Raw genomic sequence first — 55,044 nt, 5'->3', positions numbered from 1 at the left:
GTCATGTGGGGGCGGACCTGGGGGCCGCAGCCAGGACCATTCCCCACGAGTCGTTTTTCAGAGGCGCCCCGCAGCCTTGAGCGCGAGATACGCATCCGCCAGCTCCGGCGCGAGGGTGTCCGGGCCGGCGTCCACCACCGTGACGCCGTGGCGCTGAAGCTGCTCGGAGGTGCGGCGGCGCTGGGCCTGTGCCTGAGCGCCGGCAGCGGCTTCGTACACGGCGTCGATGGATCCGCGGGCGCGGGTCATCTGCTCGGTGTGCGGATCCGCGACCGAGGCCACCAGCACCGTGTGGCGCTGTGTGAGCTGCGGCAGGACCGGGAGGAGGCCCTCCTCGATGGGGGCCGCTTCCAGGCTGGTCAGCAGGACGATGAGCGAGCGGCGCGGTGCATGCGCCAAGGCTGTTGAGCTGAGACCACGGGCGTCGGTCTCCACGAGCTCCGGTTCCAGAGGTGCCAGCGCGTTCACCACGGCGGGGAGGATGTCCGAGGCGGAGCGGCCCTGGACGCGCGCGCGGATGCGGCGGTCGTACGCGAGCAGGTCGACGCGGTCACCGGCTCGCGTGGCGAGCGCGGTGAGGAGGAGCGCGGCGTCCATCGCCGCGTCGAGGCGCGGAACGTCACCGACACGACCGGCCGAGGTGCGGCCAGTGTCGAGGACGACGAGGATGTGGCGGTCGCGTTCCGGACGCCACGTCCGTACGGCGACCGTGGTCTGGCGCGCGGTCGCACGCCAGTCGATGGAGCGGATGTCATCGCCGGGTACGTAGTCGCGGAGGCTGTCGAACTCGGTGCCCTCGCCTCTGGTGAGCACGCTGGTCCGGCCGTCCAGCTCGCGCAGGCGGGCGAGCCGGGAAGGCAGATGCTTGCGGCTGGTGAAAGGCGGAAGCACTCGTAGGGTCCAAGGCACCCGGTGGCTGCCTTGGCGGGCCGCCAGGCCGAGAGGGCCGTAGGAGCGGACGGTGATGCGTTCGGCGTGCCGGTCGCCCCTGCGTGTGGGGCGCAGGACGGTGGTGAGACGTCGGCGCTCGCCGGCCGGGATGGTGAGTGTCTGCCGTGACGCGGACTGCTCGGTACCGGGCAGCCAGCTGCTGGGCGGCCAGGCGTCGCGCAGGTGGGCGCGCAGTCGGCGGCGGGAAGGGTTGGCGATGGTCAGATGAACTTCCGCTTCGTCACCCAGTCGAACGCTTGTGTCACCGCTTCGGGTGAATCGAAGCGTTCGCACTGGCGCGGCGAGAGCGTAGTCGCACAGAATTGCGAGTGAGAGGGGCGCGTTCACCGCCAGCATCCCGGTCCAGCTGGGGGCCAGGATGCCGACGGGAAGCGAGCCGATGGCGGCGAGGAGCGCGGTTCGTCCGGTGAGGGCCACGGGTCACAGCCTCATCGGGGGACGGGTACGTGGGCCAGGATCGAGGTGATCACGGAGTCTGCGGTGACTCCCTCCATCTCGGCCTCCGGGCGCAGTTGGATGCGGTGGCGCAGGGTGGGAAGGGCCAGGGCCTTCACATCGTCCGGGATGACGTAGTCGCGGCCGGTGAGCCAGGCCCAGGCACGTGCGGTGGAGAGCAGGGCGGTGGCGCCTCGCGGTGAGACGCCGAGACTGAGGGAGGGGGATTCACGGGTGGCGCGGCAGATATCGACGACGTAGCCGGCGATCTCGGGGGAGACCGAGGTCTTGGCGACGGCGGCCCGGGCGGCCTCGAGGTCGGCGGGTCCCGCGGCAGGCCGTACTCCGGCGGCCTTGAGATCGCGGGGGTTGAAGCCCTCCGCGTGGCGTGTCAGGACGTTGATCTCGTCGTCGCGCGTCGGCAGAGGCACCGTCAGCTTGAGCAGGAACCGGTCCAGTTGTGCTTCGGGCAGGGGGTAGGTGCCCTCGTACTCGACGGGGTTCTGGGTGGCGGCGACGAGGAAGGGTTCCGGCAGCGGGCGCGGCGTGCCGTCGACCGTGACCTGGCGCTCCTCCATCGCTTCCAGGAGGGAGGACTGCGTCTTGGGCGGTGTCCGGTTGATCTCGTCGGCGAGCAGCAGGTTGGTGAAGACGGGACCGGGCTGGAAGGAGAACTCGGCGGTGCGGGCGTCGTAGACCAGCGAACCGGTGACGTCGCTCGGCATCAGGTCGGGGGTGAACTGGACGCGCTTCGTGTCGAGTTCGAGGGATGCGGCGAGCGCACGGACGAGCAGCGTCTTTGCGACACCCGGAACGCCTTCGAGGAGGACGTGGCCCCGGCAGAGCAGGGCGACGACAAGACCGGTGACAGCGGGGTCCTGCCCGACCACGGCCTTCGCGATCTCGGTGCGCAGGGCCTCCAGGGAGGCGCGGGCGCTGTCCGAGTTCTCAGGGATCTCGGGGGTCGGGGCACTCATGAGGTGCGTACCTCTCTTTCGAGGGCGTCGAGTTGGTCTGCCAGAAGGATGAGAGCGGCGTCGTCCGTGGGGACCGGGCCGAAGAGAAGCGTTCTGAGGTCGAACTCCGTGGTGTCGCCCGCGCCGGCGAGTCGGGCGGAGACCGCGGGCAGCAGGGAGTCGGGGGAATGGGCGGCCGTGGGAGGCACGCCCAGGAGGGGAGCGAGCCGGGTACGGGTCGCCGTGCGCAGGACGGTTGCCGCGCGGTCGCGGGCGTTGGTCTTGCGGTACAGGCGGGCGCGGCCCTCGGTGGACTCGGACGCGCGGATGGCCACCGGAAGACGTTCCATCACGAGGGGGCCGAGGCGGCGGCCTCGCCAGATGGCGGCGAGGACGGCGGCGAGGGTGAGCTGGAGCGTGCCCCAGAGCCAGCCGGAGGGGACCAGGTCGATGAACGAGGTGTCACCGCCACGTCCGCCGTCCTCTCCGCCGATACCGCCTTCGGCGGCAGAAGGGTCACTCAGCGAAGGGAGGTACCAGACGAGATGAGGGCGGGAACCGAGGAGTTGGAGGGCGAGGGAGGCATTGCCCTCCTTGGCGAGATGCTCGTTGTAGAGGATGTCGGCAGCACCCAGGAGGACCGTGTCGCTGTCCGCGTGCCCCTGGATGCGGAGCAGTGTGGGAAGTCCGTCGCTCAGGTAGCAGCCGTCGGTGTCGCGGAGGTCGGTGGCGTAGCGCTCGCCTCCCAACTCGGCGCTGCCGGCGCGCTGGGCGAGGGGCAGGGTGCACTGCGGAGTCCGCGTCTCGACGGGGGCGCGGCTGTCGGCGCTCACCCCGGGCGCCAGGGTGTCGAGGGAAGGCCGGCCGGGAGCGACGAGGACGGTACGCCCACCGGCCGCATCCATGGCGCTCCGGAGAGCGGCTTGCTGATGTCCGGTCAGGAGGTCGGGGTCGGTGACGAGGACGGTGGTGTCCGCGTTGCCGGCGGTCGTGGCCTCGTCGAGTGTGGTGACCACGCGTGTGGTGACCCCTTGGGCGTCGAGGAGTTCGGCCACCGCGCGGCTGCCGTTGGGGTCGGCGGAGCGCGGGTCGAGCCGTCCATGCTGGTCACCGGAGCGGACGAGGGCCATGACGATGCCGGCCGTGATGAGGATGGCGACGGCGAGCAGCAGTCCCCGCGTGCGGGACCAGATGTGGCGTGGGGTCAGCGACAGGGAGGTGGGAGTGGTGCCGGTCATTCCGCTGCTCCGCCCTCTGCTCCCCGCCCGGCACCGGTCAGCTGGGGCTTCGCCCGCTCCACGGCGTTGTCCAGCCGCTTGAGGCGCTGGTACGCGGACGGGTCGGCCGTGCGGCCGCCGTACGTGACGTCGTCGAAGGTGCGGGCGGCGGATCGCAACTCGTCCGCGTGGTCCGGTAGCGGGCGGCCTGCCTCGGCGGCGGCTTCGTCGGCGGTGCGGCCCGGGCGCGGCTCCAGGAACGTGCGTTCCTCCAGGGAGCGGACGATCCCGCGCATCCGTTCCTGGACGGCCTCGTTCCAGCGGCCGGCTGCGGCGTGCTTCTCGGCGGCGGCGCGGTGTTCGGCGGCACTGCGAGGGCGGTCGTCGAAGAGGGAGTCCGCGGGGACGGCGGTGCGGTGCGGGGTGCCGAGCCGCCACCACAGGGCCCCGACGAGTGCCACGACGACCAGAGCGATGACCACGATGCCCAGCAGCCCCCCGGGGGTGGCAGCGGACGCGGAGTCGAAGATGTCGCCGACCCATTCCCAGAAGCGGTCGAGGGCGCGCTGGAGGATGTTGGGGTCGTTCTCGTGGTACATCGTCTTGGACAGCTCCCGCTCCGCCGCCTCGCGGGCGGGGACGCGGGGGATGTCCACCGGTATGTCGTCGGTGGCGCGGCTCAGCGGCCGCGCCGTCGTCGGGCCCCCCGTGGTGAGCACCGCATCAGCTCCTGGGCGTGGTGTCGCCGGGCGCGGAGCCGTATCCGGCCACGCCCGCGGCGCGGGCCAGTTCGAGGTCGAGGGCTTCGCGGCGGATGCGCTGATCCACGTAGAGCAGGACCGTGACACCGGAGGAGATCGGGTAGGTGATCGCGGAGGAGATGACCGCGCCGATTCCCGTGATGATCAGGAACGCCCATCCGAACTCGGGCTGGCTGCCGGTGAGCAGACCGCTGATGCCCTCGCCGTCGACCGCCAGGCCGATCATGCTGAACGGAATGGCGATGATCATGGAGACCAGGAACAGCAGCAGGATGGTCAGCAGCAGAATGCCGAACACCCGCCACCAGGCGCCGCGGACGAGTTTCGCCGAGCGGCGCATGGCCGGGAGGATGCCCTGCCGTTCCAGCATCAGGGCGGGGGAGGCGAGACTGAACCGGATCATCAGCCAGATCATGACCACGAAGGCGGCGAGGCCGCCCAGGGCGGCGAGCGGGGCCGAGCCGGTGAGCAGTCCGGGGAGCAGTCCCACTGTCATGATCCCGGCGCTCATCAGGGGCAGCAGCAGCGTCAGCCCGAGGAGCTGAGGCAGCCGAGGCCGGGCCTCGGCCCAGGCCTCGGAGAGGCTCACCTGCCGCCCCAGGACGGAGCGGCTGATCACGACGGTGAGCAGCGCGGTGGTGACCAGCGTGCCGATGAGGCTGAGGGCCATGGTCGGGAACAGACCGATGAGGCTCGCCTGCGCTGCTTCGACGGACTGCGCCAGCGCCTCGGCCGGCGTCGCCTCGGGATCGACCTCGGGTACCCGCGGGACCAGGAAGCGCTGGACGAGGATGTCGCCGATCTGGATCAGGACCGAGACGGTGATCGTGAGGCCGAGCACCGTGCGCCAGTGGGCGCGCAGGGTGGAGACCGCGCCGTCGAGGATCTCTCCGACACCGAGCGGGCGCAGCGGGATCACTCCGGGCTTGGCCGCCGGTGGCCGTCCCCAGCCGCCCTGGTGCTGTCCACCGCCCCAGCCGGGTGCCGGAGCCGGACCGGGCCCGGCCGGGCCGGGAGCGGACGGCGGGGACCACTGGCCGGCGGGCGGCTGGTCCTTGGACCACTGCGAGCCCGCGCCCTGCTCGTCGGCGGGCTGCGCGGGTCGCGGGACACCGGCGCCCTGCTCGTCGGAGGGGGAGGATCCGGGCGAGGCCCAGCCCGGAGTGTTGTTCACGGTCGTCCACCTCGTGCATTCGTCGCGGGGCCGGCTCGTCGAGCCGGCTCGGTCACGGTGCCGGGCCGCCCGGCGGGTTGGCAGCCATCGTGCCACGCGCCGTCCGCCGCCGGGCGGGGGCCCGGAACCCGTCGGCACCTTCATTGTCGGTGCATCAGCGGGCAGACTGGGCGGATGGCTGATCAGTACGCACAGACACCGTCCGGTACCGAGCCGCCTGCGCTGCCCGCGCTGCGATGGGAGGAACCCCCGGAGGGCCCAGTGGTCGTACTCCTCGACCAGACGCGGCTGCCCGCGGAGGAGGTCGAGCTGGTCTGTACGGACGTGCACGCCCTGGTCCGGGCCATCCAGACCCTCGCCGTGCGCGGGGCGCCGCTGCTGGGCATCGCCGGTGCCTACGGGGTGGCGCTGGCCGCCGCCCGGGGCTTCGACGTCGAGGAGTCCGCGGCCCTGCTGGCGGAGGCGCGGCCCACCGCCGTGAACCTCGGCCACGGGGTGCGGCGAGTGGCCGGCGCGTACCGGGCGGCGCTCGAGAAGGGCGCGGACAGGCAGCAGGCGGCCGAAGCGGCGCTGGCCGAGGCGCGGGCGCTGCACCGGGAGGACGCCGAGGCCAGTGCCCGTATGGCGGCGCACGGGCTGGCGCTGGTCGACGAGCTGCTGCCGGGAGGGGGCCACCGGATCCTGACGCACTGCAACACCGGGGCGCTCGTCTCGGGCGGCGAGGGCACCGCGTTCGCCGTGGCGCTGGCCGCGCACCGGTCGGGCCGGCTGCGGCGCCTGTGGGTGGACGAGACGCGGCCGCTCCTGCAAGGCGCGCGGCTCACCGCGTACGAGGCGGCCCGGCACGGGCTGGCGTACACGCTGCTCACCGACAATGCCGCCGGCTCGCTGTTCGCGGCCGGGGAGGTGGATGCCGTACTGATAGGCGCGGACCGGATCGCCGCAGACGGGTCGGTGGCGAACAAGATCGGGAGCTATCCGCTGGCTGTAATGGCCAAGTACCACCATGTCCCGTTCATCGTGGTCGCGCCCCTCACGACGATCGATCTCAGCACTCCGGACGGCGCGTCGATAGAGGTTGAGCAGCGGTCGGGGCAGGAAGTGACGGAGCTCACTGCGCCGCCGCAGGTCATGGTGGCGCATGGTGTGACGGGTGGCGGGCTGCCGGTGGCTCCGCTCGGAACGCAGGCCTACAATCCGGCGTTCGATGTCACGCCGCCCGAACTGGTGACGGCCATCGTCACGGAGGAGGGCGCCGTGTCGCCGGTGACCGCGGGAGGAATCGCCGAGCTGTGTGCCAGGTCACGCCAGGTAACGATTAGCTAATGGGATGATGTCGATTATGAAGGGACGTGTCCTTGTCGTCGACGACGACACCGCACTGGCCGAGATGCTCGGGATTGTGCTGCGTGGTGAGGGTTTCGAGCCGTCGTTCGTAGCGGACGGCGACAAGGCCCTTGCCGCTTTCCGGGAGGTCAAGCCGGACCTGGTCCTGCTGGACCTGATGCTGCCCGGCCGTGACGGTATCGAGGTCTGCCGGCTGATCAGGGCCGAGTCCGGGGTGCCGATCGTGATGCTCACCGCCAAGAGCGACACCGTCGACGTGGTGGTCGGGCTGGAGTCCGGTGCCGATGACTACATCGTCAAGCCGTTCAAGCCGAAGGAGCTGGTCGCCCGCATCCGGGCCCGGCTGCGGAGGTCGGAGGAGCCCGCTCCGGAGCAGCTCACCATCGGTGATCTCGTCATCGACGTGGCAGGCCACTCGGTCAAGCGCGACGGACAGTCGATCGCGCTCACGCCGCTCGAGTTCGACCTGCTGGTCGCGCTGGCCCGCAAGCCGTGGCAGGTCTTCACCCGTGAGGTGCTGCTGGAGCAGGTCTGGGGTTACCGCCACGCCGCGGACACGCGGCTGGTGAACGTGCACGTACAGCGGCTGCGCTCCAAGGTCGAGAAGGACCCGGAGCGTCCGGAGATCGTGGTGACCGTCCGTGGTGTCGGTTACAAGGCAGGACCGAGCTGACATGTCCCGCGGCAGTGCTGCTCCGAAGCCCGGGAAGCCGGGAGTCCGTGCGGGGCGGGCTGCCGGTCCGGGGCGGGGGCCCTCGCGTGTCGGCCGGCTGCTCCAGGACGGGACACCGGGCGGCCCGGTGCTCCGGCTCCTCATGCGCTGGGTGCGCCGTCCGCTGCTCCCGGCTCTGCGGCTGTGGCGGCGCAACATCCAGCTGCGGGTGGTCGCCGGCACGCTGCTGATGTCGCTCGGTGTGGTGCTGCTGCTCGGGATCGTCGTCATCGGCCAGGTGCGCAACGGTCTGCTGGACGCCAAGGAGAAGGCCGCCCAGAGCCAGGCCTCCGGCGGTTTCTCCGCGGCGCAGGACCAGGCCAGCTCGCCGCCCGACGGGCAGGTCGGCAGTGGCGAGGGCGGTGCGACCGCGCCGTCGTCGCTGAACTGGCGTTCCGATCTGGTGGTGCAGCTCGCCAGCGGTGGGCAGAGCGCCTTCAACGTGGTGGCGCTGAGCTCCGACTCGGCGGGCACCGCGCCCAGCCGTGGTGCGCGGGCCTCGGGCGGGGTGGAGCCGGCGACGAGCATCCCCGCCGGACTGCGTGATTTCGTCGCGCAGGGCACGGGCACGTTCCAGACGTACACCCGGATCCACTACACCGACGGCAAGGCCTCCGAGGCCGGGCTCGTGCTCGGCAAGCGGCTCAACGACGTCGAGGGCAATTCGTACGAGCTCTACTACCTCTTCCCGCTGACCCAGGAGGAGGAATCGCTCTCCCTGGTCAAGACGACGCTGGCGACGGCGGGGCTGTTCGTGGTCGTGCTGCTGGGCGCGATCGCCTGGCTGGTGGTGCGGCAGGTCGTGACGCCGGTGCGGATGGCGGCGGGGATCGCCGAGCGGCTCTCGGCGGGCCGGCTGCAGGAGCGGATGAAGGTCACCGGTGAGGACGACATCGCCCGGCTCGGTGAGGCCTTCAACAAGATGGCGCAGAACCTCCAGCTCAAGATCCAGCAGCTGGAGGACCTGTCGCGGATGCAGCGCCGGTTCGTCTCGGACGTGTCGCACGAACTGCGGACGCCGCTGACCACCGTGCGCATGGCCGCCGATGTGATCCACGAGGCGCGCGAGGACTTCGACCCGGTGACGGCGCGTTCCGCGGAGCTGCTGGGCGACCAGCTGGACCGGTTCGAGTCGCTGCTGGCCGACCTGCTGGAGATCAGCCGTTTCGACGCGGGCGCGGCCGCGCTGGACGCGGAGCCGATAGACCTGCGGGAGGTCGTGCGCCGGGTCATCGGCGGGGCCGAACCGCTGGCCGAGCGCAAGGGCGGCCGGATCGTCGTCGTCGGCGACGAGCAGCCCGTCGTCGCCGAGGCCGACCCGCGGCGCGTCGAGCGCATCCTGCGCAACCTGGTCGTCAACGCCGTGGAGCACGGCGAGGGCCGGGACGTGGTGGTCCGGATGGCCGCCGCGGGCGGCGCGGTGGCCATCGCGGTGCGTGACTACGGTGTGGGGCTGAAGCCCGGCGAGGCGACGCGCGTGTTCAACCGGTTCTGGCGGGCCGACCCGGCACGGGCCAGGACGACCGGCGGCACGGGCCTCGGCCTGTCCATCGCGCTGGAGGATGCGCGGCTGCACGGCGGCTGGCTGCAGGCATGGGGCGAACCCGGTGGCGGCTCCCAGTTCCGGCTGACCCTTCCGCGTACGGCGGACGAGCCGCTGCGCGGCTCCCCGATACCCCTGGAGCCGGACGACTCCCGGCGCAACCGCGAGCGCGCGGCCGCCGAGGGCCGGGCCGCCGAGATCCAGGACGCCGAGCGGGCGAAGGGCGTGCCCGGCCAGGGGAGCGGGGGCCGTCCGCCGCTGTCCCCGGGCGGGCCGATACCCCCGCGGCCGGGACAGAGTCAGCCGGCCGCGGATCCGACGGCCCTGCCCGGCAACGGTGCCCGGGTGGTGGCACGGCAGGCGGGCGAACGGGCGGGCGACGGCCCCGTACCGGCACAGAAAGCGGATCGGGATCGCAATGCGGATCGGGAGGGCACGGCTCGTGGGCGCTGAGCGTCGTCGGTACGGGCGTGGTCGGACGGGCCGGGGAGCGGCGCTGCTGGGGTGCGCCGCACTGGTGTCCGGCTGTGCGTCGATGCCGGACAGCGGCGATGTGTCCGCGGTGAAGGCCACCCACCCGGGCGACTCCCAGGTGCGGGTGTACCCGGTGGCGCCCCGGGAGAAGGCCCAGCCGGGCGAGATCGTCGACGGGTTCCTGGAGGCGATGACCGGTGACGACCCCGGTTTCGCGACGGCCCGCAAGTACCTGACGAAGGAGGCGGCGCGGACCTGGAAGCCGGAGGAGCACACCACGGTGCTCGCGGCCGCACCCGAACCGCAGCAGCCCGCGAGCCCCGGCAAGCGGGACACCCCCGGTCTGCTGTACCCGCTGTTCGGGCAGCAGATCGCGGCCGTCGACAGCCGGCACGCCTACCAGCCGGTGGCTCCGACCGAGTACACGGGAACGATTCGCCTGGTGCAGGTCCCCGCCGCGGAGGGCAAGGGCAAGGAGTGGCGCATCGACAGTCTGCCGCCGGGGCTGGTGCTCAGCGAGTCGGACTTCCTGCGCAACTACCGTTCCGTAAACAAGTACTACTTCGCCTCCGGCCGCAAGTGGGTCGTGGCCGACCCGGTGTACATCTGGCAGCGGCAGGACCCGGTCACGCGGATGGACCCCGTGGCGCAGACCGTCACGGCGCTGCTCGAAGGGCCGACGAACTGGCTGAAGCCGGTGGTCGACTCGCGTTTCCCGACCGGTGCGGCGCTGCGGGAGGACGTGAAGTCGCTGACTCCCGACGACCAGAACACGCTGAAGGTGCCGCTCAACAAGAAGGCCGACAACGTCGGGCAGGACCAGTGCCGCAAGATGGCGGCGCAACTGCTCTTCACGGTCGGGGACCTGGCGTCCACCAGGGTGGAGCAGGTCGAGCTCCAGCGGTCGGACGGTTCGCGGTTGTGCGTGCTCGGTGAGAGCCAGAAGGAAGACTTCATGGCCGATCCCACCGCTCCCGTGCCGAAGAATCCGTACTTCATCGACGCGGCCGGCCAACTGGCGAGGCTGGACGCCACGGCCAAGGACGTCGGCGATCCGCAGCGGGTGCCCGGACCGTTCGGCAGCGGTGCGACGAAGGTGGGCGCGGTGGCCGTCGCCCGGGACGAGCGGTACGCGGCCGGAGTGGCGCAGGACGGGCGCCAGCTGCGGGTGGCGTCGATCGTCTCCGACACCGAGCTGCCGGAACCGCTCGTGGAGAGCCGGGGCGCCGGACCGGAGCAGCGGCTGTCCGCGCCGACCTGGGACGGGCGCGGCGATCTGTGGGTGGCCGACCGCGACCGGGCGAGGCCCCGGCTGCTGCTGGTCCCGGGAGGCTCCGGCCAGCCCCTGACGGTCACGGCACCATGGCTCGCCGACGGAGTCCGGATCGAGGCGCTGCGGGTCTCGGAGGACGGGGTGCGGATGGCGCTGCTCCTGGAGAAGGACGGCAGGACCACCCTGCACATCGGCCGGGTCCAGCGGCACGGTTCGGGCGCCCAGCAGTCGGCCGCCGTGGTGGACCTGCAGTCCGTCGCCCCGCGGATGGAGGCGGTGGACTCGGTCTCCTGGGCCGGGCCGAGCCGGCTGGTGATGCTGGGCAAGCTGGCGGGCGGCGTGCAGCAGGTGCGCTACCTCCAGACGGACGGCTCCACGTCGACCGCCGGGCTCCCCGGGCTGAACCAGGTCAAGGCGGTGGCGGCGGCCAACGACGACCGGGTGCCCCTGGTGGCGGCCTCCGACGACGGGATCGTGCGTCTGCAGCCCGGCGGCAACTGGCAGCCGATGGCCAAGGGCACGGCGCCGGTCTACCCCGGCTGACACCGCGACGCCGTACGGGGCCGGGGCCGCGGTTTTCCACAGGGCTGGCGGGTGCTCCGCGGCCGGCGGCACAGTGGCCGTCATGCGGGGATGGTGGCGGGAGATCGCCGGGCTCGTGCTGCCCGTCGCCTGCGGCGGCTGCGGCCGCCCGCGGACACCGCTGTGCGAGGAGTGCGGCCGGGCCCTGTGCGGGCGGGTGCGCCGGGTGCGGCCGGCGCCGGAGCCGCCGGGCCTGCCGGTGGTGCATGCGGCCGCGCCGTACGTCGACGCTGTACGGGCGGTGCTGCTGGGACACAAGGAGCGCGGGGTGCTGGGCCTCGCGCAGCCGCTCGGCGTCGCCCTGGCCGGGGCCGTGAGGGCGGCTGCGGCGCCCTCTGCGGGGAGTGCGGCCGGGCCGCTGCTCCTGGTACCGGTGCCGTCCTCGCGGCGCGCCCTCCGGTCACGTGGCCATGATGCGACGCGGCGGATCGCGCTGGCGGCTGCCGGGGAGCTGCGCCGTACGGGTACGGCGGCGCGGGCCCTGCCGGTGCTGCGGCAGCGGCGGGCGGTGTCCGACCAGTCGCGGCTGGACGCCCGGCAGCGGCTGGTCAACATGGCGGGGGCGCTGGAGGTGGCGGCAGGGGCGGGCAGGGTCCTGGCGGAGGGCCGGGCCGTCCTCGTCGACGATCTCATGACGACCGGGGCCTCGCTCGTCGAAGCGGCCCGGGCGCTGCCGGGGCACGTGGGCGCCGCCGTGATCGCCGCGCCGCCGTCGGCATTCGAAACGGCCGAAGCGATCAGGAACTGACCGGCGTTCCGCTTCGTTGCAGTCAGTGACGGAAGAAAAGCACCCGATTGGACGTACGTGCTGGTAGCGGGTGCCGACATCCGTCCGAGCGAGCTATGTTCGGTTGTGAGGAATGGCGGCAAGCCACGCTTCACCGCAAGCACGGCCGCGCTCCCGGACCGTGTCCGGAAAATCGGCAGGACGTCGAAATTCGGTGGGGTGGAAAGCTCGTCCACTGGGGAGGAGGAGGTGAAAGTCGCGAAGTCCGAGACTCCGGTGTTCACCGGGGTCTGGTGCAAAAGGGAGATGCTCGCCGGCCGGTGAGCCGGCGCAGCGATCCGGGAACGGAGTTCTGCGTGGACATCGTCGTCAAGGGCCGCAAGACCGAGGTGCCGGAGCGGTTCCGCAAGCACGTCGCCGAGAAGCTGAATCCGGAGAAGATCCAGAAGCTCGACAGCAAGGTGATCAGCCTCGACGTCGAGGTGTCCAAGGAGCACAACCCGCGGCAGGCCGACCGGTCCGACCGCGTGGAGATCACGCTCCACTCCCGCGGCCCGGTGATCCGGGCGGAAGCAGCAGCCGGCGACCCGTACGCAGCGCTTGATCTCGCGACGAGCAAGCTGGAGGCGCGGCTGCGCAAGCAGCACGACAAGCGCTTCACCCGCCGGGGCAACGGCCGCCTGTCCGCGGCCGAGGTGCCCACCGCCGTCCCGGGCGTGGCACAGATGAACGGCAACGGCGCCACCGCCACCGAGGAGCGGCAGGACGAGATTCCGACCACCAAGGTCGGGCCGCTCGAAGTGCGCGGCGAAGGACCCCTGGTGGTCCGCGAGAAGGTGCACAAGGCCGCTCCGATGCCGCTCGACCAGGCGCTCTACCAAATGGAGCTGGTCGGGCACGACTTCTACTTGTTCGTCGACTCCGAGACCAAGCGGCCCAGTGTGGTCTACCGCCGCCACGCGTACGACTACGGCGTCATCCAGCTCGAGAACGACCCGTTGGCCGGTTCCGAGGCGGGCGGCGCCGGTGGCGCGCTCGGCGGCTGACCGGTAGCCGGTCCCGTCCCCAGATGGTGCCCCTGGAGCGCCCCGTGCGCCCCCAGGGGCACCACTGTGCGACCGCGGGAGCACCACGTCGCCTCCCGGGCATGAAATCATGGCGTCCCACGCCAACCGGTGCTCCAGGACCTGCGGTTGGCGGACCGAACATGGACTCCGGTCCAGGCCTTCAGGGGGAGGAACGATGGCGGACAGCTTCGGCCCGGTGCACCACCCGGGCGGCTCCGACGCCCCGGCGGGCGGGACGGATGCCGGAGGCGGCCCGGGTGACGGGACCGCGGACGACGGCGGTGCGTCCACGTATCGCAAGGAGCCCATCAGGGTGCTCGTCGTGGACGATCACGCGCTCTTCCGGCGCGGCCTGGAGATCGTCCTCGCGCAGGAGGAGGACATCCAGGTGGTGGGTGAGGCGGGCGACGGCGCGGAAGCCGTCGACAAGGCCGCCGACCTGCTGCCCGACATCATCCTGATGGATGTGCGGATGCCCAAGCGGGGCGGTATCGAGGCCTGCACCTCCATCAAGGAGGTGGCCCCCAGCGCCAAGATCATCATGCTGACGATCAGCGACGAGGAGGCCGACCTCTACGACGCGATCAAGGCGGGTGCGACCGGTTACCTGCTCAAGGAGATCTCCACCGACGAGGTGGCCACCGCGATCCGCGCGGTCGCCGACGGGCAGTCGCAGATCAGCCCGTCGATGGCGTCCAAGCTGCTGACCGAGTTCAAGTCGATGATCCAGCGCACCGACGAGCGCCGCCTGGTGCCCGCGCCCCGGCTGACGGACCGTGAGCTCGAAGTCCTCAAGCTCGTCGCCACCGGGATGAACAACAAGGACATCGCCAAGGAGCTGTTCATCTCGGAGAACACCGTGAAGAACCACGTCCGCAACATCCTGGAGAAGCTTCAGCTGCACTCCCGGATGGAGGCGGTGGTCTACGCGATGCGGGAGAAGATCCTCGAGATCAGGTGATCAGCCGTCCAGGGCCGCGACCAGTGCGGTGGCGAGCTCCGGGCGGTCGACACGCTCGACCCGTACCGCGTCGCAGCCCACCCACTCGGCGGCCTCGCGCAGCGCCTGCGCCATGGGACCGACGGCCTTGGGGGAGTCCAGCGACACCTGCCTGGCCACCAGCGTCGTCCCCTCGCGCGCCGGGTCGACCCGGCCCAGCAGCTTCCCGCCCGCCAGCAGCGGCATCGCGAAGTAGCCGTGTATGCGCTTCTGCTTGGGGACGTACGCCTCCAGCCGGTGCGTGAAGCCGAAGATCCGCTCCGTGCGCGCCCGCTCCCAGATCAGCGAGTCGAACGGCGACAGCAGCGTCGTACGGTGGCGGCCGCGCGGCTCGCTCGCCAGCGCCGCCGGGTCGGCCCAGGCGGGCTTGTCCCAGCCCTCCACCCGGACCGGCACCAGGCCGGAGTCGGCGACCACCGCGTCGAACTGCTCGCCCTTGAGCCGGTGGTAGTCGGCGATGTCCGCGCGCGTGCCCACGCCCAGCGCCTCCCCCGCGAGCCGCACCAGACGGCGCAGGCACTCGGCGTCGTCCAGCTCGTCGTGGAGCAGATGGCCGGGGACCGCCCGCTCCGCCAGGTCGTACACCCGCTTCCAGCCGCGCCGCTGGGTGCACACCACCTCCCCGTACATCAGTGCCCGCTCGACGGCGACCTTCGACTCCGACCAGTCCCACCACTCGCCGCCGTTCTTGGCGCCGCCGAGCTCCGTGGCGGTCAGCGGGCCCTCGGCGCGCAACTGCGCGATCACCGCGTCGTACGCGCCGTCCGGCAGGTCGTGGTACCAGTGCGGGCGGGAGCGGTAGGCGCGGCGGCGGAAGGCGAAGTGCGGCCACTCCTCGACGGGCAGGATGCACGCCGCGTGCGACCAGTACTCGAAGGCGTGCCCCTCCGTCCAGTACGCCTCCTCGACCGTCTTCCGGCCGATCGCGCCGAGGCGTGCGTACGGGATCAGCTCGTGGGAGCGGGCCAGCACCGAGATGGTGTCGAGCTGGACGGCCCCGAGCCGGCGCAGGACGCCGCGCACGCCGGCCCGGCGGTCCGGCGCTCCGAGGAAACCCTGGGCGCGCAGCGCGATACGACGGGCCTCGTCAAAGGAGAGTTCCGCGGTGGGAGGCGGCAGGGGCGTCATGGTCCGCACGGTCGTCATGCCCGGCACGATAGACGGGGGCACTGACAGTCAGTCCCCGGCCGGGAGGTACGGGTCGGCGCCGGGCAGGCCCAGGTCCGAGGGGAGCAGCCCGCCGACCCAGCAGTCGCGCAGCGTGCCCTTGTTGGGAAGTGCGGCCCGCAGCACGCCCTCCACCCGGAAGCCGGCCTTCTCCGCGACCGCGCGCGAGCCCGCGTTGCCCACCTCGGCCCGCCATTCCAGCCGGCCGCACCCCTGCTCGGTGAAGGCCCACCGGGCGAGGGCCGTGAGGGCTTCGAGGGTGTAGCCGTTGCCCCGGTGCCCGGCGGCCGTCCAGAAGCCGACCTCGCGCACCGGGCCCGTCCCGCGGATCCCGATGGCCCCCACCAGGGAGCCGTCGGCCGGGGTCACCACGGCGAAGTCGAGGGACCGGCCGGTGTGCCAGTCGTCCGGTACGACCACGCGGGTCCAGTGCTGCGCGTGCTCCCGCTCGTACGGGGAGGGGACGCTCGTCCAGCGCTGGATGGCGGGGTCCTGGCAGGCCGCGTGCACGGCGTCGGCGTCGTCCGGGGCGAAGGGGCGCAGCAACAGGCGTCCGGTGGTCAGGGTGAGGGGCTCCATGACGGGATTCTGCTGCTACGGAGTGGCGCGGGGCGAACACTTTTCGGGTTCGGCGGCACCTTAGGCGCGTCCCGTGCGTTCTCCTTGCGGGCGGCGGTCGGCGCGGCCGTCGGCATCCCGTGGCGGCAGACCTCCCGACGTGGCGGCGTCCTCGCTTACGATGGCCGTTGCGGTGGGGCCCACCTGCCGTGCCCGTGCCAGTGTCCATGACAAGACCCAGTGCCAGGCCCGACCGGCAAGGAGACCAGCCTCAGTGTCCGTCTTCAACAAGCTCATGCGTGCAGGCGAAGGCAAGATCCTGCGCAAACTGCACCGCATCGCGGACCAGGTCAACTCCATCGAAGAGGACTTCGTCAATCTCTCCGACGCCGAGTTGAGGGCGCTCACCGAGGAGTACAAGCAGCGGTACGCCGACGGCGAGAGCCTCGACGACCTGCTTCCGGAGGCGTTCGCCACCGTCCGCGAGGCGGCCAAGCGCGTCCTCGGGCAGCGCCACTACGACGTCCAGCTGATGGGTGGCGCCGCACTCCACCTCGGCTACGTGGCCGAGATGAAGACCGGTGAGGGCAAGACCCTCGTCGGCACGCTCCCGGCGTACCTCAACGCGCTGTCCGGCAAGGGCGTCCACCTGATCACGGTCAACGACTACCTGGCCCAGCGCGACTCCGAGATGATGGGCCGGGTCCACAAGTTCCTCGGACTGTCGGTCGGCTGCATCCTGGCCAACATGACGCCGGCGCAGCGCCGCGAGCAGTACCACTGCGACATCACCTACGGCACGAACAACGAGTTCGGGTTCGACTACCTGCGCGACAACATGGCGTGGTCCAAGGACGAGCTCGTCCAGCGCGGCCACAACTACGCCTGTGTCGACGAGGTCGACTCCATCCTGGTCGACGAGGCCCGTACGCCGCTGATCATCTCCGGCCCCGCGGACCAGGCCACGAAGTGGTACGGCGACTTCGCCAAGCTCGTCACCCGCCTGAAGAAGGGTGAGCCCGGGAACCCGCTCAAGGGGATCGAGGAGACCGGCGACTACGAGGTCGACGAGAAGAAGCGCACCGTCGCCATCCACGAGTCCGGCGTCCAGAAGGTCGAGGACTGGCTGGGCATCGACAACCTCTACGAGTCGGTCAACACCCCGCTCGTCGGGTACCTGAACAACGCCATCAAGGCCAAGGAACTCTTCAAGAAGGACAAGGACTACGTCGTCATCGACGGCGAAGTCATGATCGTTGACGAGCACACCGGCCGTATCCTCGCCGGCCGCCGCTACAACGAGGGCATGCACCAGGCGATCGAGGCGAAGGAAGGGGTGGACATCAAGGACGAGAACCAGACGCTCGCCACGATCACCCTGCAGAACTTCTTCCGCCTCTACGACAAGCTCTCCGGCATGACCGGTACGGCCATGACCGAGGCCGCCGAGTTCCACCAGATCTACAAGCTGGGCGTCGTCCCGATCCCGACGAACAAGCCGATGATCCGCAAGGACCAGTCGGACCTGATCTACCGCACCGAGGTCGCCAAGTTCGCCGCGGTCGTCGACGACATCGAGGAGAAGCACAAGAAGGGCCAGCCGATCCTCGTCGGTACGACGTCGGTCGAGAAGTCCGAGTACCTGTCGCAGCAGCTGTCCAAGCGCGGCATCCCGCACGAGGTGCTGAACGCCAAGCAGCACGACCGTGAGGCGACGATCGTCGCCCAGGCCGGCCGCAAGGGCGCCGTCACGGTCGCCACGAACATGGCCGGCCGTGGTACGGACATCAAGCTCGGCGGCAACCCCGAGGACCTCGCCGAGGCGGAGCTGCGCCAGCGCGGCCTGGACCCGGTCGACAACCCGGAGGAGTGGGCCGCGGCGCTGCCCGCCGCCCTGGAGAAGGCCGAGCTGGCGGTCAAGGCCGAGAACGACGAGGTCAAGGCGCTCGGTGGCCTGTACGTGCTGGGCACGGAGCGGCACGAGTCGCGGCGTATCGACAACCAGCTGCGCGGTCGTTCCGGCCGTCAGGGCGACCCGGGCGAGTCGCGCTTCTACCTGTCGCTGGGCGACGACCTGATGCGGCTGTTCAAGGCGCAGATGGTCGAGCGCGTGATGGCGATGGCCAACGTCCCCGACGACGTGCCGATCGAGAACAAGATGGTCACGCGCGCGATCGCGTCCGCGCAGTCGCAGGTCGAGCAGCAGAACTTCGAGACCCGCAAGAACGTCCTGAAGTACGACGAGGTGCTCAACCGGCAGCGCGAGGTCATCTACGGCGAGCGCCGCCGCGTCCTGGAGGGCGAGGACCTGCACGAGCAGATCCGCCACTTCATGGACGACACGATCGACGCGTACATCCAGGCGGAGACCGTCGAGGGCTTCGCCGAGGAGTGGGACCTCGACCGGCTGTGGGGCGCGTTCAAGCAGCTCTACCCGTGCAACGTCACGATCGAGGAGCTGGAGGAGGCGGCCGGCGACCGTGCCGGGATCACCGCCGAGTTCATCGCCGAGATGGTCAAGGAAGACATCCACCGGCAGTACGACGAGCGTGAGAAGCAGCTCGGCTCGGAGATCATGCGCGAGCTGGAGCGGCGCGTGGTGCTCTCCGTGCTGGACCGCAAGTGGCGCGAGCACCTCTACGAGATGGACTACCTCCAGGAGGGCATCGGCCTGCGCGCGATGGCGCAGAAGGACCCGCTGGTCGAGTACCAGCGCGAGGGCTTCGACATGTTCACCGCGATGATGGAGGGCATCAAGGAGGAGTCCGTCGGCTACCTGTTCAACCTGGAGGTCCAGGTCGAGCAGCAGGTCGAGGAGGTCCCGGTGCAGGACGCGGCCGAGAAGACCTCGCTGGCCAAGGAGGACGCCGTGCCGGCGCAGGCGCGTCCGGAGATCCGGGCCAAGGGCCTGGAGGCGCCGAGGCGCCCGGACCGGCTGCACTTCACGGCGCCGAAGGTCGACGGTGAGGGCGACATCATCGAGGGCGACTTCGAGAGCGGCGACGGGGCGGGCCGGCCGGACGGCGACGGCCTGACCCGCGCGGAGCGGCGCAAGGCCCAGAAGGGCGGGCGTCGCCGCAAGAAGTAGCCCGTGGCGGCGGTACGCCGCTGCCGGGGCCGCTGCGCCGCCGAGCGGAGGCCAGTGATGCAGGCTGCTTGATGGGGGCCGGGTGCGTGGACACGTGCCCGGCCCCCTTCCTGTGTCGCCCGCGGCCCGCGCGTGCGGTTGCCGAAGGGGTGCGCGGGCGCCGGAAGGGAGAGCGCGCGGAGGCGGCAGGGACGAACCGGCCGACCGCCGACGCCCGCCGGGGTGCCCCGGAGGCGATCCGAGCCCCCATGGGGTCCGCCCCCTGCACTTCCGGGTCCCGGATCCGGCCGGCCACCTCAGCTGCGGTCACCGCCCAGTTCCACGGCGGCGCAGCGCCACTTGCGGTCCGGTCCCTGTTCCAGGCGGAACGCCATCGCCCGGACCCGGTCCCCGGTCGCGATGCTCGCGAACGCCTCGACCACACCCGGCCGCAGCGGGAAGACGCCGACCCTGCGGACCACGGGCCGGGCGGCATGCCCGTCCCGCGCGCCCAGGGGCGTGCCGGGAGCCAGCTGCACGAGCTGTTCGTACGCCTCACCGACGGTCTGGCCGAGCATCCAGTGGACGGGGCGCTCGCCGCTGAGCACGGCCAGCAGGCGCTCGGCGAACACGGCGTGCGGGGGCAGCGGCCGGCGGGGCCGTACCGTCCCGGGACGGCGCTGGTCGTGGCGCCCGGCCGGGCGGGTCGTCCTGGCGTGGGTCGTCGTGCGCGCAGTGCGCGGTGCGGCGGTGGTCATGGCGGCCCCGTTCCGTCGGACCCGGCGGTCTACCGGGCGGTAACTTCGGTTGGGGATCTTGTACGGGGACGTCACGGCCGGCCGCAACGGGCGCGGGACGGCGGACCGGAGCCGGGCACGCATCACCTATCCGGGTGGTGGGGCGCGGTGAACACGGGCCTCCGCGGCGTGTGCGAGGCGCTCGTGTGGACGGAGCGACGGGGCGGGAGCCGGACCCGAAAGAGGACACCGCACGTATCCTGAGGGCGTCCGTCGACGAGGAAAGCGGCCTCCCATGCGTGTGTACGTCCCCCTGACGCTCCCCGGTCTCGCTCAGGCGTACAAGGCGGGCGAGATCGGGCCCGGCCCGCTCACCGCCTACGCCGTGACGCCCGGACTGCGCGAGTGGTACGTCTCCGACGACATCGAGGAGCTCGAGTACGCCGCGCTGAGCCGTGCCGCGGCGGCCTCGCTGCGGCTCATCGCAGGCGACCCCGGGGCCGCGCGGCGCCGGATCGTCGTCGCCTTCGACGTCCCGGACAAGGCCGTGAGCGCCGACCCCGACGCGGGACTGGACCCGTCCTCGGTCGGAGAGGTGCGGATCACCGGGCCGGTGGCCCTGGCCAAGGCCGCCGCGGTGCACGCCGACTCCTCCGACGCGGAGGCGGACGTGTCGGCCGCGGCGGACGCGCTGGGCGCGGCGGACCACGGTGACGAGGACGCGCAGTTCACGGTGGACGGGGCCGAGGACCACGAACTGCTGTGGTTCGGGGTGCAGGAGATCCCCGCGCTCCTGGGCTGAAGGGCAGGCCGGGGACGATTGTCAGCGGCTCCCGGTACGGTTTCCGGCATGGGGAAACGCGACACGCACCTGGTGTGGGACTGGAACGGCACGTTGCTCGATGACATCGACGCGGTCATCGGGGCGACGAACGCCGCCTTCGAGGAGATAGGCATGGAGCCGATCACCCTCGCCCGGTACCGCGAGCTGTACTGCGTGCCCGTCCCGCTCTTCTACGAGCGGCTGCTGGGCCGGCTCCCCACGGAGGACGAGTGGGCCCTGATGGACGGGGCCTTCCACCGGCACTACTGGGTGCGGGCCGAGGCGTGCGGGCTGGCGGCCGGGGCGGCGGAGCTGCTGGCGGCGCGGCAGGAGGCCGGGTCCACGCAGTCGCTGCTCTCGCTGGCGCCGCACGAGCAGCTCGTCCCGATCGTGCGGCGGCACGGCATCGACCAGCGGTTCGTCCGGGTGGACGGGCGCGTCGGCGCCTCCACGGCGGGCAAGGCCGCGCACATGGTGCGCCACCTGCTGGAGCTCGGCCCGGCCGTGACGTCGTCGCCGGAGCGGGTCGTCGTCATAGGCGACGCCGCGGACGACGCGGTGGCGGCGGCGCACGTGGGCGCGAAGGCCGTGCTGTACACCGGGGGCTCGCACAGCCGCGCGAGCCTCGAGGCGGTGGGCGTGCCGGTCGTGGACACGCTGGAGGAAGCGGTGGCGGTCGCGGACGAGCTGGTGCCGTAGCGGCGCCTCTCCCGGGCGGGCGGCGGCCGTACGGGCTGCCCGGCTCCACCACTGCCGGTATGCCCCGGCCGGCACGCTGCCGGCGCGGGGCGCACGGGGCTACGACCCGGACGTCCGCGTGCGCAGCAGCTCCAGGAAGGCGCGCATCCAGGCGGGGTGGTCGGGCCAGGCGCGGGAGGAGACCAGCGTCCCGTCGCTGACCACTTCCGCGTCCTGGAAGGTGGCGCCCGCCGCCTGCATGTCGAGCTCCAGGGCCGGGTAGGCGGTCACCCGGCGCCCGTCCAGGGCGCCGACCGCGGCCGTCAGGAGCGGACCGTGGCAGATCTGGGCGACCGGCTTGTCGGCGTCGAAGAAGGACTTGAGGATCTTGCGCAGCTCGGGGTCGTTGCGAAGGTACTCCGGCGCCCGGCCGCCCGGGACCACCACAGCCGCGTACTGGCTCGGCTCGACCTCGGAGAAGGCGAGGTCCGCCGGCCAGGTGTAGCCCGGCTTCTCGGTGTAGGTGTCGTAGCCCGGCTCGAAATCGTGCACCACGAAGCGGAGCTGCTTGCGCGAGGGGGCGGCGATGTGGACCTCGTACCCCTCCTCACGCAGCCGCTGGTAGGGGTACAGGACCTCGAGGGACTCCGCTGCGTCGCCGGTGACGATGAGGATCTTCACGGTCATCACTGCCTGCCTGTGGTGGGAGTGGTTGCCAGAAGGACACGTGTCGCTGTCCAGAGTGTCAAACTTCCGCACCGGGTTTTGTACACATACGGCTCATGACGGGTCCGGGGTGAAGGGCGATAGCCTGGACCCGTGATCAGCGCTATACGCCATGGGGGCAGCGAAGCCCCCGGCCTGCGCCCGGTGCGCCTCAGGGCCCGGGCGAGCGCTGATTTTTCCCATCCGGCCCGCTCGCCAAAATTGGCCAATAACGGCCCGGACAGCTCTCATCACGGCATAACGTCGCCTCATACGGGATACCCCGCGTCGTGGCGTTGTGTCACTTTTTCTTTCACCTACGTCACGCAACGGCGCGCGACAGGAGCCAGAGGACATGCAGACCAAGCTGGACGAAGCAAAGGCCGAGCTGCTCGAACGGGCTGCCCGGGTAGCTGAGAACAGCCCGGTCGGGGGGCAACTCGCGATCGGGTCCGAGAACGGGGAGCGTCCGGACCAGGACACCGTTCTCGACTACCTCCAGCGCTACTACCTGCACACCGCTCCCGAGGACCTCACGGACCGGGACCCGGTCGACGTCTTCGGCGCGGCACTCTCCCACTACCGGCTGGCCGAGAACCGTCCCCAGGGGACCGCGAGCGTCCGCGTCCACACGCCCACCGTGGAGGAGAACGGGTGGACGTGCAGCCACTCGGTCGTCGAGGTGGTCACGGACGACATGCCGTTCCTCGTGGACTCCGTGACGAACGAGCTGTCCCGGCAGGGCCGTGGCATCCACGTCGTGATCCACCCGCAGGTCGTCGTCCGCCGTGACCTCACCGGCAAGCTGATCGAGATCCTCACCCCCGAGTCCCGCGACGCGCGCCCGCACGACGCCCTCACCGAGTCCTGGATCCACGTCGAGATCGACCGCGAGACCGACCGCGCCGACCTCAAGCAGATCACCTCCGACCTGCTGCGCGTCCTGTCCGACGTCCGCGAGGCCGTCGAGGACTGGGAGAAGATGCGCGACGCCGCGCTGCGCATCGCCGAGGACCTCCCCCGGGAGCCGGTCGCCGACGACCTGCGCAGTACCGAGATCGAGGAGGCCCGCGAGCTGCTGCGCTGGCTGGCCGACGATCACTTCACCTTCCTCGGCTACCGCGAGTACTCGCTCACCGACGAGGACGCGCTGGCCGCCGTCCCCGGCACCGGCCTCGGCATCCTGCGCTCCGACCCGCACCACAGCGGCGACGAGTCGCACCCCGTCTCGCCGTCGTTCAACCGCCTGCCGCGTGACGCGCGCGCCAAGGCCCGCGAGCACAAGCTCCTCATCCTCACCAAGGCCAACAGCCGCGCCACCGTGCACCGCCCGTCGTACCTGGACTACGTCGGCGTGAAGCGGTTCGACGAGCAGGGCAACGTCATCGGGGAGCGGCGCTTCCTGGGCCTGTTCTCGTCGGCCGCGTACACCGAGTCGGTCCGCCGCGTGCCGGTCATCCGCCGCAAGGTCACCGAGGTCCTCGACAAGGCGGGCTTCTCGCCCAACAGCCACGACGGCCGCGACCTGCTCCAGATCCTGGAGACGTACCCGCGCGACGAGCTCTTCCAGACGCCCGTCGACCAGCTGGAGGCGATCGCCACCAGCGTGCTGTACCTGCAGGAGCGCCGGAGGCTGCGGCTGTACCTGCGCCAGGACGAGTACGGGCGCTACTACTCCGCCCTCGTCTACCTGCCGCGCGACCGCTTCAACACCACCGTCCGGCTGCGGATCATCGACATCCTGAAGGAGGAGCTCGGCGGCACCAGCGTCGACTTCACCGCCTGGAACACCGAGTCGATCCTCTCCCGGCTCCACTTCGTCGTCCGCGTGCCGCAGGGAACCGAGCTCACCCCGCTCACCGACGCCGACGTCGAGCGCATCGAGGGCCGGCTCGTCGACGCCGCCCGCTCCTGGGAGGACGGCTTCGCCGAGGCGCTCAACGCCGAGATGGGCGAGGAGCGCGCCGCCGAGCTGCTGCGCCGCTACGGCAACGCCTTCGCCGAGGGCTACAAGGCCGACCACTCGCCGCGCGCGGCCGTCGCCGACCTGAGCCAGCTGGAGCAGCTGGTGGGAGGCGAGAAGGAGTTTGCCCTCTCGCTGTACGAACCGGTCGGCGCGGGCCCCGGCGAACGCCGCTTCAAGATCTACAAGACGGGCGCGCAGGTTTCCCTCTCCGCCGTGCTGCCGGTCCTCAACCGCCTCGGTGTCGAGGTCGTGGACGAGCGCCCGTACGAGCTGCGCTGCGCGGACCGCACGCATGCGTGGATCTACGACTTCGGGCTGCGCATGCCGCAGTCCACCGCCAACGGCGGCGACTACCTCGCCGACGACGCGCGCGAGCGGTTCCAGGAGGCGTTCGCCGCGACCTGGACCGGCCGCGCCGAGAACGACGGGTTCAACGCGCTCGTGCTGAGCGCCGGGCTGAACTGGCGCGAGGCGATGGTGCTGCGCGCCTACGCCAAGTACCTGCGCCAGGCCGGTTCCACCTTCAGCCAGGACTACATGGAGGACACCCTCCGCAACAACGTCCACACCACCCGGCTGCTGGTGTCGCTCTTCGAGGCCCGTATGGCACCGGAGCGGCAGCGCGCCGGCACGGAGCTGATCGACGGCCTGATGGAGGAGCTCGACGGAGCGCTCGACCAGGTCGCGAGCCTGGACGAGGACCGCATCCTGCGCTCCTTCCTCACCGTCATCAAGGCCACGCTGCGCACCAACTTCTTCCAGAAGGCGCAGAACGGCGAGCCGCACGCGTACGTGTCGATGAAGTTCGACCCGCAGGCCATCCCCGACCTGCCGGCGCCGCGCCCGGCGTTCGAGATCTGGGTGTACTCGCCGCGCGTCGAGGGCGTCCACCTGCGCTTCGGCAAGGTCGCCCGTGGCGGCCTGCGCTGGTCGGACCGGCGCGAGGACTTCCGTACCGAGATCCTGGGCCTGGTCAAGGCGCAGATGGTGAAGAACACCGTCATCGTGCCGGTCGGCGCCAAGGGCGGCTTCGTCGCCAAGCAGCTCCCCGACCCGGCCGTCGACCGTGACGCCTGGATGGCGGAGGGCATCGCCAGCTACCGCACCTTCATCTCGGCGCTGCTCGACATCACCGACAACCTCGTCGGCGGCGAGGTCGTGCCGCCGCAGGACGTCGTGCGGCACGACGAGGACGACACGTACCTCGTCGTCGCGGCCGACAAGGGCACGGCGACCTTCTCCGACATCGCCAACGAGGTCGCGGTCGCGTACGGCTTCTGGCTCGGCGACGCCTTCGCGTCCGGCGGCTCGGCCGGTTACGACCACAAGGGCATGGGCATCACGGCCCGCGGCGCCTGGGAATCGGTCAAGCGCCACTTCCGCGAGCTCGGGCACGACACGCAGACGCAGGACTTCACGGTCGTCGGCGTCGGCGACATGTCCGGGGACGTGTTCGGCAACGGCATGCTCCTCAGCGAGCACATCCGGCTGGTCGCCGCCTTCGACCACCGTCACATCTTCATCGACCCGAACCCGGACGCGGCCGTCTCGTACGCCGAGCGGCGCCGGCTGTTCGAGCTGCCCCGCAGCTCCTGGGCCGACTACGACAAGGAGCTGCTGTCCGCGGGCGGCGGCATCCACCCCCGTACGGCCAAGTCGATCCCGGTCAACGGGCACATGCGCACGGCCCTCGGCATCGAGGACGGCGTCACCAAGCTCACCCCGGCCGAGCTGATGAAGGCGATCCTCAAGGCCCCGGTGGACCTGCTGTGGAACGGCGGCATCGGCACCTACGTCAAGGCCGTCACCGAGACGCACGCCGACGTCGGCGACAAGGCCAACGACGCCATCCGGGTCGACGGCGAGGACCTGCGCGTCAAGGTCGTCGGCGAGGGCGGCAACCTGGGCCTGACCCAGCTGGGCCGCATCGAGTTCGCCCGCAAGGGCGGACCCGATGGCCTCGGCGGCAGGATCAACACCGACGCCATCGACAACAGCGCGGGCGTGGACACCTCCGACCACGAGGTGAACATCAAGATCCTGCTCAACGCGCTCGTCGCGGACGGCGACATGACCGTCAAGCAGCGCAACAAGATCCTCGCCGAGATGACGGACGAGGTCGGCGCGCTGGTGCTGCGCAACAACTACGCCCAGAACGTGGCCCTGGCCAACGCGGTCGAGCAGTCCCCGTCCCTCCTCCACGCCCACCAGCGCTTCATGCGCCGGCTGAGCCGCGAGGGGCACCTGGACCGGGCGCTGGAGTTCCTGCCCAACGACCGCCAGATCCGTGAGCTGCTCAACAACAGGCACGGCCTGAGCCAGCCCGAGCTGGCCGTGCTGCTCGCCTACACCAAGATCACGGTGGCGGAGGAGCTGATCCACACGGATCTGCCCGACGACCCCTACCTGCGCGAGCTGCTGCACGCGTACTTCCCGTCGAAGCTGCGCGAGGAGTTCCCGGCGCAGATCGACGCGCACGCGCTGCGCCGCGAGATCATCACGACGGTCATGGTCAACGACACCGTCAACACCGGTGGCTCGACCTTCCTGCACCGGCTGCGCGAGGAGACGGGCGCGTCGACGGAGGAGATCGTCCGGGCGCAGGCCGCCGCCCGTGCGATCTTCGGGCTCAGCGCGGTGTGGGACGCCGTCGAGGCGCTCGACAACAAGGTCCCGGCCGACGTCCAGACCCGGATCCGGCTCCACTCGCGCCGCCTGGTGGAGCGCGGCACGCGCTGGCTGCTCAACAACCGGCCGCAGCCGCTGCAGCTCGCCGAGACCATCGAGTTCTTCGCCGAGCGCGTGGAACTGGTCTGGGCGCAGATGCCGAAGATGCTGCGCGGCGCGGACCAGGAGTGGTACGAGCAGATCGTCGAGGAGCTGACCACGGCGGGCGTTCCGGACGAGCTCGCGCTCCGCGTGGCCGGGTTCTCGTCGGCCTTCCCGACGCTCGACATCGTCGCGATCGCGGACCGGACGGGCAAGGACCCGATGGCGGTCGCCGAGGTCTACTACGACCTGGCGGACCGGCTGTCCATCACCCAGCTGATGGACCGGATCATCGAGCTGCCGCGTGCCGACCGCTGGCAGTCCATGGCCCGCGCCTCGATCCGCGAGGACCTGTACGCGGCGCACGCGGCGCTCACCGCGGACGTGCTGTCGGCCGGGAACGGAACCGCGACGCCCGAGGAGCGGTTCGCGGCCTGGGAGCAGCGGAACGCCGCGATCCTCGGCCGGGCGCGTACGACGCTGGAGGAGATCCAGAGCTCGGAGGACTTCGACCTGGCGAACCTGTCGGTGGCGATGCGCACGATGCGGACGCTGCTGCGTCAGCACAGCTGAGCCGCCGCCGTCGTCGCGGCGGAGCGGACACGAGGGGCGCCCACCGGTTCCGGCCGGTGGGCGCCCCTCGCCCGTGTCCGCCGCCGTGTGCCGGGGTCCCCGGGCGGGGCGGGTCCCGGGTTCCTCAGACGTCCAGGGGGCCGGGTGCCGGGGCCGGGTCGTGCACCGGTTCCTCGTCGTCCTCGGGGCTGCCCGGGAACATCAGCCAGGCACTGGCGCTGATCAGGCCCATCGACGTCAGCCCCAGGGCGAGGCGGCCCAGCCGCAGGGCGCCCTCCCAGTGATGCGGACTTCCGAAGACGATCCAGAATCCCAGGGCGGCCCCGGTGACCAGCACGATCACCGCGCAGACGCGGCGCAGAACGATATTCATACGTTCATGATCGCAGTCGGCGGGTGCCGGCCGTGACGGGATGTCAGGTCCGGACGGTCGACGTCCACAGCCGGCGGCAGGACAGCAGCGCCGCGGCGACCAGCAGCCCGTTGCGGGCGGCCACCACCCCGCAGCCGAGCGGCGTGACGGCGATGACCTCGTCGTACAGGACGGGGTACGCCAGCGCGCTGAGCGCCGCGGCGGGCAGCAGCAGGAGGGCGACGGGCCGCTGCCGGGTGTGCCGGGAGGTGAGGCAGACCGCCGCCAGGCCCACCAGCCACACCATGTACTGCGGGCTGATCACGCGGCTGGTGACCGTGAAGAGGAGCACCGCGGCCAGGGCCGCGTCCAGCGGGGTGGCCGGGGACCAGCGGCGCGAGCGGACGCGCCACACCACCAGCCAGGCGAGGGCGGCGGCGGTGAGGGCCAGGGCGGCGTGCGCCACGCCCGAGGCGTGAGGGCCCGTCAGCTCGAAGGCGCCGTAGCGGTACTGGACCGCTCCCGGCCAGCCGGTGAGCCGGGCCAGCGAGAGCGCGGTGCCGCCGAGCGACTCGATCTGCACGCCCCGGCTGCCCTGCTGGCGCAGGAAGCCGAGGGTGTGCGAGAAGCCGAGCACGAGCGCCGCGAGCAGCGCGGCGGACGTCAGCGCGGCGGACGCCCAGGCCCGGCGGGTGGTGCGCCCGCGGGGCGTGCCCAGCAGCGCGAGCACCGGCCACACCTTCACCAGGGCGCCCAGTCCGGCGAGTGCGCCGCCGAGCCGGGGCTTCGGCCGCCGGGCGGCGAGGGCCAGCAGGGCGAACACCGCGAAGGCGGTGACCTGGACGTCGTACCGGGCGAGCGGCAGGTGCAGCAGGAGCGCCAGGCCGCAGGTCCACAGCCAGGCGCCGGTCGCGCCCAGGCTTCCGCCGCCCTCGCCCCTGCCGCCCGACCGGGCGAGCGCGACGGTGACGGCGGCGTCCGCGGCGAGCGTGAGGGCGACGAACGCCTGGTAGTACGTCAGCCCGGGGAGCGCGCCGGGGGCGAGCAGCACCAGGCCGGCGGCGGGCGGGTACTGCCAGGTGACGTCGTCCGGCGGGAAGGTGCCGAGGGCGAGCAGGTCGTACCAGTGCCGGTACAGGACGTACACCTCGCGTCCGACGCCTCCGATGCCGAGCGTGTCGTGCCACAGCAGCAGGAGCATCCCGGCGCGGGTGAGGATCCACGCGGCCGTCAGGGCGAGCGGGGCGGGGAGGGCGGAGGGGGCGCGTGCGGTGCGACCAGCGGCGCCGGTCCGGTACGTGGTCGTCATCGCAGTGCACTTTATGTCGATTGTGTGCCTGTTTTACTTATTTCCTCTTCGTGTACGCCTCGTACGCGTCGACGACCTCCGCCGACGGCCCGTCCATCAGGATCGTCCCCGACTCCAGCCAGATGGCGCGGTCGCAGGTCTGCTTGATGGTCGAGTTGCTGTGGCTGACCAGGAACACCGTGCCGGCCTCGGCGCGGAGCTGGTTGATGCGTTCCTGGCTGCGGGCGCGGAACCTGGCGTCGCCCGTGGCCAGCGCCTCGTCGATGAGCAGGACGTCGTGGCTCTTGGCGGCGGCGATGGCGAAGCGCAGCCGGGCGCCCATGCCGGAGGAGTACGTCCGCATGGGCAGGGAGACGAAGTCGCCCTTGTCGTTGATCCCGGAGAAGTCGACGATCTCCTGGTAGCGGGCGCGGACCTCCTCGCGCGACATGCCCATCGCGAGGCCGCCGAGGATGACGTTGCGCTCGCCGGTCAGGTCGCCCATCAGTGCGGCGTTCACTCCGAGCAGGGACGGCTGGCCCTGGGTGTAGATGCGGCCGCGGCTGGTGGGCAGCAGGCCCGCGATCGCCTTCAGCAGGGTCGACTTGCCCGAGCCGTTGGACCCGATCAGCCCGATGGCCTCGCCCTTGTACGCGGCGAAGCTGACGCCCTTGACCGCGTGGACGGTACGGGTGCCCGGTGCCGCCCGGCGGCGGCTCAGCAGGCGCCGGAGGGGGCTCCCGGGGGACGCGCCCGCGTGCGCCGCGCCCGCGCCCTGGACGGTGTAGGTGATGTGGGCGTCGTCGACGACGACGGTCGGGATCCTCGCGGAGTCAGCCACGGCCGTAGGTCTCCTCTGCCTTCCAGAAGTAGATGAAGCCGGCCGCGAAGGCGAGCAGCGCCCAGCCGGCCGCGACGGCCCAGACGTGCGGCGGCAGGCGGTCGGCGGTGAAGCTGTCGATGAACGCGAAGCGCACGAGGTCGATGTAGACGGCCGCCGGGTTGTACTGGAGGGCCACGCCGACGGCGTGCGGCACGCGCTCGTCCGCGAGGACCTTGTCGATGCTCCACATCACGCCCGACACGTACATCCAGGTGCGCAGGACGAACGGTGTCAGCTGGGCGATGTCGGGGGTGTGGGCGGCGAGGCGGGCCATCGTCATCGAGACGCCCGTGTTGAAGAGGAACTGCAGCAGCAGGACGGGCGCGGCGAGCAGCCAGGACCAGCCGGGGCGGACGCCGAAGCAGAAGAGGATGACGACGAGCGCGCCCAGCGAGAACGCCAGCTGCTGGAGCTGCTGGAGTGCGAGGGAGACGGGCAGGCTCGCGCGGGGGAAGTGCAGGGCGCGCACCAGGCCGAGGTTGCCGCTGATGGCACGGGTGCCGGCGGTGATCGAGCTGGAGGTGAACGTCCAGATGAACACGCCGGTGACGAGAAAGGGTACGTAGTCCGGGACACCGTGCCGGGTGTTCATCAGCACGCCGAAGATGAAGAAGTAGACGGTGGCGTTGAGCAGCGGGTTCATCAGCTGCCACACCTGGCCGAGCCTGGCCTGGCTGTACTGGGCGGTGAGGCGGGCCGTCGCGAAGGCGGTGATGAAGTGGCGCCGCGACCAGAGCCGGCGGGCGTACTCGGTGAGGGGTGGCCTGGCGCCGCTGACGGTCAGTCCGTGAGTGAGCGCGAGCTCCCGCAGGTCCTCCTCGGGCACGGGCGCCTCGTCGAACCGCATCCGCACGGCCGGGTGCGGCGCGGTGTCCGCGGGGCGCGCGCCCCCGGGCGGTGCGGGTGCGGTCGGGGACCGCAGGTCGGCCGTGTATGTGGTCACTCGGGCCCCTCGGGTCGGAACGGAACCGTATCGTCGCTACGAGGAGCGTAGGTCGCTCGTACGTCGGAACGCAACCGTCCCGTCGTGACGAAGCTGTCGCGCTATGATCCGGGGCATGACTCCACCGCCGCCCCCCGGCAGCCCGCGCCGCGCCCCAGCGGGGGCCGCGGTGCTCCGCGAGGACGTGACGGAGGCGATCCGCGCCGCCGTCTTCGAGGAACTCGCGGCCGTCGGCTTCGCCCGTATGTCCATCGAGGGCATCGCCCGGCGCGCGGGCGTCGGCAAGACCGCCGTCTACCGGCGCTGGAAGTCCAAGCTGTCGCTCGTCCTCGACCTGCTGACCGCCTTCGCGACGCAGGGCCTCCCCGCCCCGGCCACCGGTTCGCTGTACGGGGACGTCCGCGCCCTCCTGGAGGTCGCGGCCCACGCCCTGCGTCACCCCGTCGCCTCGCAGGTCATCCCGGACCTGCTGGTGGAGGCGGCCCGCCACCCCGAGATCGCCGACGCCGTCCGGTCCGCCCTGCTGGACAGTCAGCAGGGCGTGGCCGCGGCCGTCGTGCGGGACGCGGTGGCGCGTGGCGAGCTGCCGCGGGACGTCGAGCCGGACCGCGCGCTCGACCTGATCATCGGGCCCCTGTACTGGCGGCTCGTCGTCGTCCGCTCCCCGCTCCCCGAGGGATACCTGGACGACCTCGCCGCGGCGGCGGTGGCGGCGCTCACCTCCCGGGAGGGGTCGTCACCCGCTCGGCCGCGCGAGGAGTGACGCCGGGCGTTCCGGGCGGTTGAGCCTGCCGTCACGAAAGGACGGTGGGCCGACAGTGCGTGCACTCGACATCGACGGGGCGTGGGTCATGGAGCCGCGGGTGTTCCACGACAGCAGGGGCAGCTTCCACGAGTGGTTCCGGGCGCCGGACCTCCACCGGGCCGCCGGGCACGGGCTGGGCCTCGCGCAGGCCAACTGCTCGGTGTCCAGCCGCGGCACCCTGCGCGGCGTCCACTTCGCCGACGTGCCCCCGGGGCAGGCCAAGTACGTGACGTGCGTGCGCGGCGCCGTCCTCGACGTCGTCGTCGACCTCCGCACCGGATCGCCCACCTACCGGGCCTGGGAGGCGGTGCGGCTGGACGACCGCGACCACCGGGCCCTGTACCTCGCCGAGGGGCTCGGCCACGCCTTCATGGCGCTCACGGACGACGCGACCGTCGTCTACCTCTGCTCGCGCGGCTACGCCCCCGCCCGCGAGCACGGCATCCATCCGCTCGACCCGGACCTCGCCATCGCGTGGCCGGACGGCCTCGCCCCCGTGCTGTCCGGCAAGGACGCGGCCGCTCCCACGCTCGCGGAGGCCGAGCGGGCGGGCCTGCTGCCGTCGTACGAGGCGTGCGCCGCCTGGTACGCGGCGCTGCGCGCGTCCCGGGCGGCCGGCCGGCCCCGCGTTCCGGCCGGCCGCTGAGGGAGGCCCGCCGGGCAGGGGCGGATAAGGACGATCCTGGAGAAATCGCCCCCGGGGTCTCCCGGGATCTCCCGTGACGTGCGGCACCGCAGGGGTGCCCGCACGTCACGGGAGGCGGGATCAGTCGCGCTGCGCGCCGACCGGGAGCGACCGCAGCTTCATGGTCGCGGCGGTCGTGGAGCCGAAGCCGTAGTCGAGCATCTTCGCGGCGTCGCGGTAGCGGTCGGTGCCGTTGAGGACGACACCGATGTACGTCTTGGTGCCGCGGGTGGCGGCGAAGACGAGGCAGGGGCCGGCGGCCGTGCCGGTGCCGGTCTTGATGCCGTTGGCGCCGCTGTAGGAGCCCAGCAGCTTGTTGGTGTTGTACCAGGTGTACGTGCGGGTGCCGCCCGTGCTGGTGGTGGCCGTGCTCTTGTACGAGGTGGCCTTCACGATCGCCTTGAAGTTGGCGTTCGCGTAGGCGTGCCGGGCGATCTTCGCCAGGTCGCGCGGGGTGGTGTAGTTGTTCCCGGCCGACGAGATGCCGTCGAACGAGTCGAACTTCGTGTTCTTCAGGCCCAGCGCGACGGCCTTCTGGTTCATCTTCGCGATGAACGACTGGGTGCGGGCCGCGGATGTCGTGCCGGTGCCGAAGGTGTCGGCGAGCGCGTAGGAGGCGTCGCAGCCGGAGGGCAGCATCGTCGCGTACAGCAGCTGACGGACCGTGACCTTGTCACCGGTGCGCAGGTCGGCGGTGCTCGCGCCGTTGCGGGTGACGTAGTCGCGGTAGGCCTGCTTGACGGTGACCTTGCGGTTGAGGTCCACGCCGGGGGTGCCGAGCACGACCGCGGCGGTCATGATCTTCGTCGTGCTCGCCATCTGGCGGCGCGTGTCGGCGCCCTTGGTGTACTTCACCGCGCCGTTCGACTGGTCCATCAGGTAGCCGCCCGCGGCGCTGATGGTCGGCGCGGTGGCCGCCTGCGCCGGCGAGGCGAGCGGCGAGGCCGTGAGCAGCAGACCGCTGGTGAGGGCGACGGTGGCGGCGCGGCGCACGCCGGTTCGGGTCGATATCAAGGGGAATGCTCCCGTTTCGTCACGTCGAGAAGGGGCCGGGCCGGTAGGCGGACCCCGATACAAGACGTACGAGGCGGTCGTATGGATGTACGGCAGCACTACGTGTGTTCGACCCGGGCCGTCCGCGGTGCCCGCGCCCCTGGAACCGGCCGGCGAGCACCGCGGGCAGCGCCTCGGCCAGCGCCTCCCGCCAGTCCCGAAGGGGCGTCAGGCCCGCGTCCCGCCACCGCCGGTGGGCCAGCACGCTGTACGCGGGGCGCGCCGCCGGGCGGGGGAAGGCCGCGCTCGACGTGGGGCGGACGCGCCCGGGCGCCGCGCCCAGCAGCCGGAAGGTCTCACGGGCGAGGTCGTACCAGGTGCCGTCGCCCGCGCTCGTCGCGTGGTAGACGCCCGGGGGAGCGTCGCGGCGCCCCAGGTCCACCAGGCGCCGCGCCACGTCGGCGCTCCATGTCGGCTGGCCGCGCTGGTCGTCCACCACGTCCACGAAGGGGCGCGACGCCTCCAGCCGGAGCATGGTGCGGACGAAGTTGTCGCCGCCCGCCCCGTACAGCCAGGCCGTCCGCACCACGTAGCCGTCCTCGGGGAGCACCTCCAGGACGGCGCGCTCGCCCGCCAGTTTGGTGCGGCCGTACGCGGTGCGCGGGGCGGGCGCCGCGTCCTCGGCGTACGGCACGCGCGCGCGGCCGTCGAAGACGTAGTCCGTGGAGACGTGCAGCAGCCGCGCGCCCGCCGCGGCGCACGCCTCGGCCAGGTGCCGCACACCCGTGCCGTTCACCGCGAGCGCCTCGGCCTCGTGCGCCTCGGCGTCGTCCACCGCCGTCCAGGCCGCGCAGTTGACGACCACCGTCGGGCGCAGGGCCGACAGCGCGGCCCGTACGGCCGACGGGTCGCGCACGTCCAGCCGGCGGCGCGTGAGGCCGGTCCCCTCACCGCCGAGGCAGGCCAGCACGTCCTGCCCGAGCATGCCGCCCGCGCCCGTGACCAGCCAGGTCACAGCGCCGCCCGGCTCAGCAGGGGCCGCCACCAGGAGCGGTTCTCCCGGTACCAGGCGACCGTCTCCGCCAGGCCCGTCGCGAAGTCCCTGGCCGGCCGGTAGCCGAGCTCGTCGCGGATCTTCGCCCAGTCGACGGAGTACCGCCGGTCGTGTCCCTTGCGGTCCTCGACGTGGTCCACCCGGGACCAGTCCGCACCGCAGGCGTCGAGCAGCGCGCCGGTGAGCTCGCGGTTGGACAACTCCGTGCCGCCGCCGACGTTGTAGACCTCGCCCGCGCGGCCCCGCGTCCGGACCAGCTCGATCGCGCGCACGTGGTCGTCGACGTGCAGCCAGTCCCGTACGTGCGAGCCGTCCCCGTACAGCGGCACCCGGCCGCCCTCCAGCAGGCGGGTGATGAAGAGGGGGACGGCCTTCTCGGGGAAGTGGTACGGGCCGTAGTTGTTCGAGCAGCGCGTCACCCGCACGTCCAGGCCGTGGGTGCGGTGGTACGCGAGGGCGATCAGGTCGCTGGACGCCTTGGAGGCGGCGTACGGCGAGTTGGGCCGTACGGGCTCGTCCTCCGTCCACGAGCCCGTCTCGATCGAGCCGTACACCTCGTCCGTGGAGATGTGGACGAAGCGGGGGACGCGATGGCGCAGCGCCGCGTCCAGCAGCGTCTGCGTGCCCAGCACGTTCGTGCGGACGAACTCGGCGGCGCCGAGGATGGAGCGGTCCACGTGCGACTCGGCGGCGAAGTGGACGATGCCGTCGTGCTCGGAGACGAGCTTGTCGACCAGGTCCGCGTCCCGGATGTCGCCGTGCACGAAGGCGAAGCCGGGGTGACCGCGGACCGGGTCGAGGTTGGCGGGGTTGCCGGCGTAGGTGAGGCGGTCGAGGACCGTCACCTCGAGGTGGCCGGGCCCCGAGAGCCCCAGCAGCGTGCGGACGTAGTGCGAGCCGATGAATCCGGCGCCGCCGGTCACCAGGAGGCGGGTGACGGGGGTGGTCATGAGGAGATCTGCACCTTGCTGTGATCGCCGAGCACCAGACGGTGGGCGGCCGGGATGGGCGGAGCGGGGGTGATTTCGACGTTACGGCCGATGAGGGACGCCTCCACGCGCCCCACGCCGTGCAGCGACGAGCCGCTGAGCACGATGGAGTACTCGATCTCACTGTCCGTCACCCGGCAGTTCTCGGCGATCGAGGTGGAGGGGCCGATGTAGGAGTTCTCCACCGCCGTGCCCGCCCCGATGACGACCGGGCCGACGATGCGGGAGCCGCGCACGCGCGCGCCGGCGCCGATGCGGACCCGGCCGATGATCTCGGTGGCGGCGTCGACCGAGCCCTCGTTGGCCGGGGAGAGCAGCTCCAGGACGGATCGGTTCACCTCCAGCATGTCCTCGACGTTCCCGGTGTCCTTCCAGTAGCCGGAGACGATCGTCGACGTGACCGTGTGCCGTGCGTCGATGAGCCACTGCAGGGCGTGGGTGATCTCCAGTTCGCCGCGCGCGGACGGCCGGATCGCGCGGACGGCCTCGTGCACGGCGGGGGAGAACAGGTACACCCCGACCAGCGCGAGGTCGCTGCGCGGGTGGGCCGGCTTCTCCTCCAGGCGGGCCACCCGCCCCTCCACGTCGAGCTCGGCGACGCCGAAGGCGCGCGGGTCGGGCACCTTGGTGAGGAGGATCTGCGCGTCCGGGCGGGTCGAGCGGAATTCCTCGACCAGGTCGGTGATCCCGCCGACGATGAAGTTGTCCCCCAGGTACATCACGAAGTCGTCGTCGCCGAGGAAGTCCCGGGCGATCAGCACGGCGTGGGCGAGGCCCAGCGGCGCGTGCTGCGGGAGGTAGGTCACCCGCAGGCCGAAGCGCGCGCCGTCGCCGACGGCGCCCCGGATCTCCCCGGCCGTGTCGGGCGCGACGATGATCCCGACGTCCCGGATCCCGGCGGCGGCGATCGATTCGAGCCCGTAGAAGAGCACCGGTTTGTTGGCGACGGGCACGAGCTGTTTGGCGGAGGTGTGCGTGATGGGGCGCAGCCGGGTCCCGGCTCCTCCGGAGAGTACGAGTGCTTTCACTGGGCCTGCCTCAGCTGGGCGGTGACAAGGTGCGGGGCGCGAAAGAGAGTTGAGCGCCACGAATTACGTACGACCGTGAGCCATACGTGTGATTCATTAAATCCCTTTCGGGGCTATAACATGCGTACTGTTAACTCTGGTGCGGTTTAAGTGTGTTTATAGGTGCTTCGCGTTGTACCGTCGGTATTGCTACGTTCGTCCACCATGAGCGTCCGAATGTCGTCCCTGTCCTGGGACGTGCGAAAGGCCCGGATCGCCGTCCTCGTCGTCGCGGCGATCGCGTTCGTCTCGAAGGTCGCGCTTGCGGCGTCCACCCGCGGGCCCGCCGATGTGCGGTTCTTCTGGGGCTTCGCGCGGGCCATCGCCCGGACGGACCCCGTCCGCGTCTACGCCGAACCGCTGCCGTGGCTGCCCGTCTACAACCACCCGCCGCTGGCGAGCTGGATGCTGCTCGGCATGGAGTGGCTCGCCCAGCACGGGGTCCCGTGGCGGCCGCTGATCCGCTTCCCGGCCTGCCTGGCCGACCTCATCACCGTGCTGCTGGTGTTCGAGATCGTACGGAGGCGGGCCCGGCTGCGGACGGCCGTCGCCTGCGCGCTGGGCGCGGCCCTGTGCCCGGTCCTGGTGGCGACCTCCGGCTACCACGGGAACACCGACTCGGTCGCCGTCATGTTCGCCTTCGCCGCCGCGTACCTGCTCACCGACCGGAGGATGCCGAGGGCGGCCGGGGTCGCCGCGGCGCTCTGCGTCAGTGTGAAGATCGTCCCCGTCGTGGCGGTGCCGCTGCTGTTCGTCGCCGCCCTGCGCGCCGGGCGGCCGGTCCTGCTCCGGTTCACGGCCGGGTTCTCGGCGGTGTTCCTCGTGATCTGGGGGCCGGTGCTCGCCACCGTGCCGGGCGCGCTCAAGGCGAACGTGCTGGAGTACGCGGGCGGCAACTTCAGCTTCTGGGGCATCATCCGCTTCGCCCGCTGGGCGGGCGTGCCGGAGCCGTACGTGGCCCTCGCCCGCGGTGACGGCCACTTCCTGATCGTGGCCGCCATCATGGCCGCCGGGGCGTGGCTCGCCTGGCGGCGGCCCGCCGACACGCCCGTCGCCGTCGCCGTCTCGCTCGGCCTCCTTCTCGCCCTGAGCACCGCGTCCGGCGTGCAGTACCTGGCCTGGCCGGCCGCCGGGCTCTTCGTCATCGGCCTGTGGCAGGGGATGGCGTACGGCGTCGTCGTCGGCGGCGTGACCGCCTCCGTCTACTCCGGGCAGCGGCCCGTCCACTGGACCGACACCGAGATGGCCTTCGGCGCCCTCGGGTGGGCCGTGCTCGTGGTGTGCGTGGCGACCGGTGTCCACCGCCTCCTCGGCGGGGCGGAACCCCCCGGCCCGGTCCCCGCGGTGGACATCGCCAAGCCGCGTACCGAGACGCGGCCGGCCCCCTCAGCCACCTGACCCCGTGTGCCCCGACACCCGAGAGTGGAGAAGTCCCGTGAGTCCCGACAGCCCCGCCGCCGGCCCCCGCATCGGCATCCTCGTCGTCGCGTACAACGCCGAGTCCACCCTGGAGAAGACCCTCGACCGCATCCCCGCCGGCTTCCGGCCGAGGATCGCCGAGATCCTCATCCTCGACGACGCCAGCCACGACGCGACCTTCACCGCCGGCTGCCGCTGGTCCCAGCTCGCCGGCATGCCGCCCACCGTCGTCATGCGCCACACCAAGAACCTCGGCTACGGCGGCAACCAGAAGGCCGGTTACGCCCTCGCGGCCGAGCGGGGGCTCGACATCATCGTCCTGCTCCACGGCGACGGGCAGTACGCCCCCGAGCTGCTGCCGCAGATGGTCGAGCCGCTCGAACGCGGCGAGTGCGAAGCCGTCTTCGGCTCCCGCATGATGCGCCCCCGGGACGCCCTGCGGGGCGGCATGCCCGCGTACAAGTGGCTCGGCAACCGCATCCTGACCCGGCTGGAGAACAAGCTCCTCGGGTCCTCCCTCACCGAGTTCCACTCCGGCTACCGCGCCTACAAGGTCGACGCCCTGCGCCGGCTCCCCATCGAGCGCAACACCGACGCCTTCGACTTCGACACCCAGATCATCGTGCAGATGGCCGACGCCGGGATGCGCATCAAGGAGATCCCCATCCCCACCTACTACGGGGACGAGATCTGCTACGTCAACGGCCTGCGCTACGCCAAGGACGTCGTCAAGGACGTCCTCGAATACCGGCTGGCCAAGAAGGGCTTCGGCACCTGCGGCTGGATCCCCAAGCCGGTCGAGTACGCCTTCAAGGAGGGCGACGGCTCCTCGCACGCCGTCATCCTCGACCGGATGCGCTCCCTGGCCCCGGGCCGCGTCCTCGACGTCGGCTGCTCCGGCGGCCTGTTCGCCGAACGCCTCGAAGCCCTCGGCCACCGGGTCACCGGCATCGACTGCGTCGAGGTCGAGGGGGTCCGCGACCGGTGCTCCGGCGGCTTCGTCCTCGCCGACCTGGAGGAGGGGCTGCCCGACGGCATCGGCGACGGGTACGACTACGTCGTCGCCGGGGACGTCATCGAGCACCTCGCCCGGCCCGAACGGCTGCTCGCCCAGCTGCGCGACGTCCTGCGCCCCGACGGGCACGTCCTGCTGTCCGTACCGAACTTCGGGCACTGGTACTCGCGGCTGCGCGTGGCGCTCGGCATCTTCGACTACGACCGGCGCGGCATCCTCGACGAGACGCATCTGCGCTTCTTCAGCCGCGCCAGCCTGCGCCGCACCGTGCGCTCCGCCGGCTACGACGTGCTGTCGATCCGCGCCACCGGCGCGCCCTTCTGGTCGGTGCTCGGCGGCGGACCGGCCGCCAGGGCGCTCGGCGGTCCGTCGAAGCTGCTGACCCGGATCCGGCCCACCCTCTTCGGCTACCAGTACGTCGCACTGCTCACCCCGCATGCGGCGCGGACGATCATCGCTGGGGAGCACATCGATGTCCAGGACATCCTCAACCGTCAGTTCGTCCCCGCCGACGTCCCCGCGGCCGGTCGCGCCGACCGCGTCGGCGTGTGAGAGGCGGACGTTGACCCCGGCCAGCCTCCTGCTGCTGCTGTTCGCGGTGTTCTCCTCGGCGGCCGGGCAGATCATGCTCAAGCACGGCATGCGCGCCGCCGCCACCGCCGCCGAGCGGGCCGGCGGCTCCCTCGCCGCCCGCGCCGCGACGACACCCTGGGTGGTGCTCGGCCTCACCGTCTTCGCGGTGTCCGCCGTGGCGTGGATGTCCACCCTCGCCCGGGTGCCGCTGTCGGTCGCGTACCCCTTCAACGCCCTGGGCTACCTGCTGATCGTGCTGGCCGGCTCGACCCTGCTGCACGAGCGGACCTCCCCGTGGACCTGGGCCGGCTCGTTGCTCGTCGTGATCGGACTGATCACCGTCTTCGCCGGTCAACGTCATTAGGGGACGTCCTGCGGAGGCTGCCGGCCGGGCGGCCGGCGGCCGGGCACGAGCAGCCTCTCCCGCTGCCCCGCGCGAGCTTCCCCGGCGCCGACACCGGCCGCCCGAGCCCCCGCTGTCCATCGGGCGCCGGGGGAGGCACCCTCCTTCCGCCTCGCATCCGCACCCCCCGGACCACGCTCACGATCCGGCCTGCTCCCCAGGGCAGGCCCCAGCCCCGGAAGGACTCCATGGCCCGTCTCAGCGTCGTCGTGTCCGGCCGCGCCCCGCTCAGCCGGCTGCGCGCCTGCCTGGAGAGCGTCATCGCCCAGCCGTACGCCCACCTCGACGTCGTCGTGACCGTCCCGCTCGACGACACCCCGGCCCGCGCGCTCGCCGAGGCCCACGAGATGCGCGACCCGCGCGTTCTCGTGGTGCCCGTCTCGCCGCACGCGCCCGCGGCCACCGCCCGGGCCGCCGCGGTGCGGGCCGCCACCGGGACGTACCTGCAGTTCCTGCACCCCGACGACCTGCTGCCCGAGGGGGCGGCGGCCGCCCTCGCCGCGCGCCTGCCGGCGGAGGCGCCGGACGCGCCCGACGTGCTGGTGTGCGACCACCGCGTGGCCCACTGGTGGGACGACGCCGCCCCCAGCGGCGACACCGAGCTCCTCACCCGTCCGCCGGGCCCCGCCCGCCTCGCCGAGCGGCCCGCGCTGCTGGACCTGGCCCCCGTGCTCGGCGCCCGGCTCGTCAGCGCCCGGCTCCTCGACGAGCACCCCGAGCTCGTCGCCACGGAGGGCCACGACGAGCTGTACCTGGCGTACGCCGTGCTGCTGATGGCGCGGAGCGTCGCCTGCTGCGACACCGTGGCGCTCATCCACCGCAAGGACCGCCCCGCCCAGCGGCGCGCCGCCGGCCCCGAGCGGCACTTCGCCGCCTTCGGCCAGTACGAGCGGCTCCACCGGCTGGCCGTCGCCCGCGACGCTCCGCCCGCCGTCCGCCACCGGCTCTACGACCGGATGACCGGCGACTACCTGTCCACGCTCGCCCGCCGCGACGAACTGCCCCCCGCCCTGGTGCCCGAGTACTTCCGCCGCGCCGCCGCCCACGCGTCCCGCCTCCGCCCCGAGGGCCACCGCGGCCCGGGCGGCCTCGACGGCGTGCGCCACCACCTCCTCACCCGGGGCGCCGCCCTTCCCTACCGGGCGCTGCGGGCCGCCAACGACAGGCGCCGCGCCGCCGGCGCCACCGTGGCGGCCCGCGCCGAGCAGCTGGCGGCCGTACGTACCCGGCGCCGCTACCGCAGGACCCTGCGCCGCCGCCTGGACGAGGACCTCGCGGTCTTCTCCGCGTACTGGGGGCGCGGCGTGCACTGCAACCCGGCCGCCATCGCCGCCGAACTCACCGAACTCGCCCCCGACATCCGCCAGGTGTGGATCACCGAGGAGGACCGCGTCCCGCTGCTGCCGCCCGACACCGACCACGTCGTCCCCGGCAGCGCCCGCTACTGGGACGTCCTCGCCCGCGCCAAGTACCTGGTCAACAATGTCAACTTCCCCAACGACGTGGTCAAACGGCCGGGCAGCATCCACGTCCAGACCCACCACGGCACGCCGCTCAAGCGCATGGGCGTCGACCAGCGCGACCACCCGGCCGCCGCCCAGGGCCTCGACTTCGAGGCGCTGCTTGAGCGCATCGACCGCTGGGACTACAGCATCTCGGCCAACAGCCACTCCACCGAGACCTGGGCCCACGCCTACCCCTCCGGCTACCGGTCCCTCGACTACGGCTATCCCCGCAACGACGTCTACTACCGGGCCACCGCCGAGGACGTCCTGGCCGCCCGCGCACGCCTCGGCATCGAACCCGGCCGCCGGGCCGTCCTGTACGCCCCCACCCACCGCGACCACGAAGCCCGCTGGACACCCCGCCTCGACCTGCCGGAACTGGCCGACCGGCTCGGCGACGACACCGTGCTGCTCGTGCGCGGCCACTACTTCCACGACCGGCTGCCGGGACGCACCCGCCACCCCCGCGTGCTCGACGTCACCGGCTGGGACCCCGTCGAGGAGCTCGCGCTCGCCGCCGATGCCCTCCTCACGGACTACTCGTCGCTGATGTTCGACTACGCCAACCTCGACCGGCCCATCGTCATCCACGCCGACGACTGGGAGACGTACACCCGCGTCCGGGGCGTCTACTTCGACCTGACGGCCGAGGCCCCGGGCCCCGTCGCCCGCAGCCGGGCCGACCTCACCGACATCCTCACCTCCACCGCCTGGTGCGACGAGACCGCCCGCAAACAGCGCCAGGACTTCCGGCTGCGGTTCTGCGAGTACGACGACGGGCACGCCGCCGAGCGCGTCGTACGCCGCGTCTTCCTGGGCGAGGGCGAGGAGGGCCTGCCGCCCGTGCTGCCGGTCGGCCGGCGCACCCCCGCCCCCACCCCCGAGGAGGCCGCACGCCGATGACGACCCTCCCCGACGTCACCGTCACCGTCATCGTCCACAACGACGCCGCACGGCTGCCGCGCGCCGTCGCCTCCGTGCGCGCGCAGACCCACCGCGGCCTGGAGATCGTCATCAGCGACGACCACTCCACGGACGCCACCCCCGACGTCGCGGCCGCGCTCGCCGCCAAGGACGACCGGATCCGCGTGCTGCGCCTGGAGCAGAACAGCGGCGGCTGCTCCGCGCCCCGCAACCGCGCCCTGGAGATCGCCCGCGCCCCGTTCCTGATGTTCCTGGACAGCGACGACGAACTGCCCCCGCGGGCGGTGGAACTGCTGCTCGCCGCCCACCGGGAGACGGAGGCGGACTTCGTGATGGGCGCCGTGGAGCGGGTGCGCACCGACACCGGCGCCACCACCACCTGGATGGCACCGCTCTTCGGCCACCGCCGCACGGTCCACGGCATCGCCGAGGAGCCGCGGATGCTCTTCGAGCCGCTGTCGACCAACAAGATGTACCGCCGGGAGTTCCTAGACCGGCACGGCCTGCGCTTCCCCGAGGGCCTGCACTACGAGGACCAGCTCTTCTCGGCCCAGGCGTACACCCTCGCCCGCGCCTTCACCGTCATCACCGAACCCGTCTACCGCTGGTACATCGCCCCCCACGCCGCTCGCGAAGCGGCGACCATCTCCAACCGGCGGCACCTGATGTCCAACGTGCGCGACCGGATCCGGATCGCGCGGCTCATCGACGCGTTCCTGGCCGAGCAGGGCGTCCCCGCGGCCGTCCGGGAGGAGAAGGACTTCAAGTTCCTCTCCCACGACTTCCGGCTGTACGCGGGGGACCTGCCCCACCGCGAGCCGGCGTGGGTCGCCGGGTTCGCCGCCGAGACCGTGCCCTACCTGGACGGGCTGTGCGCCGCCGCGCACGAGCGGCTGGGCCGCGACGAGCGGGTCGTGATCGGGCTGCTGCGCGAGGGCCGCTACGAGGAGGCGCGGCTGGCCGCCCGGGGCCTCGGCCACGGCGTGGGGCCGCGCCGGACGGTGACGGACCCGGCGCGGGGCCGCATCTACTGGGGCGGCACGCTGCCGGTGGGCGCGGCGGCGCGCGAGGACCTCGACGTGACGGAACTGGATCCGGGGGGCTGCCCGTTCGGCGCCGCCCGCTTCCGGCACGAGATCACCGGGCTCGTCCACGCGGGTGCGGTCGTGGAGCTGGCGGTACGGACGTACGACCCGGGGCTGCGCCTGCCGCTCGCGCCGCAGCCCGCGTCCCTGCACCTCGCGCCGGGCGGGCGGCGCACCACCGTGCCGGTACGGCTGGACCCGGCGGGACGCGGCGTCTTCGAGGGCACCGCACGGCTCGACCTCTCGGCCGTGGCCCTGCCCGTCCACGGCTTCTGGGGCGTGCGCCACCCCGTCCTGGAGGTGACGGACGGGCGTACGAGCAGCACGGGCGTGCTGCTCGCGCCGACGGACTTCACGCCGTTCGAGGTGGCGGGGCCCGCGCGGCACCGGATCACCGTGGAGCCGGAGGGGCACGGTGCGGGGCGGCTGCAGGTGCGGTGGCGGCCCGCCGGCACCGTGGGGCGGCTGCTGGCCCCGGTGGCGCAGCGGGGCGCGGTACGGCGGGTCGCCCGGGCCCTCGTACGCGGCTGAGCGGGTGCAGCCGGCGTCGTCCGAGTCGCTCGCGCCGGGAGGCCGACACCCTGGCGGGTGCCGGCCTCCCGGCGCGGAACGGTCGTGCGGTGGAGAGGTGAGTGCCTCGGTCAGGCGGCCGGCACGACCTCCTTCTCCGGGGCCTGCTCCGCCTGCTCGGCGCGGGCCCCGTTGCTGCCGCCGCGCATGACCACCACGGCGAGGAGGGCTGCGGCGAGGACGCCGATGGCGCTGACGGTGAGGGTGGTGGACATCGACGCGGTGAAGGCGTCCTTGGCCGCCTGGACCAGGCCCGGGTCGTCGTGGGCGGCGGCCAGTGCGCCGCCGATGGACTGCTTGGCCTGCTCGGGGGCGTCGGCCGGCATCTTCGCGGAGAAGGTGCTGGTGAGGAGCGAGCCGAGGATGGCGATGCCGAGGGCGGTACCGGCCTGCTGGATGGTGTCGTTGAGGGCGGAGCCGACGCCTGCCTTGTCGGCGGGGATGGTGCTCATCAGGGCGCCGACCGCGGCCGGCATGGCCGTGCCGGCGCCGAGGCCGAGCAGGGCGAGGGCGACGGCCGGGACGGCGAAGCCGCTGTCGGTGGTGACGGTGGTCAGCAGGCCGAAGGAGGCCGCCATCATGAGCATGCCGGCCAGGATCAGCGGGCGGTGGCCGGTCCTGGCGGCCAGCTTGGCGCCGACGCCGTTGCCGATGAGCGCCGCCACGGCCAGCGGGGTGAAGGCCAGGCCGGCCTTGACGGGGGAGTACCCGAGGACCGACTGGAGGTACTGGGTGAGGACCAGGAGCAGGCCGCCGTTGCCGATCTGCACCAGTGCCAGCGAGATGGAGCCGCCGGTGAAGTCGCGGTGCTTGAAGAGGGCGAGCGGGACCATCGGAGAGGCGGTGGTGTTCTGCCAGATCACGAATCCCGCCAGGGAGGTCACGGCGATGGCGAGGGTGAGCAGGCCGCGGCCCTCGAAGGCGCCGTGCTGCGGGATCTCGATGATCCACCAGACCAGGGCGGTCATCCCGACGGCGGAGAGGACGGCGCCGAGCGGGTCGGGCCGCTGCCAGGGGGCCTTGGACTCGGGCATCAGGAGCAGACCGGCGGCGACGGCGAGGACGACGACGGGGACGTTGATGAGGAAGATCGAGTGCCAGGAGAAGTGGTCGATCAGGACACCGCCGAGGACCGGACTGCCGACCAGGCCGAGCATCGACACCGAGCCCCAGGCGGCCATCGCCTTCGGGCGCTCGTCCTCGTCGAAGACGGTGATCAGGATCGACAGGGTGGAGGGCATGATCAGCGCACCGCCGACGCCCATGGCCACGCGGACGGCGATGACCTCGCCGGGGTCGGTGCAGAACACCGCGGCCAGTGACGCCGCTCCGAAGAGCAGCAGGCCGATGATCATCACTCTGCGGCGGCCGAAGCGGTCGCCGAGGCTTCCCGAGGTCAGCAGCAGGCCGGCGAAGACCAGGACGTAGGAGTCCAGGATCCACTGGATGTGCTGGGGGCTCGCGCCGATGTCCTCGGTCATGGCGGGGACGGCGACGGTCAGCGCCATGCTGTCGACGACGAGGACCAGCGTGCTGAGGCACAGCACGATCAGGATCCACCAGCGGTGCGGGCTGCGGGTCGGGGCCGCTGCGGCTTCGGCTGTCATCGGGGTTCCTTTCGGGATGCGCACACCGTTCCCGTTGTGCGCACACTGTTCCGGGCGATGCGAACACCGTACTCCTCTGCGTACACTGTTCGCAACACAAGAACTCTGTACGCTGTGTGCGCACGACGTACGCAAAGGAGCGAGCCGATGGCCGAGGACGACAAGCCCCAGCAGATCCCCTCCGTCTGGGCCCGCCGCCGGCGGGCGGCGGAACAGCCCGGACTGTCCCAGGAGGCGATCGTCCGGGAGGCGATCGTCATGCTGGACGCCGACGGCATCGAAGCCCTGAGCATGCGCAAGCTGGCCGCCCGCCTGAACGCCGGAGCGACCTCCCTCTACCGCCATGTCGCCACCAAGGACGAGCTGATGGAACTCGCCGTCGACGAGGTGTTCGGGGAGATGACCGTGCCGCCCGCCGGCACCGGGGACTGGCGCACGGCGGCCGCCGAGGCCGCCGCCTCCTTCCGCGCGACATCCCTGCGCCACCCGTGGCTGTCCTCGGTGCTCGGGCAGGCCGGCCTCGCCTACCTCGGCCCCAACCTCATGTCCTACTCCAGCCGCCTCGCCGACCTGTTCTCCACGGCGGGCTTCCCCGAACCCTCCCGGGCGATCGACTCCCTCCTCGCCTACGTGATCGGCATGAGCGGTACCGAGGCGGCCTGGCTGACCACGGTGGCCCGGTCCGGCGAGACGGAAGCCGGCCTCATCGCCCGTCTGATGCCCGCCGCACAGCAGGCGGCCCAGGAGCACGGCAACCTGGCGGAGGGATACGCCCACGCCTCGGGAACGGAGTTCGACCCCACCGGCGTGCGCGACGCCAAGTTCGCCTACGGCCTGGAGGTCATGCTCGACGGCCTGGCCCTGCGCCTCCAGGCGGGACCGCCGCCCACGGCATGACCCCGTAGCGCCGCGCGGGCCCACGGCGGTACGGGAGCACACCACCGGGAATCCGGGGGAGAACGCGGGCCGGCGCCCCGGTCGCGCGCCGCTACCGGGGCGCCGGGAACAGCACCGACACCGCCTCGCCCATCGACGGGGCGGGGCGGCGCTCCTCCAGCGGGACGACGGGGGCCAGCCGCTGCGGGTCCTCGCCCAGGAACACGTGCCGCACCACCCGCTCGGCCGCGCCGCCGTCGTCGTACGGGCAGAACCGCGCCCGGAAGGCGGCGCGCAGCCGCGCCGAGCGCGAGCCCCGCCAGTGCCCGGTGACGAAGATGTCGATCAGCTCGTCCTCGGAGCGGGCCACCGCGCCCGGTGGGAAGGTCCGCACGTCGAAGTAGGTGCCGCGGGCCGCCTCGTACGCCATCCAGTCCTCGGTGTGCACCACGATCGGCCGGTCCAGGTTCGCGTAGTCGAACATCAGGGACGAGTAGTCCGTGACCAGTGCGTCCGAGGCCAGGCACAGTTGCTCGACCGACGGGTGCGCGGAGACGTCGATGACCCGCGGGTGGGCGGGCGGCGGCGGGCCGTCGCCGTGCGTCGGGTGGGGGCGCGCGAGGATCACGAACCCCGGGCCGAGCGCCCGCAGCACCCGCTCCAGGTCGAGCAGGCGCGGCTGCGGCGTCATGTAGTCCCGGTGGGTGGGCGCGTACAGGATCGCCGTGCGGCCCTCGGGGATGCCGAGCGTCTCGCGCAGCCGGGCGACGTCGGCGGCCCCCGCCCGCTGGAACACGTCGTTGCGCGGCGAGCCGTACTCCAGCGTGCGGTACCCGGCCGGGTAGACCCGCTCCCACACGAGCGTGGCGTGGCGGCTGGGGGAGACGAGGTAGTCCCAGGTGTCGACGGCGCGCAGCAGCCCGGCGAAGTCCGTGCCGCGGGCGGCGGCCGGGCGGTGCATCAGGTCCAGGCCCATGTGCTTCAGCGGAGTGCCGTGCTGCGTCTGCACGACCACCTGTCCGCGCCGCTTGACCAGCCGCCGGTCGAAGTTGACGTTGTTGACGAGGTACTTGGACCTGGCCAGGGCCGTCCAGTACGCGGCCGACCCCGGCCGCACCCCGCGCGTGCCCGGCGGCACGGTGTGCGCGTGCGCGGGGGAGCAGATCCAGGCGGTGCGCACGTGCGGCGCCAGCTCGCGCACCCGCTCCTCGATCGCCGCCGGGCTGCACGCGTAACCGCGGCTCCAGTAGGCGCTGAAGACGGCGCGGTCGTCCCGCACCGGCAGGCACCGCTGGATCCGGTAGTGCAGCTGGAGCAGCGCGCCGCGCACCGCGCCCGCGACCCGGCGGCCGCCCGCCGCGGCGCGCCGCTTCGCCGTGCGCGCCGCCATCAGCGCGCGGTACGTGCGGTGGCTGCCGGACCGCACCAGGGCGTGGCGCAGGCGGGTGGTGAGCCGCGGGACGGCGAACGCGCGGGCGGCCGGTGCCGGGGTGACGCCGGGGGCACGGTGGCGGCGGTAGTGGGCCCGGGCGCGGCGGAAGAAGGCGGCGCGGGTGCCGCGCGGCAGCCGCCCGGGGGCCATGAACACGGACGTGAAGTGGTCGGCCATGCGCCGGCGCAGCACCGGACGCCAGCACGCCAGCTCGGGGCGTGCGTCGAGGAACGCGAAGAGCCGCTCGTACTGGTCGAACAGGTCGAAGTGGCGCAGGCTCGTGGTGCTCAGGATGGAGCCGGTGCGGCGCTGGCGGTAGTGCACGCACACCCGGTCCAGCGTGGCGATCGACCCGGCGGCCATCAGCGCCGGGTAGGTCCACGGGGTGTCCTCGTAGAACCCGGGCGGGAAGGTGAAGCCTTCACGTGCGACGAACTCCCGCTTGTACGCCTTGTTCCACACCACCATCAGGACCTTCAGCAGCCCGGGGCGGTCGGCGAGCACGAAGGGCGCCGGGCCGGACTCGGCGAGGTGGGCGCGGAACTCGTTGGGGACGACCTCTCCGGTGGGGTACGTACGGACGTGGTCGTACACCAGCACGTCCGGGTCGCCGGTCTCCTTGAGGCGGTCCGCCACGGCCCGGAGGGAGCCGGGGGCGAGGGTGTCGTCGCCGTCGAGGAAGACCAGGTAGTCGCCGGTGGCGTGGGCGAGTCCGGCGTTGCGGGCGGGTCCCAGGCCGGTGTTCTCCGGCAGGTGGACGGCGATGACCCGGCGGTCACGGGCGGCGAACTCGTCGATGATCGCGCCGCAGCCGTCGGCCGAGCAGTCGTCCACGGCGATCAGTTCGAGGTCGTCGCAGGACTGGGAGAGCACCGACTCCAGGCAGGCGTGCAGATAGGCCTGGACGTGGTACGCGGGGACGATGACGCTGAACCGGGGCATGGCCCGGGAACTTCCGGTGGACCGACCGGGTTACGCGTCCCGTGGCATACGGGGGACAGGCGGGTGTACGTCCGCCGGCCTGTACGTCATTTGACCGCGCCCGCCATCACCCCCGACACGAACTGCCGCTGGAAGGCGAAGAAGACGGCGAGCGGGATCACCATCGAGACGAACGCCCCGGGCGCGAGGACGTCGATGTTGTTGCCGAACTGCCGTACCTGCTGCTGGAGCGCGACCGTGATCGGCGGCGCGTCGGAGTCGGCGAAGATCAGCGCGATCAGCATGTCGTTCCACACCCACAGGAACTGGAAGATGCCGAGCGAGGCGATGGCCGGGCCGCCGAGCGGCATGACCACCCGCGTGAACAGCCGCACCTCGCCGGCACCGTCGAGCCGTGCCGCCTCCAGCAGTTCGCGGGGGATCTCCGCGAAGAAGTTGCGCAGCAGGAAGATGGCGAAGGGCAGGCCGAAGGCGACGTGGAAGAGGACCACGCCGAGTGTCGTCTCGAAGATGCCGATCTCGCCGAAGAGCTTCGACACCGGGACGAGCGCCACCTGCACGGGCACGACGAGCAGGCCCACCACGAGCAGGAACCACCAGTCCCGGCCGGGGAACTCCATCCAGGCGAAGGCGTACCCGGCGAACGACCCGATGACGATGACGAGGACGGTCGACGGGACGGTGATGAGGACGGTGGAGAGGAGCGAGCCGGTGATGGTCCCGTTGTCGAGGAGCGCGGCGTAGTTGGCGGTCGTGAGCTGCGCGGGCGCGGTGAGGACCCGCCACCAGCCGGAGGAGCTGATGTCGGCCGGGTCCCGCAGCGAGGACAGCAGCAGCCCGACGGTCGGCATCAGCCAGAACAGCCCGACGAGGACGAGGAACACCCGCAGCGCGCCCCCGGCGGCGCCGGCGGCGAGGCGGGTGGCAAGGCTCTGCTCGGTACCGCTGCTCATCGCCGCGTCTCCTTCCGGATGCGCCTGATCTTGCTGTGCCGGCCCGGGGGACGACCCCCGGACCCCCGACAGGGTGCGCCGGGCGCGAGCGCGCCGGTCACCGTCGCGTCTCCTTCCGGATGCGCCTGATGTTGAACCACATCACCGGGATCACCAGCAGCAGGAGGAGGACGGAGATGGCGCTGCCCACGCCGAGGTGGGCGTCCGTGCCGAAGGAGGAGCGGTAGAGCTGGAGCGCCAGGACGTTGGCGTCGTCCTGGACCGAGCCCGGCGCGATGATGAAGACCAGGTCGAAGATCTTCAGGACGTTGATCATCAGGGTGACGAGGACGACCGCGAGGACCGGTGCGAGGAGCGGCACCGTGACCCGGCGGAAGACCTGCCACTCGTTGGCCCCGTCGACGCGGGCGGCTTCGAGCAGTTCGCGGGGCAGGCCCGCCAGGCCCGCCGCGATCAGCACCATCGCGAAGCCCGCCCACATCCACACGTAGCTGCCGATGATCGCCGGGGTGACGAAGGACGGGCCGAGCCAGTCGACACCGTTGTAGCGTTCGCGGAAGTTCGACTCGGGCAGGCGCAGACGGGCGCCGTCGGCCTCGGCGGGGAGGCTGAAGGTGCCGTCCGCGGCCGCCGTGGCCGTGGCGACGACCTTGCCGTCCTTGACGGCCTCCACCTCGATGCCGGGAAGTCCGAGCTCCCGGGCGTCGATGGTGTTGGGCGTACCGCCGCCGCCCCGGGTGAAGTCCAGCCACACGGTGCCGGTGATCCGGCCGTCGGCGGCGGGCGGGGGCGCCGTCGCGGGTTTCGCGTCCTCCGGCATGTCGGCGGGTGCCACGCCGACCAGCGGCAGCTCGGCCGGCGTGCCGGCCCGTACCGGCTCCTCCGTGATGAACGCCCCGCCGCCCGCCGCTTCGAGCGGGTGGACCGGCAGGGGGCGGGCCCTGGGGTAGCCGGCCGACTCGGCGAACGTGTCGTGCACGCCCACCCAGACGGCGTTGGCGACGCCGCGGTCCGGGTCCTGCTCGTACACCAGCCGGAAGATGATCCCCGCGGCGAGCATGGAGATCGCCATCGGCATGAAGACGACCAGTTTGAACGCCGTGCCCCAGCGGACCCGTTCCGTCAGCACCGCGAAGATCAGGCCGAGCGCGGTGGCGACGGTCGGCGCCACCACCACCCACACGGCGTTGTTCTTCACGGCGGTGAGGATCGTGTCGTCGGTGAAGATCTCCACGTAGTTGGCGAACCCGGCGAACGAGTCGCCGGACCGGTCGAAGAACGACCGCTGGACCGAGTACGCGATCGGGTAGACCACGAGCGCGCCGAGCAGGACCAGCGCGGGCAGCAGGAAGCCGGCCGCGACGATCCCGCGGGTGCCGGTCACGCTCCTGCGGCCCGGGGCGCGCTTCGGGGCGGTGGCGGGCGTGGCCATGGCGTCAGCCCTCGTTCTGGTACGCCTTGGCCGCGTCGGCCTCCAGGCGGGCCTGGGTGCCCGCGATGTCCTTCGGGTTCTTCAGGAAGTCCTGCAGCGCCTTCCACTCGCCCTTGCCGGGGGTGCCGCCGAACGACTGCGGCATCTGGTCCGACATGTCGAAGCGGAAGTCGTCGCCCGCCGCGATGAGCGCCTCGGCGATGTCGCGTTGCACGTCGTTCGGGTACGCCGACGGGGCCAGGGACTTGTTCGGGGAGATGAACCCGCCCTCGCCCGCCCAGATCCGCGCCGCGTCGGGCGAGGCGAGGAACGTCAACAGGGCCTGCGCGGCGGGCTTGTCGGTCAGCGCGACGGCCACGTCGCCGCCTGTGACCACCGGGGCTTCGGTGCCGACCGCGGGGAAGGGGAACACCTTCGCGTCCGTACCGATCTTGGCGTCGGTCTGACCGATGTTGATCGAGACGAAGTCGCCTTCGAAGACCATGCCGGCCTTGGGCCGGTCGCCGCCGGAGAACGTCTGCGTGACGGAGGCCGGGAACTCCGTCTGCAGCGCCCCGTCCGCGCCGCCGGCGATCAGGGCCGGCTTGCCGAACAGCTCGGCGAGGGTGGTGAGGGCCTGCTTCACGGACGGGTCGGTCCACGGGATCTCGTGCCGGGCGAGCTGGTCGTACTTCTCCGGGCCGGCCTGCGAGAGGTAGATGTTCTCGAACCAGTCCGTGAGGGTCCAGCCGTCCGCGCCGCCGACCGAGAACGGCGTCACACCGGAGGCGGAGATCGTCTCGGCGGTGGTGAGCAGTTCCTTCCAGGTCTTCGGCTCGGAGACGCCCGCGTTCTCGAAGACGGCGGTGTTGTACCAGATCAGCGACTTGTTGGCGGCCTTGAAGTACACGCCGTACCGGGTGCCGTCGACCGCGCCCAGGTCCTGCCAGCCTCGGGAGTAGTTCTTGGCCAGCTGGGTCTTCGCCCCGGGGCCCACCGGCTTGACCCACTTCCGCTCCACGGCCTGCTGGAGTGCGCCGACCTGCTGGAGCATCGCCACGTCCGGCGGCGCGCCGCCCGCGATCTTCGTACCGATGTAGTTGAGCATCGCGTCCTGGGTCGGGACGTACGCGACCTCGGCGCCGGTGCGCTTCTCGAACTCGTCGAGGACCTTGGTGAAGGCCGCCTGCTCGGGACCGGTCCAGACCGCGACGACCTGGAGCTTCTGGCCGTCGAGCCGCGGCAGGTCGACGGTCGCCGCCGCCCCGCCGGGCTCCTTGCTCGCGCCGGGGCCGCCGCCCTTCCCGCCGCCCCCGTCCCCGCACCCCGCCAGGGTGAGGGCTCCGGCGGCCACCAGCGCCGTGAGTGCCGTGCGTGCCCTCAGTGCCGTCCGTGCCGTGCGTGTGCTCGTGCGAAGAGTTGTGCGCATCACTGCCCCGTCTCCTGCGTGCACTTACCCGTGCGCGTACGCGTCCCGTCCGGTCAGGTCTACGCCGGGCGCACGGGTGCCGCAATACCGCCTTGTGTGTCAAGTGCGGTATCGTGATGGGCTCGTGACGTTACGTCAGCGATGGCTGGGAGTCGTCAGCGGTGGTATCGGGGCCGCATCGAGCGAGCGGGCCGCCCGGTCCAGCGCGCTGGCGAGCAGCGCCAGGTCGGTCGGGCCGTTGCCGAGTTCGCGCACGGGCCGGCGGGTCGGCGGGTCGCCCATCCGCTCCCAGTCCAGCGGGACGACGGTCGGCCGCTGGGTCGCCGTACGCGGGATGCGGCCGGTGACCCGGCCCGTCTGGAACGGCGTCACCCGGCCGTCCGGGTGTCCGAGCCGGCCGCGGCCCGGCGCCGGCTCGTCGGGCCCGGGCGCGGCGGGCGGGGCGTCCAGCACGGCGCGCAGCCGGGCGCGCCGTGCCAGCTCCGTGTCGGCCGTGCGGTCCGGGCGGGCGGACGACGCCACCAGGTGCACGCCGAGCCGGTGGCCGTCGCGGGCCACGGCCTCCAGCGCCCGGACGACCGAACCGGCGGCCGGCCGGCCGGGGCTGCCGAGCGCGGGCGCCACCAGCGCGTCGTAGTCGTCGACCAGGACGACCAGGCGCGGCAGCGGGGGCGGCCCGTCCGCCGGGGCGCCGCCGGTGCGCGCGGTGGCGGGACGCAGGCGCAGGGTGCCGCCCGTCGCCGCGGCGTCGAGGTCGGCGGCGGTGTGGTCGTCGGCCCCGGGGTCGGGGGGCCGGCGGTCGGCCGGGCGGGGATCGCGTGGCTCACGGGCGGCCTGCTCGCCGTCCGTGGGGCGGCGCGGGCCGATCAGCCGGTCCGCCACTTCCCGCTGGGTGTGCCACTCGGTGAACTCCTGGCGGCCCAGCAGCTCCGCCCGCCGCTTCAGCTCCGCCCCGAGCGCCTGGGCGAACGCCCGCATCCGCACGGGATCCGCGGCCATCAGGTGCTCCGTGGCATGCGGCAGCTCCATGCAGGGCGCGAGCCCCTCGCCGCGCTCACCGCCCGCGCCGTCGACCAGCAGCAGCGCCAGCCGGTCGGGCCGGGAGGCGGCGGCCAGCGAGGCGGCGACCGCGCGCAGCAGCTCCGTACGGCCGCTGCCCGCCGGGCCCTCGATCAGCAGGTGCGGGCCCTCGGTGGTGAGGTCCACGGCGAGCGGGCCGCGCGGGCCCGTGCCCAGCACGGCCGTACCGTCGGGCGCCGACGCCCAGCGGGCCAGCAGGGACGCGGGCGTGGCCCGGGCCAGGCCCAGCTCGTCGAGGAGGCGTGCCGACGGGGGCAGCGCCATGGCGGCCGCCCGGCCCCGCGGCGCGATGCCCTCGGTGCGCAGCGGCGCCAGCGCCCGCGCGAAGCGCTCCGCCCAGGCGGGCGAGACGGCGTCGACCGTGCCGACGGTTCCGTGCCCGGCGGGCTGCCCGCCCGCCGTCCGCATCAGCCGCAGCGCGGTCGCCACATCACCGGAGAGCAGGGCGACCGCCCCGCACTCGCGGAAGGCCAGGGACGCGGCGCACGCCGCTTCGTAGGTCGCGCCGACCGGCGAGAGCGGGGAGGCCGCCGGGGTCTCGGCGAGGCAGACGAGGTGGATGCCGGCCGCCGCGCCGGCCCCGGCGAGCCGGGCGGACGTCTCGCGCAGCGCCGCGGAGCCGGGGTCGCCGTCGACGATCACGACCGTGCGCGGCCCGTCGTACCGCTCGGCCGCCTCCGCGACCGCCTTCCGCTCGGCGCTCGCCCAGCCGGGGCCGAGCGGCCCGTCGTCGAGGCGCCGCGTCAGCTCGGCGGCGCGGGCGGCCGCCTGGTCCCGGTCGTACGCCAGCAGCAGCCGGCAGTCCTGCCCGTGGGCAGGCCGCAGGTGCGGCAGCCAGCCGAGCCAGGCCCAGTCCCGCTTGCGGGCTGCGCTGCCGATCAGCACGATCTCCAGGTCGGTGGGCGCGTGCAGCGCGGCGAGCTGCGCCACGACGGAGCGGGCCAGGCCCATGAGCCGCGCCCGGGGCCCGGCCAGGGCGAGGGACCCCGCCTCGCGCAGCCCGACCGTGACGGGTACGGACGGCAGGTCGGCCCGGTCGGTCGTGCCGAGCCGCACGACGAGTTCCTCGGGGTGGCCGGGGCCGCGCTCCCAGAGCCTCGGCCCGGGGCCGAGCGCCGTGAGCAGCACGGCGGAGGGATCGGGCCACGTCTCGCCCCCGCTGCCGCGGGAGCCCCGCGTCCCGGGCGGCCCGGGTGCCGCGGCGCCCGCGGCGTCGTCACCGCGGCCGCCCGCGAGCCGCCGCGCCCAGGCGCCTATGCCCCGTCTGCGGGCACCCCTGCCGGCGGGGACCGCTTCCGCCTCGCGCCCGTCCCCCGGAAAGCCGTCCGGGCCGGCCGGCGCCTCCCCGTGGGCCTGCCCGGGGCCGGCGGGGGCGTGCGGGAACCGGGCGGCGCCCTGCCCGTGGGTGGAGGCGTCGCCCCCGCCCGCCGGGCCGGCCGTCCCGGCGGGTGCCTGCCCGGCGCGGGCGGCCGGGATCCGGGGCCCGCGCTCCGCGGTGT

The 55,044-nt window shown here is 72.5% G+C and carries 42 protein-coding genes (1 of these 42 only partly in view); 19 read left to right on the top strand and 23 right to left on the bottom strand.

Going from position 1 to position 55,044, the window contains the following annotated elements; translation table 11 throughout:
* Positions 1 to 57: 57 nt before the first annotated feature.
* From IH00_RS0122855 to IH00_RS0122835, 5 genes are read right to left on the bottom strand one after another with little or no spacing between them, the layout of a single operon-like run.
* Positions 58 to 1,368 (bottom strand): DUF58 domain-containing protein, encoded by a 1,311-nt coding sequence (locus IH00_RS0122855; protein ID WP_031076521.1) that lies wholly within the window; start codon positions 1,366 to 1,368, stop codon positions 58 to 60.
* Between the two features lie 11 nt (positions 1,369 to 1,379).
* Entirely contained in the window at positions 1,380 to 2,363 is a 984-nt protein-coding gene (locus IH00_RS0122850; RefSeq protein WP_031076519.1) for an AAA family ATPase, read from the bottom strand.
* Positions 2,360 to 3,580, bottom strand: a complete 1,221-nt coding sequence (locus IH00_RS0122845; protein WP_031076517.1) for a DUF4350 domain-containing protein — start codon at positions 3,578 to 3,580, stop codon at positions 2,360 to 2,362. The genes IH00_RS0122850 and IH00_RS0122845 overlap by 4 nt, the downstream gene beginning before the upstream one ends.
* Positions 3,577 to 4,278: a DUF4129 domain-containing protein gene (locus IH00_RS0122840; protein WP_031076513.1), complete on the bottom strand. Its 702-nt coding sequence runs from the start codon at positions 4,276 to 4,278 to the stop codon at positions 3,577 to 3,579. The genes IH00_RS0122845 and IH00_RS0122840 overlap by 4 nt, the downstream gene beginning before the upstream one ends.
* 4 nt (positions 4,279 to 4,282) lie before the next feature.
* On the bottom strand, positions 4,283 to 5,494 hold the full coding sequence (locus IH00_RS0122835; protein ID WP_031076506.1) for a DUF7847 domain-containing protein: 1,212 nt from the start codon (positions 5,492 to 5,494) through the stop codon (positions 4,283 to 4,285).
* 174 nt (positions 5,495 to 5,668) lie between these two features.
* Here IH00_RS0122835 and mtnA point away from each other — a divergent pair, with 174 nt between their 5' ends.
* From mtnA to IH00_RS0122795, 7 genes are all read left to right on the top strand, one after another.
* Entirely contained in the window at positions 5,669 to 6,820 is a 1,152-nt protein-coding gene (gene mtnA / locus IH00_RS0122830) for an S-methyl-5-thioribose-1-phosphate isomerase (RefSeq protein WP_031076504.1), read from the top strand.
* Positions 6,821 to 6,824: 4 nt separating this feature from the next.
* A complete protein-coding gene (gene mtrA, locus IH00_RS0122825) occupies positions 6,825 to 7,514 on the top strand; it encodes a two-component system response regulator MtrA (RefSeq protein ID WP_199819794.1) in 690 nt (229 codons plus the stop codon).
* A 1-nt stretch (position 7,515) separates the two neighbouring features.
* Positions 7,516 to 9,549 carry an MtrAB system histidine kinase MtrB gene (gene mtrB / locus IH00_RS0122820; protein ID WP_078887905.1) on the top strand — a complete coding sequence of 678 codons (2,034 nt, stop codon included), beginning with the start codon at positions 7,516 to 7,518 and terminating at the stop codon, positions 9,547 to 9,549.
* Positions 9,539 to 11,386, top strand: a complete 1,848-nt coding sequence (locus IH00_RS0122815) for an LpqB family beta-propeller domain-containing protein (protein ID WP_031076498.1) — start codon at positions 9,539 to 9,541, stop codon at positions 11,384 to 11,386. Before mtrB ends, IH00_RS0122815 begins: the two co-directional genes overlap by 11 nt.
* 82 nt (positions 11,387 to 11,468) lie before the next feature.
* Complete coding sequence (locus IH00_RS0122810) at positions 11,469 to 12,173, top strand: ComF family protein (protein WP_031076496.1); 705 nt, start codon at positions 11,469 to 11,471, stop codon at positions 12,171 to 12,173.
* Positions 12,174 to 12,508: 335 nt separating this feature from the next.
* On the top strand, positions 12,509 to 13,198 hold the full coding sequence (gene hpf / locus IH00_RS0122800; protein ID WP_031076492.1) for a ribosome hibernation-promoting factor, HPF/YfiA family: 690 nt from the start codon (positions 12,509 to 12,511) through the stop codon (positions 13,196 to 13,198).
* Positions 13,199 to 13,394: 196 nt separating this feature from the next.
* The gene (locus IH00_RS0122795) at positions 13,395 to 14,180 is read left to right on the top strand and encodes a response regulator (protein ID WP_031076490.1); all 786 of its coding nucleotides are present in this window, start codon (positions 13,395 to 13,397) and stop codon (positions 14,178 to 14,180) included.
* Here IH00_RS0122795 and IH00_RS0122790 read toward each other — a convergent pair whose 3' ends face one another.
* Positions 14,181 to 15,347, bottom strand: a complete 1,167-nt coding sequence (locus IH00_RS0122790; protein WP_031076488.1) for a winged helix-turn-helix domain-containing protein — start codon at positions 15,345 to 15,347, stop codon at positions 14,181 to 14,183. It abuts the gene before it with no gap.
* A 48-nt stretch (positions 15,348 to 15,395) separates the two neighbouring features.
* Entirely contained in the window at positions 15,396 to 15,965 is a 570-nt protein-coding gene (locus IH00_RS0122785; protein ID WP_031076480.1) for a GNAT family N-acetyltransferase, read from the bottom strand.
* A gap of 253 nt (positions 15,966 to 16,218) precedes the next feature.
* On the opposite strand from IH00_RS0122785, the gene secA reads away from it, so the two are divergent.
* On the top strand, positions 16,219 to 19,032 hold the full coding sequence (secA, locus tag IH00_RS0122780) for a preprotein translocase subunit SecA (RefSeq protein WP_031076478.1): 2,814 nt from the start codon (positions 16,219 to 16,221) through the stop codon (positions 19,030 to 19,032).
* A gap of 296 nt (positions 19,033 to 19,328) precedes the next feature.
* Here secA and IH00_RS0122775 read toward each other — a convergent pair whose 3' ends face one another.
* Entirely contained in the window at positions 19,329 to 19,769 is a 441-nt protein-coding gene (locus tag IH00_RS0122775) for an Rv3235 family protein (RefSeq protein WP_052411566.1), read from the bottom strand.
* Between the two features lie 274 nt (positions 19,770 to 20,043).
* Between IH00_RS0122775 and IH00_RS0122770 the strand changes: the two genes are divergently transcribed.
* Positions 20,044 to 20,550 (top strand): DUF6912 family protein, encoded by a 507-nt coding sequence (locus IH00_RS0122770; protein WP_031076475.1) that lies wholly within the window; start codon positions 20,044 to 20,046, stop codon positions 20,548 to 20,550.
* 48 nt (positions 20,551 to 20,598) lie between these two features.
* Entirely contained in the window at positions 20,599 to 21,270 is a 672-nt protein-coding gene (locus IH00_RS0122765) for an HAD family hydrolase (RefSeq protein ID WP_031076474.1), read from the top strand.
* Between the two features lie 99 nt (positions 21,271 to 21,369).
* On the opposite strand, the gene IH00_RS0122760 is transcribed toward IH00_RS0122765, so the two are convergent.
* Entirely contained in the window at positions 21,370 to 21,936 is a 567-nt protein-coding gene (locus IH00_RS0122760) for a DJ-1/PfpI family protein (protein ID WP_031076473.1), read from the bottom strand.
* 373 nt (positions 21,937 to 22,309) lie between these two features.
* Here IH00_RS0122760 and IH00_RS0122755 point away from each other — a divergent pair, with 373 nt between their 5' ends.
* Positions 22,310 to 27,262: an NAD-glutamate dehydrogenase gene (locus IH00_RS0122755; protein WP_031076472.1), complete on the top strand. Its 4,953-nt coding sequence runs from the start codon at positions 22,310 to 22,312 to the stop codon at positions 27,260 to 27,262.
* Positions 27,263 to 27,386: 124 nt separating this feature from the next.
* Here the strand turns inward: IH00_RS0122755 and IH00_RS37610 are convergent, their stop codons facing one another.
* Genes IH00_RS37610 through IH00_RS0122735 form a run of 4 tightly spaced genes read right to left on the bottom strand, consistent with a single transcriptional unit; the run spans position 27,387 to position 30,632 of the window.
* A complete protein-coding gene (locus IH00_RS37610) occupies positions 27,387 to 27,635 on the bottom strand; it encodes a hypothetical protein (RefSeq protein ID WP_039947297.1) in 249 nt (82 codons plus the stop codon).
* A 43-nt stretch (positions 27,636 to 27,678) separates the two neighbouring features.
* A complete protein-coding gene (locus IH00_RS0122745) occupies positions 27,679 to 28,923 on the bottom strand; it encodes a glycosyltransferase 87 family protein (protein WP_234334930.1) in 1,245 nt (414 codons plus the stop codon).
* A gap of 37 nt (positions 28,924 to 28,960) precedes the next feature.
* Complete coding sequence (locus tag IH00_RS0122740; RefSeq protein ID WP_031076469.1) at positions 28,961 to 29,743, bottom strand: ABC transporter ATP-binding protein; 783 nt, start codon at positions 29,741 to 29,743, stop codon at positions 28,961 to 28,963.
* Positions 29,736 to 30,632, bottom strand: a complete 897-nt coding sequence (locus IH00_RS0122735) for an ABC transporter permease (RefSeq protein WP_031076468.1) — start codon at positions 30,630 to 30,632, stop codon at positions 29,736 to 29,738. Before IH00_RS0122735 ends, IH00_RS0122740 begins: the two co-directional genes overlap by 8 nt.
* A gap of 211 nt (positions 30,633 to 30,843) precedes the next feature.
* Between IH00_RS0122735 and IH00_RS0122730 the strand changes: the two genes are divergently transcribed.
* Positions 30,844 to 31,491 carry a TetR/AcrR family transcriptional regulator gene (locus IH00_RS0122730; protein WP_031076467.1) on the top strand — a complete coding sequence of 216 codons (648 nt, stop codon included), beginning with the start codon at positions 30,844 to 30,846 and terminating at the stop codon, positions 31,489 to 31,491.
* A gap of 55 nt (positions 31,492 to 31,546) precedes the next feature.
* Positions 31,547 to 32,179 (top strand): dTDP-4-dehydrorhamnose 3,5-epimerase family protein, encoded by a 633-nt coding sequence (locus IH00_RS0122725; RefSeq protein ID WP_031076463.1) that lies wholly within the window; start codon positions 31,547 to 31,549, stop codon positions 32,177 to 32,179.
* Positions 32,180 to 32,299: 120 nt separating this feature from the next.
* On the opposite strand, the gene IH00_RS0122720 is transcribed toward IH00_RS0122725, so the two are convergent.
* From IH00_RS0122720 to IH00_RS0122705, 4 genes are read right to left on the bottom strand one after another with little or no spacing between them, the layout of a single operon-like run.
* Positions 32,300 to 33,211, bottom strand: coding sequence for a D-alanyl-D-alanine carboxypeptidase family protein (locus tag IH00_RS0122720; protein WP_031076462.1), 912 nt, complete (start codon positions 33,209 to 33,211; stop codon positions 32,300 to 32,302).
* 40 nt (positions 33,212 to 33,251) lie between these two features.
* Complete coding sequence (rfbD, locus tag IH00_RS0122715; RefSeq protein ID WP_078887904.1) at positions 33,252 to 34,226, bottom strand: dTDP-4-dehydrorhamnose reductase; 975 nt, start codon at positions 34,224 to 34,226, stop codon at positions 33,252 to 33,254.
* Entirely contained in the window at positions 34,223 to 35,215 is a 993-nt protein-coding gene (gene rfbB / locus IH00_RS0122710) for a dTDP-glucose 4,6-dehydratase (protein WP_031076459.1), read from the bottom strand. The genes rfbD and rfbB overlap by 4 nt, the downstream gene beginning before the upstream one ends.
* Positions 35,212 to 36,282, bottom strand: coding sequence for a glucose-1-phosphate thymidylyltransferase (locus IH00_RS0122705; RefSeq protein WP_031076457.1), 1,071 nt, complete (start codon positions 36,280 to 36,282; stop codon positions 35,212 to 35,214). The genes rfbB and IH00_RS0122705 overlap by 4 nt, the downstream gene beginning before the upstream one ends.
* A gap of 204 nt (positions 36,283 to 36,486) precedes the next feature.
* Between IH00_RS0122705 and IH00_RS0122700 the strand changes: the two genes are divergently transcribed.
* The 5 genes from IH00_RS0122700 (at position 36,487) to IH00_RS0122680 (ending at position 43,776) form a co-directional block, all read left to right on the top strand.
* The gene (locus IH00_RS0122700) at positions 36,487 to 37,719 is read left to right on the top strand and encodes an ArnT family glycosyltransferase (protein ID WP_234334929.1); all 1,233 of its coding nucleotides are present in this window, start codon (positions 36,487 to 36,489) and stop codon (positions 37,717 to 37,719) included.
* Positions 37,720 to 37,756: 37 nt separating this feature from the next.
* Positions 37,757 to 39,307: a bifunctional glycosyltransferase/class I SAM-dependent methyltransferase gene (locus IH00_RS0122695; RefSeq protein ID WP_031076454.1), complete on the top strand. Its 1,551-nt coding sequence runs from the start codon at positions 37,757 to 37,759 to the stop codon at positions 39,305 to 39,307.
* Positions 39,308 to 39,317: 10 nt separating this feature from the next.
* Complete coding sequence (locus IH00_RS0122690) at positions 39,318 to 39,692, top strand: DMT family transporter (protein ID WP_031076452.1); 375 nt, start codon at positions 39,318 to 39,320, stop codon at positions 39,690 to 39,692.
* 227 nt (positions 39,693 to 39,919) lie between these two features.
* Entirely contained in the window at positions 39,920 to 42,139 is a 2,220-nt protein-coding gene (locus IH00_RS0122685; RefSeq protein WP_031076451.1) for a CDP-glycerol glycerophosphotransferase family protein, read from the top strand.
* Positions 42,136 to 43,776 (top strand): glycosyltransferase family 2 protein, encoded by a 1,641-nt coding sequence (locus IH00_RS0122680; RefSeq protein WP_031076447.1) that lies wholly within the window; start codon positions 42,136 to 42,138, stop codon positions 43,774 to 43,776. Before IH00_RS0122685 ends, IH00_RS0122680 begins: the two co-directional genes overlap by 4 nt.
* A 110-nt stretch (positions 43,777 to 43,886) precedes the next feature.
* Here the strand turns inward: IH00_RS0122680 and IH00_RS0122675 are convergent, their stop codons facing one another.
* Positions 43,887 to 45,422, bottom strand: coding sequence for an MFS transporter (locus IH00_RS0122675; protein WP_031076446.1), 1,536 nt, complete (start codon positions 45,420 to 45,422; stop codon positions 43,887 to 43,889).
* Between the two features lie 147 nt (positions 45,423 to 45,569).
* Here IH00_RS0122675 and IH00_RS0122670 point away from each other — a divergent pair, with 147 nt between their 5' ends.
* On the top strand, positions 45,570 to 46,319 hold the full coding sequence (locus IH00_RS0122670; RefSeq protein ID WP_031076445.1) for a TetR/AcrR family transcriptional regulator C-terminal domain-containing protein: 750 nt from the start codon (positions 45,570 to 45,572) through the stop codon (positions 46,317 to 46,319).
* Between the two features lie 91 nt (positions 46,320 to 46,410).
* Here IH00_RS0122670 and IH00_RS0122665 read toward each other — a convergent pair whose 3' ends face one another.
* The 5 genes from IH00_RS0122665 to IH00_RS0122645 form a co-directional block, all read right to left on the bottom strand.
* Complete coding sequence (locus tag IH00_RS0122665) at positions 46,411 to 48,672, bottom strand: bifunctional glycosyltransferase/CDP-glycerol:glycerophosphate glycerophosphotransferase (protein WP_052411563.1); 2,262 nt, start codon at positions 48,670 to 48,672, stop codon at positions 46,411 to 46,413.
* Positions 48,673 to 48,758: 86 nt separating this feature from the next.
* Positions 48,759 to 49,625: a carbohydrate ABC transporter permease gene (locus IH00_RS0122660; protein ID WP_031076441.1), complete on the bottom strand. Its 867-nt coding sequence runs from the start codon at positions 49,623 to 49,625 to the stop codon at positions 48,759 to 48,761.
* A 97-nt stretch (positions 49,626 to 49,722) separates the two neighbouring features.
* A complete protein-coding gene (locus IH00_RS0122655) occupies positions 49,723 to 51,057 on the bottom strand; it encodes a carbohydrate ABC transporter permease (RefSeq protein WP_031076435.1) in 1,335 nt (444 codons plus the stop codon).
* 4 nt (positions 51,058 to 51,061) lie between these two features.
* Positions 51,062 to 52,465 carry an ABC transporter substrate-binding protein gene (locus tag IH00_RS0122650; protein ID WP_078887902.1) on the bottom strand — a complete coding sequence of 468 codons (1,404 nt, stop codon included), beginning with the start codon at positions 52,463 to 52,465 and terminating at the stop codon, positions 51,062 to 51,064.
* A 135-nt stretch (positions 52,466 to 52,600) separates the two neighbouring features.
* Positions 52,601 to 55,044, bottom strand: partial view of an FHA domain-containing protein gene (locus IH00_RS0122645; RefSeq protein WP_031076431.1) — the 3' portion only. 784 nt of this gene lie beyond the right edge of the window; the window shows 2,444 of its 3,228 coding nt (coding positions 785-3,228); its start codon lies beyond the right edge, outside the window — the gene reads right to left on this strand; the stop codon is at positions 52,601 to 52,603.

Source organism: Streptomyces sp. NRRL S-118 (assembly GCF_000716335.1).
Lineage (GTDB): Bacteria > Actinomycetota > Actinomycetes > Streptomycetales > Streptomycetaceae > Streptomyces.
Note: the sequence above shows the minus strand (reverse complement) of the source record. Positions and strands in the feature narration are given on the sequence as shown.

Coding starts and splice junctions, on each gene's coding strand:
- IH00_RS0122675 (WP_031076446.1), bottom strand. CDS start 45,422: ATGACAGCCGAAGCCGCAGCGGCCCCGACCCGCAGCCCGCACCGCTGG.
- IH00_RS0122650 (WP_078887902.1), bottom strand. CDS start 52,465: ATGCGCACAACTCTTCGCACGAGCACACGCACGGCACGGACGGCACTG.
- IH00_RS0122730 (WP_031076467.1), top strand. CDS start 30,844: ATGACTCCACCGCCGCCCCCCGGCAGCCCGCGCCGCGCCCCAGCGGGG.
- IH00_RS0122755 (WP_031076472.1), top strand. CDS start 22,310: ATGCAGACCAAGCTGGACGAAGCAAAGGCCGAGCTGCTCGAACGGGCT.
- mtrA (WP_199819794.1), top strand. CDS start 6,825: ATGATGTCGATTATGAAGGGACGTGTCCTTGTCGTCGACGACGACACC.
- IH00_RS0122795 (WP_031076490.1), top strand. CDS start 13,395: ATGGCGGACAGCTTCGGCCCGGTGCACCACCCGGGCGGCTCCGACGCC.
- IH00_RS0122810 (WP_031076496.1), top strand. CDS start 11,469: ATGCGGGGATGGTGGCGGGAGATCGCCGGGCTCGTGCTGCCCGTCGCC.
- IH00_RS0122685 (WP_031076451.1), top strand. CDS start 39,920: ATGGCCCGTCTCAGCGTCGTCGTGTCCGGCCGCGCCCCGCTCAGCCGG.
- IH00_RS0122655 (WP_031076435.1), bottom strand. CDS start 51,057: ATGGCCACGCCCGCCACCGCCCCGAAGCGCGCCCCGGGCCGCAGGAGC.
- IH00_RS0122670 (WP_031076445.1), top strand. CDS start 45,570: ATGGCCGAGGACGACAAGCCCCAGCAGATCCCCTCCGTCTGGGCCCGC.
- rfbB (WP_031076459.1), bottom strand. CDS start 35,215: ATGACCACCCCCGTCACCCGCCTCCTGGTGACCGGCGGCGCCGGATTC.
- IH00_RS0122745 (WP_234334930.1), bottom strand. CDS start 28,923: ATGACGACCACGTACCGGACCGGCGCCGCTGGTCGCACCGCACGCGCC.
- IH00_RS0122665 (WP_052411563.1), bottom strand. CDS start 48,672: ATGCCCCGGTTCAGCGTCATCGTCCCCGCGTACCACGTCCAGGCCTAT.
- IH00_RS0122700 (WP_234334929.1), top strand. CDS start 36,487: ATGAGCGTCCGAATGTCGTCCCTGTCCTGGGACGTGCGAAAGGCCCGG.
- IH00_RS0122850 (WP_031076519.1), bottom strand. CDS start 2,363: ATGAGTGCCCCGACCCCCGAGATCCCTGAGAACTCGGACAGCGCCCGC.
- IH00_RS0122785 (WP_031076480.1), bottom strand. CDS start 15,965: ATGGAGCCCCTCACCCTGACCACCGGACGCCTGTTGCTGCGCCCCTTC.
- IH00_RS37610 (WP_039947297.1), bottom strand. CDS start 27,635: ATGAATATCGTTCTGCGCCGCGTCTGCGCGGTGATCGTGCTGGTCACC.
- mtrB (WP_078887905.1), top strand. CDS start 7,516: ATGTCCCGCGGCAGTGCTGCTCCGAAGCCCGGGAAGCCGGGAGTCCGT.
- mtnA (WP_031076504.1), top strand. CDS start 5,669: ATGGCTGATCAGTACGCACAGACACCGTCCGGTACCGAGCCGCCTGCG.
- IH00_RS0122660 (WP_031076441.1), bottom strand. CDS start 49,625: ATGAGCAGCGGTACCGAGCAGAGCCTTGCCACCCGCCTCGCCGCCGGC.
- IH00_RS0122845 (WP_031076517.1), bottom strand. CDS start 3,580: ATGACCGGCACCACTCCCACCTCCCTGTCGCTGACCCCACGCCACATC.
- IH00_RS0122770 (WP_031076475.1), top strand. CDS start 20,044: ATGCGTGTGTACGTCCCCCTGACGCTCCCCGGTCTCGCTCAGGCGTAC.
- IH00_RS0122760 (WP_031076473.1), bottom strand. CDS start 21,936: ATGACCGTGAAGATCCTCATCGTCACCGGCGACGCAGCGGAGTCCCTC.
- IH00_RS0122790 (WP_031076488.1), bottom strand. CDS start 15,347: ATGACGCCCCTGCCGCCTCCCACCGCGGAACTCTCCTTTGACGAGGCC.
- IH00_RS0122775 (WP_052411566.1), bottom strand. CDS start 19,769: ATGACCACCGCCGCACCGCGCACTGCGCGCACGACGACCCACGCCAGG.
- IH00_RS0122680 (WP_031076447.1), top strand. CDS start 42,136: ATGACGACCCTCCCCGACGTCACCGTCACCGTCATCGTCCACAACGAC.
- IH00_RS0122765 (WP_031076474.1), top strand. CDS start 20,599: ATGGGGAAACGCGACACGCACCTGGTGTGGGACTGGAACGGCACGTTG.
- IH00_RS0122735 (WP_031076468.1), bottom strand. CDS start 30,632: ATGCGGTTCGACGAGGCGCCCGTGCCCGAGGAGGACCTGCGGGAGCTC.